The organism is Brachybacterium equifaecis (genome assembly GCF_023509525.1).
GTDB classification, from domain to species: Bacteria; Actinomycetota; Actinomycetes; order Actinomycetales; family Dermabacteraceae; genus Brachybacterium; species Brachybacterium equifaecis.
Genome location: NZ_JAKNCJ010000004.1, coordinates 114366 through 171514 on the forward strand (window position 1 = coordinate 114366; position 57149 = coordinate 171514).

Sequence of the window (57149 nt, forward strand, 5' to 3'; positions counted from 1 at the left end):
TCGGAGGGTCGTGATAGACCAGATCGCCTCGTACACCGACGTCTCCGCACGGCTGCTGCACGGGACGCTGTTCGATGACCAGTCCACCCATCTCACCGCCGCCGACACCCCTCTGCCGGGTCTCGGCGCCGATCTCTGACCCGCACGCCCCACCGAAGCCAGGAGCCCATCATCGCCACCCACCAGGGCAGGATCCGCCGCGAGGACGTCGACCTCGTGCGCGAGCGCGCGCGCCTGGACGAGGTGATCGGCGAGCACGTCACGCTCCGCAGCGGCGGGATCGGCTCCATGAAGGGCCTGTGCCCCTTCCACGACGAGAAGACCCCCAGCTTCAACGTGCGCCCGCAGCTCGGCCACTGGCACTGCTTCGGCTGCGGCGAGGGCGGGGACGCGATCGCCTTCGTGCAGAAGATCGACCACCTCAGCTTCGTGGAGGCCGTCGAGTCGCTCGCGAGCCGCTTCGGCGTGCAGCTGCGCTACGAGGAGGGCACCGGAGGCAAGGGCGAGCGCTCGGACTTCGGATCCCGCCAGCGCCTGCTCGACGCCCACGCGGTGGCCGAGGAGTTCTACCGCGAGCAGCTCGCCACCCCGGCAGGGCAGGTGGGGCGCGCCTTCCTCGGCCAGCGCGGCTTCGATCGCAGCGCCGCCGAGCACTTCGGGGTGGGCTTCGCGCCCGAAGGGTGGGACGCGATCACGAAGCACCTGCGCGGGCGGGGATTCACCGAGGCCGAGCTCCAGGCCTCCGGCATCGTCTCCCAGGGGCAGCGCGGCGTCTACGACCGCTTCCGCGGCCGGCTCATCTGGCCGATCCGCGACGTCACCGGCAAGACGATCGGCTTCGGCGCGCGCAAGCTCCTGGAGACCGATCAGGGCCCCAAGTACCTGAACACTCCCGAGACCGCGATCTACCACAAGTCCCAGGTCCTCTACGGCCTGGACCTCGCGCGCCGGGAGATCGCCGCGCAGCACCGCGTCGTGGTGGTCGAGGGCTACACCGACGTCATGGCCGCGCATCTCGCGGGAGTCACCACCGCCGTCGCCTCCTGCGGCACCGCTTTCGGCGCCGACCACGTCAAGGTGGTGCGCCGCATCATGGGGGACACGAACCCCACGGCCGGTCTGCGCCTGAACACGGACGGGAGGGGGCTCAGCGGCGAGGTGATCTTCACCTTCGACGGCGACGCCGCTGGTCAGAAGGCCGCCCTGCGCGCCTTCGAGGAGGATCAGCGCTTCGTCGCCCAGACCTTCGTGGCCGTGGAGCCCGGGGGGATGGATCCGTGCGACCTCCGCATGGCCCAGGGCGATGCGGCCGTGCGGGACCTCGTCGAGGGCCGCAAGCCCCTGTTCGAGTTCGCGATCCGCTCGGTGCTCGCGCAGGTCGATCTGGATACCGTCGAGGGGCAGGTGACGGGGCTGCGCATGGCCGCTCCCGTCGTCGCGCAGATCCGCGACGAGGCGATGCGCCCCGAGTACGCGCGCCGGCTCGCCGGCTGGCTCGGGATGGACGAGCGCACCGTGCTGCGGGCCGTGCACGACGCCGCGCGCAGTGCGAGCCAGAGCGGCCGGCACGCGGATCGTCCAGGCGCCGCCCGCGAGAGCGGGGCCGACGGGGCGGGCACCGCTGCGGGAGGGGCGGCGAGAGGCGACGAGGGAGAGGACGCCCTCGCGGCGGCCCTGCCCGTGGCCCGACTGTCCGACATCGTCAGCCGGCGCGATCCCGTCGGGCAGGTGGAGCTGCAGTCCCTCGCGTGCCTGCTCCAGGCCCCCCATCTGCTCGAGGCGGAGACCGTCGGCGCCCTGCCGGACGACTCCTTCCACGTCCCTGCGCTGCAGAGCGTGTGGGATGTGATGCTCGCGGCGGGCACCCTGCTGGACGCCGTGGCGGGCACGCTCTCCGCCAGCCGATACATCGAGCAGGTGCTCGAGATCGCCGGGGAGACAGTGCGACCGCTCGTCATCGAGCTGACGAACGTCGAGCTGCCCGCACGGGACGAGGAGTCCCTGAGGAAGCTCGCGTCCTCCCTGATGGACCGGCTGACCGAGCTGTCCATCACGCGGGAGTACTCGGTGCTGCGCCAGAAGCTGCAGCGCACCGATGCCGCCGCCGATCCGGAGGAGTACCAGCGTCTCCTCGGCCTGCTGAGCGCGGCGCAGGAGCGGCGGCGCGCCCTGCACGCGCGAGACGACTGAGCGGATCGCAGCACTCGACCGTCCCCGCCGGTGCGCCGCCGCGGCGCGCCTGCCCGTTCCCCGCACCGAGGAGCACCATGGCCCGCATCGGCCTCATCACCACTGATCCCGCCGCTCGCGGACACGAGGACGGCGACATCGAACCGCTGCGCCGCGCCCTTGCAGAGCGCGGCGAGGACTGCGACATCCTGGTGTGGCACGAGGAGCAACCGTGGGCGCAGTACGACGCGCTCGTGCTGCGCTCGCCCTGGGACTACCCCGCGCGGCTCCCCGACTTCCGGGGCTGGCTCGATCGCCTCGAGGAGAGCGGGGCCCGCCTGCTGAACCCGCCCCCGCTCGTGCGCTGGAACCTCGACAAGCGCTACCTCGAGGATCTCCGCGGCATCACAGTGATCCCGACGGTCTACTGCGACGAGCTCAGCGGAGCTGCCGAGGAGCTCGCCGCCCGGGGGAGCGCAGCTGTGGTCCTGAAGCCGACCGTCTCCGGGGGCTCCCGCAGCACGGGCCTCTTCCAGGACGACGATCCCGCCGCTCTCGCTCTGGCGCGCGAGATCCTCCGGGGCGGCACCGAGATCATGATCCAGCCCGCGATCCCGGAGCTCGCCGCGGGCGCCGAGCGGGGGCTCTTCCTCATCGACGGCGAGCTCTCGCACGCGATCTCCAAGGGCGCGATCCTGCAGCCCGGCGGCGGCTACCTCGGGGGGACCTACACCGAGGCCATCGCACCGGTGGAGCCGAGCGGAGCGGAGCGGGAGTGCGCGGCGGCGGCGCTGGCGTCCGTGCGCGCCCTCTCCCGGGAGCGAGGGTGGGGCGCCGACGCCGAGGAGCCGCTGTACGCGCGGATCGACGTGGTGAGCACCCCCGCCGGGGTTCTCCTGATCGAGGCGGAGCTCATCGAACCCTCCCTGTTCCTCCAGGAGGTCCCCTCGGCGATCGGTCGGGTCGCAGATGCGATCCAGCGCCGCACCCGAGGCTGAACGCCTCGGGCGCGGCGCTGGTCGGCGCCGGCGATCACCTGAGCGGCGCGCGCCCCGCGAGGCGGTGCGAGTCCGCCCGCGGGGCTCCGCGGGGCGCTCAGAGGAGCGGCGGGGAGATCTGGCGCTCGCGCAGGGACGGGCGGCCGGAGTAGTCGACACCGGGGAAGCGGCCGAACTGGTCGCTGTGGCCCGCGGGACGGGCGGCGTCGGCCTGCGCCAGGAGGGACAGGGCCTCCTGCGGCGTGGGATAGCGGCTGGAGAAGATGCTGCCGGCCGGGAGCGCCGTCGCGTAGGCCGCGCCGGGGCTGCTGAACAGTCCCGGGCGGAACCAGAGATGGCCTGCGCGGGAGCGGTCGCGCAGGGCGTGCGCGCGCCAGGTGAGGGTGGGGTGGCTCGCGTTCCAGTTGACCAGGTGGACCCACAGTCCCTTCTCGGTGGCGGCCCGATCGGCGACCTCATGGACGTTGACGTCGGCGTTGAGGTACTTGCCCGCGCCGAGCACGCCGATCGTGCCGGGAGCGCCCTGCGGGCAGAACGCGTAGCCGAAGTTGTCGGCGGTGTACTCCTGGGCGCGGGAGAAGGCCGGCCCCAGGATCGGGATGCGCGAGAGCAGGTTCGTGAACACGAGACGGAAGTAGGAGACGTGGCCGGCGGCGAGGTGGCCCACCTCGTGGCCGATCACGAAGCGCAGCGCCTCCGGGTCGCGCACGGCGCCTCCGACCTCGAAGAGATCGGAGTAGACGACCACGAAGCGCCGGAAGCCGTGGCCCGAGGCGAAGGCGTTGATCGTGCCGTTGCCGAGCTGCACGTAGGCGTCGGGAACTCGGCGCAGACCGTGCTGGGCCGCCGCCTCGGCGACCATGCGGTACCCCTCGGGGAACTGCGTGGGGCTCATGCGCACGCTCTGCGCGCGCATCTCGGCGTACATGAGGGCGCGGAAGATCCAGAACACGATCGGCAGGAGCAGGATCAGCACGAACAGCTGCGCGACGATCCCGGCGAGGGGGGAGTCGGGGCTGATGTCCAGGAGCGTGGGTCCCACGCCCCGGATCGCATTGACGATCGATCCGATCACCAGTGCCAGCCACAGGCCGTACGCCAGGACCGTGATCAGGATCCCGAGGGCGAGCAGCGGGATCTCCCACGGGTGCCGCGCGCCGCGCTGGCCCGTCAGGCCGTGGACGGTCGCGCCGTTGACGAGGTTCGGGGAGGCGGGACCTCCGGCCTGGGGCACGGGACCGGCGGGGCTCCCCTCGCTCGTGCGTCCCAGCGGCGAGTGGTTCTGCGGGCTCTCTCCGGTCGGAGGGAGAGGCGGCTGGCTCATGGTGATCCTGACCTTCGATGACGGAGCGCCGACCCGGCTCAGTCGCAGGCGGCGCCGCACGGGAGTGCGATGGCCCCACGCTAACGCGCGAGGCCGCCATCGCCTCTCCGACGATGGTCGAGACCGGGCGTCGCGAAAGACGATCTCTCGCGGTGAATCGCCCCGGGTCTGGTGGAGGCTCTGAATCCACGGGAGGATGAGGAGCATGGCAGCACCGAGGAAGTACCCCGACGAGCTTCGGGAGAGAGCCACGAGGATGGCAGTTCAGTCACGGCGCGATCCATCGACGAGGTCGGGAACGTTTCGCCGTGTGGGCGAGCAGCTCGGGGTCAATCCTGAGACTCTGAGGAACTGGGTCGTGCAGGCCGAGGTTGACGAGGGGCACCGTCCCGGGACCACGACCAGCGAGTCCCAGCGCCTGGTCGAGCTGGAGAAGGAAGTGCGTGAGCTGCGCAGGGCGAACTCGATCCTGAGGTCAGCCTCGGCTTTTTTCGCGGCGGAGCTCGACCGCCCACAGCGTTGATCGTGGAGTACATCGACCAGTACAGGCATGAGTTCGGCGTCGAGCCGATCTGTCGAACGCTGACCGCAGCGGGCACGCAGCTCGCGCCGAGCACGTACTACGCGTTCAAGACCCGCCCACCCTCGAAGCGAGCACGACGCGACGAGGAACTGCTGGTCGAGATCCACCGCGTCCATGCGGCGAACTTCGGCGTCTACGGGGCGAAGAAGGTCCACGCCCAGCTGCGCCGCGAGGGCGTCGTCATCGCGCGTTGCACGGTCGAGCGGCTCATGCGCGGCGCGGGGTTGCGAGGGGTCAGCCGGGCCAAGGGCCCGCGCACCACGATCTCCGGTCGTGGCCCGGATAATCGTCCTGACCTGGTCGAACGTGACTTCACCGCGACCGCTCCGAACCAGTTGTGGGCCGCGGACATCACCTACTGCCGCACCTTCGCCGGCTGGGTGTATGCCGCGTTCGTCATCGATGTGCTCTCCCGCCGCGTGGTCGGCTGGCAGCTGTCGAAGCCGCTGCGGACGGACCTCGCGTTGGACGCGCTCGAGATGGGCATCTGGACCCGCGATCACGCAGGCCAGGCCATCTCCGGGCTCACGTACCACAGCGATAAGGGCGTTCAGGACGTCGCCATCCGCTACACCGAGCGTCTTGCTGAGGCCGGCGCGGCCGCCTCGGTCGGCTCCACCGGCGACTCGTATGACGATGCCCTGGCCGAGGCCTTCAACTCGCTGTTCACGGCTGAACTGGTCCGCAACCGCGGGCCCTGGAAGAACATCGACGACCTCGAGATCGCGACCGCGGAATACATCGACTGGTTCCATCACCGGCGACTTCACGGCGAGATCGGCATGATCCCGCCCGTCGAGCTCGAGGACACCTACCATCACAACCACCCCGCACCGGCACCCGCCCACGCGGCACTTGCGAGCCTCTCACAAACCCGGGGCGATTCAGAGCCCTAAACCTTGAGTCACGCGCCCGACTGGGTGTCGGCAGCCAGATCGTCGAACGGAGCCGGGTTCGCAGACCGCGTGGCCTCCAACATCGAGCCGAAGTCCTCGATCGCTTTTTTGACGCGATCCTGCGCCTTTAGGCCGCGGTCAGTCGCCGGCGCCAACTGCCCCGAGAACGCCATCGCCACCTCAACGACCGGCAGCCAAGCCGCAATTGCCTGCGCGGGGGTCTTGCTCGTCTTGAACTGCAGGTTGTGCCGGTCCGCGACTGCCACACCGAGGATCGTCTCGATACAGGCACCCAGGGCAGCCACGAGTAGATAGTTCGACCCTCGGGCGCTGACGAATGCGGCATGGCGCTTCTGCGCCTCCGTCCGGGATGCCTCGGGTATCGCGAGGAGCTTGGCCTTCACCTGTTCGATCGCCTTTAGAAGCCCATAGGCGTAGAGGATGTGCTTCGCCGTGACCGTGTCGCGGAAGACCCGGGAGTAGATCGCGTCGTTGTCCCAGATACTTCGCGTCTCGTTGTAAGCGAGGTTCGGCTCGCCGTGGAACGCGGCGAGAGATTGCGCGACCGTGGAGTCCGGGAGCAGCGTCTTGACCCGCTGGATGGCGTCGGTCGTGCCACCGCGTCGGCCCCCGCGGTAGTCAGCCTCCGGCATCCCGTCGAACTCCTTCCGCAGGCGGTCCTGGACGGCGTCCTTGCTGCGGAAATCGGTAGCCTCGACCTTGTTTTGCGTGTTGTTGTACTTCACGATGTCGCTGAGGACGGCGGTGTTGGTGCACTTGACGAAACGGGCCATGACACGAGCGCCCGCCGTCGCCGTCGCCTCCGTCGCGTCGAGACTGCCTAACGCGCCAGTCGTCTGCCCACCGTTGACTACGCCTATACCCTCAACGGCGAGAGTCTGAAAGCCGTCGTCGGCGACCTTGTGCTCGTACTTGTTCACCAGCACCGTGATGCCATTGTTGAAGATCGCGAAGTTGTCGGGCTGACCCTTCGCCGTCTCCTTGATGCCGAAGTTAATGTTGCCGCTCGACCGGACCACGCCGAGATAGTCGCGGATGTTCGGTGACATGAGTTTGGTCTTGTGGGTTGCCCAGAGCGCGCGCAGGTCAGCGACTTCGACGGCAGTGAAGAAGGCGCTCCAGTCGTCCTCCTGCATCTCGAAGCCGCCCGGTACCTCGAACACGTACTCGTCGGCCACGAGGATCGGGGCGTTCATCCGCTGGTACTCGTCCTCCAGGACGCTCCGGCCGATCTCCACACAGGACACGTCAACGTCCAGGTCCGAGTAGAGGCTCTTAAGGATGCCGTTCGCGGTCTTCACGGCCTGCTTTAGCTCGTCGTCCACGTTATTGGACTCGTTGCGGTTGTGGACGTACCAGAGCTGCAGTTCGCGAATCTCCCCGCCAGCGAGCGCGTCACGGACCTCCTCCGCGGCCCCGCGCAGCGTCTCGGGCAAGCCGTCGAGGTCTCCGTCCAGAAGCCAACTGACCGCGGTGTTCAGGTCGCTCGCCTTGTTCGCTGGGGCTTCTCCCGCGGTCGTCTTCCCCGACACGTAGCCCTGCGCGAGAACGATGCGCTGCTTGTCCGCCGAGACTGCGACGAGATCACACTTCTTGTCGTTGCTGCCGTCCGTCAGACTGTTCGACGCGAAGGTGTCCACGTCGTCGAAACCGAGGCGCATCTGCGCGACGAAGAGCAACAGCGCGTTGTCGCCGTACTTCTCCAGATCGTCGCGGCTTTCAAACGCCGCGTACCCAGGGGCGTCGTCCGCCGTGCCGTCCTGATCTGCCATGCCATACCTCCCGAGATGCGCGGTCCAGGGCAATCCTACGGTGAGCAACCCCTAACCATCCGGGCGGGCGAGATATCTGCTTCTGCGGCGACCCGCCCCCGGATGCGTTCCCCCTGTTGCGCGCCGACCCGAACAGACCGAAAGGGACCGGCAGGTCGTGCGTCCCTATGGGCGAAGCGACGCGACCAGAGGACGGTCGGCAATATCCGACCATCGACACGAGCGCGCTGTCACGCGGGGCCTACCGGGGGTAGGCCCCGGGGTTATGTTGCACCGTACCTTCCGTGTGCACCATAAACGGTCGGTGGTGGCACGCGCCTGAGCCGGCTCCGCGGCGACGCGTCTCCGCACGCCGCGGCGTGTCACATCCCAGCTCCATAATGATCCGAGCCAGAGATCCGTCAGGTCCGCTCGTTATGGCACAGGAGGCTCCATGAACCGTATAGCTGACGACTACGACCTTGCCGCCGCGATCGCGCTCTAACTGCGTCACGCCCAGGTGACGTGAGACGCCGAGCGTTCCCGACAGCTGGCTGCTGCACTGCTCGAGCTCGCAGACGGGTTCGTCCGCGAAGCTGACCCGGCTGCTACAACGGCCGCGGTCCTAAGTCACCAGCGCAGGCGCAGTCCGCCGCACACCGGCATCGGCGCGCTGCGCCCGCTCAAGAGCCGCGATACCACCTGCCCGGTAGAGACTGTGCCAGCGCGAGAGCGTTCGCTCTCCCACCCCGGTCTCCCGGGCAAGACTCGCCAGCGAGATGCCGTCCTCGACATGGAGCCGCAGGATCTTCCACTTCTGCGACCCGACCATGTCACACCTGCGCGATGCTCTCACGAGCAGTGGCGTCCCGCTGGTGGCGATACAGCGTTGCCCGTGACCACCCCACCAAGCGCGCCGCCTCCTCAGCGGTACGTCCCTTCGCTCTCTCTTCGGCAGCGATCGCCAGCTTGCGATCCACGACCTCCGGGTTCACCGGCGGCCGACCGAACTTGGTGCCCTGGGCCCGGGCTGCTGCGATTCCCGCGTTGACGCGCTCGGTGATTAGCTCCCGTTCGTACTCCGCCAGCGTTGCCAGCATCCCGAGCATGAGCCGGCCCGATGACGTCTCGGGATCGATCCCGTCGGAGACCGAGCGAATCTTCACGCCGCGGTCCCGCAGCAGGTTCACGGTGTTGAGCACATCGACGAGCGACCGGCCCAGTCGGTCGATCCGCCAGACCACCACCGTGTCCTCAGGCTCCGCGTAGGCCAGGAGCTTCTTCATACCCGGACGCTCCGCCGCGCTCTTCGCCCCGGACGTCACGTCCGAGAACACATCCCGCTTCTGCACACCGGCCGCAAGGAGAGCGCCCAGCTGCAGCGCCGGATCCTGCCCCGCCGTCGACACCCGCGTGTACCCCAGAAGCCTCATCACCACATAATGCCTCATAAACTCGCTACTCCGGAAGATCTGAGACGAAACACGGTGCGACGACTTCACGAGACACTCCGTCGCTCCATCGGCCCAGCTTGAGGCGAGCCCGCCGCGGCGCAGCTGAGTGTCTCGTAAAGCTGTAGGTTGTCGCGACAACACGATCCTTGTTGAGCACTAGCATGGAACGACACGGGATGCACGGCAGCCTTCAGGGTGGAGCGGTGGGCGACCTTCTATCGAGAGGGGCGGATCGTAGACTTGCTGAGTGATTGTTCGCGTTCTCGGTTCTGGTCGTCCGCTTGTAGCCCTCCACGGGTTCGGTGTAGACCACCGGATTATGCTGCCGCTGGTGGATGCGGTGAAGGACCTGCCTTGGCGAATGGTGTTCCTCGACCTTCCATGGGCAGAGGCTGTCGTGGATACCTCGACCCCGACGAGCGCGGGGGAGGTAGCCGACGGAGTGCTCGCCGAGATCGAGGACCACCTAGGCGACGAGCCCTTCGCTGTCATTGGAAACTCTTTTGGAGGCATGATTGCCCGACACGTCGCGCACGAACGCCGAAACCGAGTACTCGGGGTCGCGACGCTGGCGGGGGTCGTTGAACCGGCTCGGGCAGACCGCAGCGTCCCCGAGCGCACGGTACTACACACGGAACCGGCCGTCCTGTTGGCCGCCGGTGACGCGCGAGAGGCTTTCGAGGAGGTTAGCGTCATTCAAGATGCGGCCGCATTCGAAGCGTTTGAGCAATACGTGCTGCCCGGTCTCCGTGGCTCTGATGCTGCGGTAATGGAGCACATCGCCGCAAGCTACGCACTGGATGTCGTACCGGAGGAACGCCATCCAGCGCCATTCACCGCGCCAGCGCTGCATCTGTTCGGTCGGCAGGACGACGTCGTCGGGTACGAAGATGGACTCCGGCTACGGGACCACTACCCGCGAGGGAGCTTTGTCATCCTCGACGCCGCTGGTCACAATGTGCACCTCGAGCAATCCGAGGTCACCGCCGCGCTGGTCCGAGACTGGCTCGCACGCATCGACCGGTAGCTCATCGGCTATCGCCACGGCGGCGACATTTAGCGCTGTGAGAGCGTCGCCATTTTTCGTCGCAAATCACAGCGTGTCGACGTCGCCGCGGTGCGCTCGGCGCTCGTGCCGGAATCGATCAGTTTCGAGCGATTGCGGAAATCTACAAGGGGACGAGATGCCGGATGCCGTCGAGGACCGCTTCAACTGCGGTCGGCAGCTCGGGCTCTATGCATTGCCGTGCGATGATCCATCATCATCCGATGTCGGTTAGGTCGAGCACGTGGGTGCCGGCGCACTGGTTGGCAGAGAGGGCGAGGCTGCTCAGCCGAGTCGGTCAAACAACGCAAGCGCTGCCGCCATGCCGTTCTCTGTGTGCATTCGTTCGCTCACCACGGCGACCGACTCACGGTACTGCGGCACCGCGTCGAGCGCCGCGTCGACGCGGGTGGCGTCGAGCCGGCGCTGTGGGATCGGGGCGGGCGCGAATCCGCGGCGGTGCAACATCGCGCCCCAGAACGGCTGGTCGGCAATGAACGGCACGACGATTGAGACGACGCCTGCGCGCATCGCGGCCTGCACGGTGCCGATGCCACCGTGATGCACGGCCGCGGTGGCGCGCGGCAGCACAAGGTCGTGCGGGGCCGATGGGACAACGAGCAGATCATCGCCCCGAAGGTCGGGAGCAACCTCGAGCCCGCCGAGCCCCGTAGTGACGAGCAACCGCTCACCACGGGCGCGTACTGCGTCGACGAGCGCATGGCCACGCGCCCCCGCGTCGCCCACAGCCATCGAACCGAACCCGGCGTAGACAAACGAGCCGCCCTCGACAAACGCGACGACTTCAGGATCGAGTATGCCCGCAGGTTCGTCAGCTACCCACGGCCCGGTGATGTGCACGCTCGGGGGCCAGTCGTCGGGCCGTTCGAGCAACGCCGGGCTGATGGGCAGGAGGGTCGCTGCTGGCGATGTCCGACGGCCGCGTCGCACGCCGAGCAGGCGCGCCGCCTCGTCGAGTTCGCGGCGGAACATCCCAGTGGCGCCCGACGCGGCGAGGTAGGAGAGCTTGTTGAGCGGGCCGAGGTCTGTGGTGATGGTGCCCGCTGCGGGAAATGCTCGCGTCGGCGTGATCGTCGGCACCAACTCAACGACTACATGCGGGATGCCAAGCGAGTCGGCGATGAGCGGTGCCGACAGTACCTTCGGGTGCCCGACGATGATGTCGGGCCGGAAGTCGAGCGCCGCACGCGCGGCACCGACAATCACTCCGCGCATGATCGGCTTCACCGCCGTGCGGTAGTTGCGCAGCGCGGCTCTAATGGATACGCCTTGGGTCTCGATCAAGCCGGAATAGTCCACGCCAAGACTCACGAGGTCAACACCATCGGCTACGACGCCCGAATTGTCGGGTGCAGCAACCCGCACGTCATGCCCGGCGGCGACAGCCGCGCGGGCGAGAGCGACGAACGGCTCCACGTCGCCGCGCGATCCCGCAGTGACAAGCAATAGCCTCACGACCGCCCGCCTGTCCCACGAGCGACGGGTACCGCGTCAACGGGCCCAACATCAGCAAAGAGCCCGCGAGCGTAGATCTCTGAGAGCGGGACGATGAGGCGGGCGACGCCGTCGCCATCGTCGGCCCATTCCGTGAGGCGTCGGTGCAGCAGAAATGGCGCCACACCAAGCACCACCAACGTGGCGGCCTGCGCCTCGGGGTCCGCGGACCGGTGTATCCGGCCAGCGTCAACGCCCTCGGCTACCGCTTCGCGCGCCACGGCGAGCAGGCGCGTGAAAAGACTGGCAGCGGCATCAGTCGGCCCATCGAGCATCGTCGCGAGGTAAGGCCCAAACATCTCAACCGCCTCACGCAGCGTCGCGGCGGGGTCTCGTTGCGCGTGGCGCTTCTCGAGCAGGAAGCGCTCGACCCGCGCGTCGCACTCTGCACGCAACGCAGCTTTACCGCCGAAATGGTGCGTGACGAGCGCTGCGCTCACCCCTGCGCGTGCCGCGATCTCCCGCACCGTCGCCTCGGCGTACCCATGCTCAGCGAAGCATTCGAGGGCGGATTGCACGATGCGCGCACGGGCACTGACATCTCCTTGAGAGAGGGGAAGCAAAGCTGTACGCATGTACAGCATTCTGTTCGACAGTGCAGCCCTTGGCAAGCTCATGCCGACTCGGCCTCGAAGCGGCGGCGAAATTTAGCGCTGTGAGAGCGTCGCCATTTTTCGTCGCAAGTCACAAGCGCGGCTCTGCACACCATGAAGTCCGCGTCGACGGACGCTGGATCTCGGAGGACACGGTGCGCGCATCCGGCGTGGAGGTCGGGCGCGGGGTGGAACGTCGGGCGTGGACTCGCCTGCGCCTGCGTGACGGCTCGACTCGGAGAATCTTCGCGCGCGGCAAGACCCGCGGCGCATGCGAGACCGCGCTCGCGCTGAAGGCGGCGGACGTGAAGGCCGAGGACGATGCGGCGGAGCGTCGACAGGGGCGGCGCGGGACGGTGCTCGAGTACGTGACGGCCTGGCTGTACGCGATGACCCACGGCCGCCTCACGCGCAACTACGCGCTGCGGACCATCGAGACCTACACCGGCGCGGTCGACCGGTGTCTGCGCGGGACCGAGCTTGCCCAGATGAGCGTCGATGACGTCACCCGGAATGTGCTCGTGGAGGCGCTGCGGCTCATGCCGAAGGGGACGCGGCCCCATGTCGTCGCGGTGCTGCGCGGTGCATGGAGGATGGCCGGTGGAGACGTAGCCGGCACGCCTCCGCCGTCGCCGCTCGAGGGGCTCGAGCTCCCGACGGACCAGTCGCCTGGTGAGGATGAGACGAAGGACCGGGAGCGGCGGCGCATCGTCAATGCAGCGCGTGATCGCGTATACAGCGCGGCGGAGCTGTCGACACTCCTCCGCAAGCTCGACGAGCACCCGCCGTCGGTGGCCTCCGGTGCGCGTGACCTGATCGCGCTGGCGGAGCAGACGGGCGCCCGGATCGCTGAGCTGGTGAGCCTCCGGTGGGAGGACGTGGACCTCGAGTCGCAGCCGCCCGTGATGCGCGTCCGCGGACAGATCGTGCGAGTCCGCGACGACGGGCTCGTGTGGGTCGAGCGCGTCAAGTCGCGCCTGTCCCGACGCGACATTCCGCTGACCCCGGAGGCTGTCGCTGTCATCCGCCGACGGCAGGAGCTGCGCGAGGAATGGGAAGCATCCGGCCCGTGCGATCCGCGCGGGCACCCGCACGTCTTCGCGGGGGCCCGGGCGCCGCATGGGATGCCTGATCCGGACGTGTGGAAGAAGGCGGTGCGTCGCGCCTTCAATGCGGCCGGGCACCCGGAGATGACGATCCACTCGCTGCGGCGCGTAGTCGCACGGCGGCTGGAGGAATCGGGGCTCTCGCGCATGGACGTAGAGAGCATCCTGGGGCAGACCGAGGAGGTGAGGAAGCGCCACTACTCGACGCACGGAATCCCCGAGCGGGGAGTGGAAGCGCTGCGCCGGTGAGGCGGTGGGTGCGCACGATCGGAGGGGCCTCGCGCGAGGGTGCGCGGGGCCCCCTTTCGCGCGCTCGGATGCGCTCTGGGAGGCACCCTGGCGAGCACCGTTCAGATTCCGCATGTGCACCAGATGTGCAACGATCCGGGGCACCGATTGCGTACCGCCCGGGAGGGCGACGTTCTCGCTGGTGAGAATGGTTTGGTAGGCCAGGAGGGGCTTGAACCCTCGACCGACGGATTATGAGTCGACACCTGTTGCTGTCAGCGGCGGCCGGCGGAGTCTGGGCAGGTCACGGGATCGTCTGCACTGCACAGCGGCTCTGTGCCGCGAGAGCGTGCGACACGGCAGTGCCCTCGATGTCCCTGCAAGACCCGTGTTGTCCCGGCCAAAGATGCAATGACGGTGCAATGACGGTGCGATGGGTGCTGCGAGGCGCGCAGGACGAGAGGGCGGGCAGAGGTCTAGATGCCTCGGCTCGGATCTCAGACCCCGACACTGAACTCAGGGCCCGGAGTCGGGCCGCGGGCCGGCGAACATCGGCACTGCAACGCGCATGATGCATCCGCAGATGCGCAACATCTCTGAGAGACGAGGTTGCTGTAGACCGCTCTCTCATGAGATCTCACTTCCAACTTCTCCGGGTCAAGTCCCTGGAAGTGGTGTAGCGGTCCTTCGTTGAGAGGGGTCAGGCTGTCAGGGCGGGGAGGGCTTCGGTGCTCACCTCGTTCACGGGGTTGGTGGTGGTGACGGTGAGGCGGCAGCGGGCGAGGACGTCGAGGCCGAGGTAGCGGCGTCCTTCGGCCCATTCATCGGTTTGCTCGGCCAGGACCGCGCCGACGAGTCGGACGATCGCCTCGCGGGAGGGGAAGATGCCCACCGAGTCGGTGCGGCGACGGATCTCGCGGTTCAGGCGTTCTGTGGGGTTGTTGGACCAGATCTGGACCCAGACGTCCTTGGGGAACCCGGTGAACGCGAGGACGTCGGTGCGGGCGGCGTCGAGGTGCCCGGCCACGGCGGGGAGCTTCTCGCCGACGTAGTCCAGCAGGCGCTCGAACTGGGCGCCCACCGCGGCGGCGTCGGGCTGGTCGTAGACGCTGTGCAGCATCGCTTTGACGGCCGGCCACATGCCCTTGGGGCAGATGCTCATCAGATTCGCGGCGTAGTGGGTGCGGCACCGTTGCCAGGACGCGCCGGGCAGGTTCGCGGCGATCGCCTCGACCAGTCCGGCGTGGGCGTCGGAGGTGACCAGGCGCACCCCGGCGAGGCCGCGGGCGACGAGGTCGGCGAAGAAGCTGTTCCACGCGGCGCCGGTCTCGGAGGTCGCCACCCGCATGCCGAGGACCTCGCGGTGGCCGTCGCCGTTGACGCCGGTGGCCAGCAGGACGACGGCGTTGATCACTCGGCCGCCTTCGCGGACCTTCATCGTCAGTGCATCAGCGGAGACGAATGTGAAGGGACCGGCCTCGTCCAGGGGGCGGTGGCGGAACTGCTCGACGTGCTCGTCGAGATCGGCTGCCATGCGGCTGACCTGTGACTTCGAGAGCGAGTTGATGCCCAGGGTCTTCACCAGCTTGTCCATGCGGCGTGTGGAGACGCCGGCGAGGAAACAGTCCGCGATCACGGTGATCAGGGCGGATTCGGCGCGTTTGCGGCGCTCGAGCAGCCACTCGGGGAAGTAGGTGCCGGTGCGGAGCTTGGGGACGGCGACGTCGATCGTGCCGACCCGGGTATCGAGATCACGGTGGCGGTAGCCGTTGCGCTGAGCCGTTCGGTCGGGACAGGAACGGCCGTACTCGGCGCCGGCGACCGCGTCAGCGTCCGCGGACAGCAGCTCGTTGATGATCCTTTGCAGCATCGTGCGCATCAGATCGGGGGAGGCTTCGGCCAGGGCTTCACCGAGCAGGCCGTGAGGGTCGACAATGTGGGGAGCGGTCATCGTGATGACTCCGTTCGAGTGAGAAGTAGAGAGCTTTCTCGAAGGATCACACGGTGACCGCGTCCTCGTCAGAGACGATCACGGCAGCCACCGCGCTACACCACTATGCGGGACTCAACTGGAGCTGCTACCTGCCTGCGAGCCGATTATGTGGGGACAAGGCGTCTTCGAACGGGGTGGTTACACTCTCGACTCACTGATCGCAGAGGCTCACAAGTGCGACTTTGCTGTGCTGGTAGCAACCCCTGACGATATTCGCGTAGCCGCTTGTTCTCCGCTTTCAGCCGCTTGACCTCGGCAGACTCGTCGCTGGTGACGCCGGGCCGGGTTCCGTCGTCGACTTCGGCCTGCGCCAGCCAACGCCGCACGGACTCGCGAGAGACGCCTTCCTGGCGGGCGACCGCGGCCGTCGCAGCGGTCAGGGTGGGGTACTCCTGGGCGTGGTCCCGCACGAGCCGCACGCACCTCGCGCGCAGCTGGGGATCGATCTTCCACGGCTGCTTGTCCATCCTTCCGGACTCAAACAGCAGCGGCATCAAACCCGGGCCGATTCACACCGGCTCGACGAGGCCGCGAGCGACCTGACTCTCGAATACCCGCAAGGCAGCAGCAGCGAACCTGGATCGGTTCATGGTTCTCATCCTCCCGTGAGATCAGAGTCGCCACCAGACCCGGGGTGATCCACTCGAGCGAGGCCCCTCAGTTGTAGGAGAAGCCAGGCCGCGAGGATCCATAGCACCCAGGTGCCGATGTCCAAGACCCACGCCTGCATCTGGGTGGGTACGCCCAAAGTGTTTTGCTCGAGGGCTACGCGCAGACTGTTCAACAGTCCGTGCCCGAGGACGGCGGCCCACACGGTGCCGGAGTAGTCGCGCAGAGCTGAGAGCAGCGGCGCCGCGGCGAGGATGGTACCCAGATAGGTGATCATCGATCGTCCATCGAGCCCGAGCGTAATGAGGACGGGGAGGTGCCAAACGGCCCACATCGCGCCGATCAAGAGCGCCATCGGCCAGAAACCGAGTGAACGCAATTGACCGTGTAGCCAGCCACGCCAGCCGACCTCCTCCCCGATGGCGAAGACGCTTTGCATCACCAGCACAATGGGCACTGCGACCAGGACGGGGGGCAGTGCCTCCAACATCGATGGCACACCGATCGCGATGCCCAGTAAGAACCGGACAGTCGGAACCAATGAGAAAAGCCCAACCGCAACGGCGACGGTGAGAAGCAGCCGGCTCCACGACGGAACCGCTAGGGCTAGTTCGGTACGCAGGTGCGTTCCAGAGCGACGCACGAATAGAGCAGCGATGAGTGGCGCGAGCTGGGCGAGGGGGACCAACAGCGTAAGGAGCACCTCGGGTAGTAGGCCAAGGGCAAGCGGTAAAGACAGGGCGGAGGACAGGAAAATGGCGATTGCCATGAAGATTGCGACACGCCGAAAGTCCGGTGCCGATGGCCCTGGATCGACCATGGCGGAGGTGGGTTTGAGCGGTGTGCTGGCGGAGGATGATGACAACATCGGGTGCTCCTGAGGAGTGGCGGGCGCATTTCGTATTGCAGTCCTGACGGTAGAGAACACTTCCCGACAGCAGGACCCGGACATCAGGAGACTTCAGAGGGGGATAACCCCCCCCAGGTAAGCGAGCCGCTCCAGACACGATGGGGGAGTACCAGCAACGGCCATGTCGTGACGGGCGACGAAGACTTCGCCTGTGAACTCGACTGCCAGCTCGCACAGATCCGCAAGAGTTTCCCGGTGCGTTACTCGTCGGAGACAGCGGTAGCGTCGAAGGGGAGTGGGCCGTCGTCCGGGGCGCTTCGCACTCCATCGAACGGGGTCAGGGTGGGCCGCGGGGTGTCGTCGGAGGATTTGGTCAGGACAGGATGATGGGGGCTCCGAGAGCGTAGAACCGTGGGGGACGACCGGCCATGCTGGCCAGTATGCCCGGGAGCCGGACGGGTGCGGCGTGATCGGGTAGGTAACCCCTTTTGGGTAAACCCAATGCGACAGATGCATCGCAAAAGTGGCTCTTCGCAGATGAGGGTGTAGTGGCTAGTGGCTAGTGGCTAGTGGCCAGTGGCGGGATGGCGGCCGATGAAGGGGATCGCAAAGTGATCGAGAAACGGCCCAGTTGGGTATACCCAAACGCGACACCCGTCTCGGGAAGATTGTTCTGTGGAGTTGATAGCTCGGTAGCGGCGTTGTGTGACCGCTATGTGACGGTGATCCACGACGACCGCTGCGGCTTCGACGACGTCGTCAGCGAGGCGCTGTCGCTGGTCCGGTCGTGGCCAGGTTCTCACGCAGTTGGGCGAGCTGTGCGGCGAGAGAGCTCGCTGCATCCTCTGTGAGCTGCAGGTTAGCGGGCTCATTGAGGGCGACGATCGATGGCCATGCGGCGTCGAGGGCAGTTCGTCCCTGATCGGTGATTGTGAGGTGAGATGGTCGCCCACGGCCCTCGGTACTGCCGAAGTGGACTGGCTCTTTCCTGGACAGCGCCACGGTTCGCCCTTGTCTCGCGACGCTCTCACCGACCGGCTCGCGGTGTTCGGAATCCGACCCCGCCACGCCCGTGCCGGCGCACTGGCCGCCCTCGCACAGGAGCTCCCGGCCCCCGTGATCGCCCGTCTCACCGGCCTGCACGTCACCGCCGCGACGCGCTGGGCCGATGCGGCGGCGGCCAGCAACGCCCGCTACAGCGCGTTGAGCACCCGCACCTGGTGACGTTCCGCTTCGCTGTTTGGTCGCGGCGTCTGAGGCTTCGTCCATCATGGGACTATGACCAATCTCGATGCCCTCGTCCCGCCGCATGAACCCGCGGAAGACACGCTCGCGTTCGCGGGGAAGGCGGCGCTGTCGATGGTCCCCGTCCTCGGCCCGCTCGCGGCGGAGACGCTCGCGCACGCGCTTGAGAGCCGACAGGCGCAACGTCAGCACGAGTTCAACGTCGCGATCGCCCGCGCCCTCACGTCCGCGATCGAGCAGCTCGATGAGACCACCACGATCGAGGACATCGTCGGCTCGGACGACTTCATCGCCGCGGTGACCCGCGCACAGCGCGCCGCGGCCGAGACCGCCAGCCAGCAGAAGCGACAGCGGCTCGCCGCGGCGGTCGCCAACGGCGGCAGCTGGGCACCTTTCGCCGCGACCGAGCGCGAGCAGTTCACCCGGCTGGTCGACGAGTTCGACGCTCTCCATATCTGGCTGCTGCACTACTTCACAGACCCCGCCGGCTGGCTCCAAGCACGAGATCTCTACCAGCAGCACGCGAACATCATGATGGGCGGCATCGACGGCCCCCTCGGCTCCGCCTTCAACGTCCCTCAGAAGGTCTGGGACGGCCCGGTCAAGCAGGCTGCGGCCGATCTGGACCGCAACGGCCTGGCCTCCATCCCGCTCACGACGACGATGAGTGCGCAGGGCATCTTCGCCCCGCGCACTTTGAACAAGGGCCAGCGCTTCCTCGCCTTCATCAACGAAACCGAGTCGATCGCCGCCGATCCGCCGGCACAGCTCTGAACATGACCGCGCAGCTACCCCCAAACGTCCAGACGATCGCCGATCGGCTCGGAGAGGCCTGGGGCGAGACCGTCGACGTCGGCCCCGGATGGTTTGAGCTCATCACGCGCCTCGACACGCAGCTCGCCCGCCTATCGCCCGGCTACGTCCTCGAGCAATGCAAGACCAAGTACGGCACGCTTCGCTACTACGCCCGCCCCGAAGACTCGGAGGACGTCGACACCCAGATGACCTTCAACGAGATCATCCGGGACGCCGAAGACGAGAGCGCCCGCATCTGCGAGGACTGCGGCGAACCCGGTCAGCAGGTCGCTCTGCACGGTTGGATCTGGACGCTCTGCGCAACGCACACACAGCACCGACTCCGGAGCGAGCCCGCCCGATGAGCGACCCCACGGCACTGGACGACTACGGACTCCCGCCAGGGAGAGACTGCCCTGCCTGCGGGCAGCCGCTCGAGCCCGGACACATCGACGACAGCATCGCCCTCGTCTGGCTCTGCCCCACCCACGGCTTCATCGAACGCACTGACGACCCATTTCGCACGTAGGCGGCCGAAGGCTGAGAGAGAACTCAATGCTGACCGAACCGGTAGCGATGAGTCCGCCCGGAGCGCTCTGCGGAATCCCCATGGTTACCGGACCCAGCTTCCTCGCCGTGGACACTGTGGACCCGCGCATCGTGGCCTTCACGGCGAGCTTCGTCCGGTCTGTCCCCTCCCACACAGCCACAGGGAGCTAACGTCGTCGACGTGGGCGAGGCGCGGTGAACGATGTCGTTGTGCGACAGTAGGCTCGTGACGAGCGATCAGCGTGGTGGGGCCATCTCCCGAAGGGGCTCTGGGCACCTGCGCGGAAGTAGGGAGTGGGCGTGCCGATCGATCTGAAGCGCTTGGGCAACCGGACCGGGGAACCGGTGACCAATCCACGGGATATCTTCGACGCGCTCCCAAACACGCCGTGGCCACGTCTGCGCCTGGAACAGGGCGAGGTTCTGAAAGTGTGGCACGACCAGAAGCGCGCACAACGAGACGTCGTCATCAAGCAGAACACCGGCGGAGGAAAGACCGTCGTCGGATTGCTCATCGCGCAGTCCAGCCTCAACGAAGGGGTGGGGCCTGCCGTCTATCTTGCCCCTGACACGTACCTGGCCTCCCAAGTACTCAAAGAGGCCAGCGCGCTCGGTATCGCAGCGGTCGACGACTTTCAGAGCGAGGACTTCCGCGCAAGCAAAGCCATTCTGGTGACAACGCTGCAGAAGCTCGTGAACGGACGCAGCGTGTTTGGTGTCGTGGGAGGCGCCCGACCGACAGTGCCGCTGGGAGTGGTCGTCGTCGATGACGCCCACTCCGCTCTTGCGATCGCCAAGCAGCAGTTCACGGTCACCATACCTCGAGCGAAGCCGGTCTACCGCGAGCTACTCGACGTCTTCGCCGAATCGCTGAAGGAACAGAGCGCATCGGCCTGGCATGCCATCGACGGCGGCTTTGGCGGCCTTCCGCTGCGCGTTCCCTTCTGGACCTGGACAGCGCAACAGGACCGTGTCAGGGCGCTGCTGGACCCGCTGGGTCGTGACCAGGAGGAGAAGTGGATCTACTTCTCCTGGCCTCTCACGTCGCCGGTGCTGGACCTATGCACCGCAACGGTCACCAGCGATGCGATTGAGATCGCCCCGCCCTGCGCCCCGATCGAACTGATTCCGTCGTTCAGGAACGCCACACGCCGCGTGTATCTGACCGCAACCCTCTCCGATGACGGTGTGCTCGTCACCGACCTTGCAGCGGATCCCGCAGATGTGCTGACTCCGGTCACCCCTGATCGTGCTGCCGACCTTGGCGACCGGCTAATTCTCGCCCCACTGGCATTGAACCCATCGCTGGGTGAGGACGCCGTCCGGGAGATGGTGAAGGAGTTCTCAAGGGGCCAGTGGGTAGCCGGGGGCGGGGAGAACGAATCCCAACGCATCAACGTGATCGTCCTGGTTCCCTCAGACAAGCGCGCGACGGAGTGGGCGCCGTACGCCGATCACACCTACCGGGTCGGTGATCTGGATGCGGCAGTCGATCGCCTCAAGGCGGGGGAATGGCTCGGCGTCGTGGTGCTCGTCAATAAGTACGACGGGGTCGACTTGCCGGACGACGCGTGTCGGTTGCTGGTCATTGATGGGGTGCCATTTCCGCTCAGTCCGGGCGACGCGCGGGCGGCGGCTGCGCTTGCAGGTACGGACACGTTCGCGGCCCGGCAGACCCAGCGGATCGAGCAGGGCATGGGCCGAGGTATCCGAGACGCCGAGGACCACTGCGCAGTACTGCTGCTGGGAAGCACTCTTGCGCTCTCGCTGCGATCCCCGGCGGCCCGACAGCACTACTCGCCCGCGACCCGCGCCCAGATCAACCTGAGCCTAGAGCTTGCCGGGCAGATCCAGGGCGAGGGACTCTCCGGCGTCCGCGACGCTCTGATCCTCTTCCTCAGCAGAGACTCGGAGTGGCGACGGCTCAGCCGCGCTGCAACGGCAGGAGTCGAGTACGACCGAGCCGGTCGCGTCACGGATGTCGCGATCGCGCGCCGAAAAGGATTCGACCTCGCCCGGGCAGGCCGCCCGCACGATGCGGAGCAGACTCTCACCGACGGTATCCGAGCGCTGAAACCTTACGAACGGGGGTGGTACCAAGAGGAGGCTGCGGCGTACGCGCATCGTTACGACCCCGACCGTGCTCAGACCATCCTGCAAGAAGCTCGTCTGGCGAACATCAACGTGATGATGCCGGTGACCGCCATCCCGGTTCGCGTGCTCAGACCTAGCACCGCGCAGGCCAACGCCGCCAGCGCGTACCTGACCCGAAAGTATGCCTCCGGTGTCGAGCTGGTCCTTGCATTCACGACGATCTTGGACGCGATCGTCTATGACCGTGATCGGGTGGCCGTCGACGCCGCTGAGCAGGCATTCGAAGACCTTGGCTTCCACCTCGGATTCGAGGCGGAACGACCCGACAAGCGCTACAACACCGGCCCCGACGGGATCTGGTCGGTGTCCGACACGACCCAGCTGCTGATCGAGCTGAAGACCGGCGTCCATCGCGACGATGCCAGGATCATCAAGTCCGAGCTGGACCAGGCGTCCGGGCATATCAACTGGCATCGGGAGAACTACGGTGCCGACTGCACGGCCGTCTCGATTCTGGTGCACCCATCCCGGTTCTACGATCCCCTCGGTACGCCGGCGCCCAACACCGTGGTTCTGGAGCAGGCGGTGGTCGATTCGATCCGGGAGCGCGTGCTCACATTCGCACGAGCGATTGCCGTCGGGAACAACTGGACAAGCGTCGACGCCGTGAAACAGCACCTGATCGCGAACAACCTCGTCGGGCGCAACGCGCTCACCTACCAGGCGCCGAGCCCCGAACCCAGCGCTGCGTTCGTACTAAATCCCCATTCCGAACAGGCGAAGGCGGCGGAGCGTGCACGGCGCGAGGAGCTAGACAGAGCAGCGGAAGAAGGGAGCCCGGGAGTACAGGATGCAGGCGAGACGCCGACAGAGTCATCAGACGCACCCCGTACCAGCCGCCAGGTCGCCGACCGCGACTGACTCTCCTCTCAGCGTGGTCGCGGAGGCCGCTGGCTAGAACGCCAGATGCCAGTTACACCGGAAATCGGACAGACCCTCCGCCTGGTGGGGTGCGGATCGGACACCTCGGCTACCGGGAAGGACTGGGCCGACAACACCGTCGCCATCAACAGCTCGAGCGGGGTGGTGAAGTCGAGCTCGCAGCGCTCTACGCACGGGCCGACCAGCTCGCTCCCAGGCGGATCCTCCTTGCCGATGAGGACTTCCACGGATCCTTGCGCTAGTTTGTGATCATGAGCTCAAAAACAAGGGGAGGGGTCCACCGCTCGGGGGCCGTGCCACGGGTGGGATTCCAGCGTAGCCGTGGGTGGAACTCGTGAGGGTCGCGATCGCGGGCGCTGGGGTCGGCGGGCTGGCCGTCGCCGGGGGGTTGCTGCGTGCGGGGGCTGACGTGCGGGTGTTCGAGCGATCTGAGGCTGCGATGACGAGCGGCTTCGCCCTGTCCCTGTTCGAGAACGGCTTGCGAGCCTTGGATCGTCTGGGGCTTGGCGCTGCCACCAGGGCTCTCTCGCCGGCCGCTGCGCCCCGGGTGACAAGTGGCATCCGTAACCACAAGGGGCGCTGGATCTCACGGTTCGGCCCCGACGTCACGCGGAGCACCCATCTGGTTGCCCGCGAAGCTCTGTCGGCCGTGCTGCGCGCACCTGTGGAGGATCGCGTGGAGTACGGACGTCAGGTCGTGGCGGTGGAGACTGGCCAGGTCACTCTCGCGGATGGCCACTCCGAGGGGGGCTTCGACCTGGTTGTTGTGGCAGACGGCGCCAGGAGCCTCCTGAGAACGCGTTGGCCTCACGACCCGGGCTTGCGCTACGTCGGCGTTCACGCCTGGCGGGGACTCACCCGCGGCCCTGTCGAGGTCGGTGGGTTGGGCGAGATCTGGGGGCACGGGCGCTTGTTCGGGCTGGCGCCGTTGCCGGATGGACGCATGTACTGGTTCGCGACACTTCGAGTTTCGGAGGATTCGCCTCCAGAGGCGTCGGTCGCTGCGGTCCGGGAAGCCTTTGGACGATATGACCTGCCCGACGTCGGATCCGTGCTCGCGACCACGGATGACGATCGGGTGGCATGTCACCCGATCACGGAGATGCGCTCTCCTTGCCCGTCCCTGGTTCAGGGGCGGGCCGTGCTGGTGGGTGATGCGGCCCATGCCATGACACCCAACCTTGGCCAGGGCGCAAATCAGGCCCTGGAGGACGCAGCGCTCTTGGTGCACCAACTCTCGCCGGTTGCGAGGAGCGTCCGCCCTTCCCAGGAGGAGGTGGGGTTCCGACTGCAGGAGTGGGACGTTGCGAGACGATCGCGTGTCCGGGTCGTGGCAAGCCGCTCGAGCCGCATCGGCAGGGTGACCCAGATCAGCACACCGCTGGGGTGCACCATCCGTAACACGGTGATCGGTTGGGCGCCGGACCGCCTGCTGGATGAGGCCGCCGTGAAGCTTCAGGCGTGGGACGTCGTTGATGGGTGAAGCGCTCTCTGGGCGCCGGGCCGCCGGCCGACGACTGACCCCTACGCAGGTTCGGGACATGTTCACCCGCGTCGCGCCCCGCTACGAGATCGGCAACACAGCGATGACCTTGGGGCTGAGCCGACTATGGCGCCGGGAGATCATGCGGCGATCCAGACTTCGGCCAGGCGACGTCGTGCTGGACCTGGCCACGGGGACCGGGCAGTTGGCACGGGATGCCTTGACTGCCGAGCCCGACAGTCGGGTGATCGGCGCCGACCTCACGCCGGCCATGCTGGAACAGGCGCGGGAACGCTCACCAGGGCGCCCGATTGTGTGGGCGTGCATGGACGCGCACAACCTTCCCTTCCCGGACAGCTCGGTTGATGTGGTGACCCACGGATACCTGTTGCGCTATCTCGACCTGGAAGCCGGCCTGCGAGAGCAGCACCGCATCCTCGTTGACGGCGGACGACTGGTCGCCCTGGAAACGTCCCCCGGGTCGCCCACGCGCGCGGGACGAATCGCCGCACGAGTCACATCGTTCTGGCCCAGGATGGTCGGTCGGATGGTCGGCCAGCCGGGGGACTACGAGTACCTCCAGGACTCCTCACTTGCCTTCGTCTCGCCCGACGAGGTCGTCGAGGCACTCCGGCAGGCTGGATTCAGTGAGTGCGGTTACCGTCGCTACTTGGCGGGCATGCTGACTGTCTTCTGGGCGACCAAGCGAAGCTGACAGCAGCACCAGTTCTCTCAGGTGGATGCGCTGAGGCGGCGTAGGGTGCTGATCATGTCCCACCGGAGGAGCCCGCTGAAGGGCCGGATGACCCTCCAGTAGGCGCCGAACGCCCGCCGGGCCGACCTGTCCGTGGACTCGCACAGAGTGCGAGTCTCGACGAGTGTTCTGTTCCCCTCGACGGGGTGCAGAGCCCACTCCATCCCGTACTTGAGCCAGCCAGGCTCCGTGAAGGACTGGACCTGGTCGAGCGAGTCGACCGGGGCGTGCTGCGGCACGAGCGACCACGGCTTGCCCACCATGACCAGCAGCAGGCGATCCGGCGGGTCCTCCGAGAGAACGGCCCCGGCGCGCTCGGTGAAGGTCTCCACGAGGCGGTCGCCCAGGACGCCGGGGGCAAGCCGGCGGATTCCCAGCAACGGGCGCGTCGCACTGAGATCAGTCCAATGCATCCGCTTGAGCGCATCCCAGACCACAGCTGGAGGAGCTTCCACGATCCCGCTGTGATGTTCCGAGAACTGAAAGCCGGCCAGCACCTGGTGCAGGGGCGGTGTCGGCGCCGCAGGGGTTATTGTTTCCATAGTCAAAAACTAGCACGGCAGGATGGTTGGCATGGCAAGACCAGCACGCTTCACCCATGACGGGATCCTCGACGAGGCCGCCGAGGTCGTGGCGCTCCGCTGGCGAGACGCGACGGTCGCCGAGGTTGCCGATCGACTCAGGACCCCCCCGAACTCCATCTACTACCGCTTCCCGTCCCGCCATGCCCTGTTCGGATCCCTGTGGCTGCGATCGGTGCAGCGGTTCCACGTCGGCCTGCTGGAGGCACTGACCCTTCCTGACCCAGGTCGTGCCGCCGAGGAGGCAGCCGCGCACATCCCGCGCTTCTCGAGGCAGAACCCGCTCGACGCGATCGCCATGACGCTCTACCGACAGCACGATCTCGTCGAACTCGTACCGAGCCCGCTGAGCGACGAGGTCAGGAACGTCAACGACACTGTGAGAACAGCCATGGTCGACCTCGCTCAGCGACGTTTCGGACGCACCGACACAGACACGCTGTCCCTCGTCGCCGTCGCATGCCAGGAGACCGGGTACGGCCTCGTCCACAGATACGTCCGCCATGGAATCACCATGCCCCCGTGGCTCGACGACGCGGTCCGCGCCTCATGCACGGCCATTCTCGCCCTCGGCGACTGAACAACACCCAGAGACAACCGACCCTGCCCCAGCGCGCACGTTGGCGCGATGCAGGAGGCGGGCCGATCAGGAACTCGGGCCGGGTCAACGTCGACCGGTGGACACCGTTCTCGCAGCCTCGATGGAACACTGCCGGACGCCAAGGGGGTCCCATCCCACTTGGGCTGATCCTCCAATGTTCAATCAGTTCGGGCGACGATCGTCGGCGCCTCCCTCGCCGGGGGTCTGTCGGAAAGTTTGTGTGTGAGGGGTTCGGCGTGATCGGTTCGGCTTCGGTCGGACGGGAAGATGAATCACGTCATGAGCACTGAATTGAAGACAACAACTGAGCAATCCGAGACCGTCGATCTGCGAACCGGGGAGGTCCTTCCTGCGCCGCCGAATATCATCGCGGTCGCGGAGCAACTCGTGGCTGCCGCTCGTGGTCAAGGGATCGAACTGACTGGCCCGAACGGGCTGCTGACGGGACTGACCCGGCAGGTCCTGCAGTCCGCGTTGGAAGCGGAGCTGACCGAGCACCTTGGCTACGACCCGGGCGATCGGGTCGGGAAGCAGACGCCGAACAGCCGGAACGGATCCACGCCGAAGACGGTGCGGACCGAGATCGGCGATCTCACGATCCAGGTCCCGAGGGACCGGGCGGGCACGTTCGCGCCGGTGGTGGTGCCCAAGCATCAGCGCCGGATCGCGGGGTTCGACGAGGCGGTGATCTCGCTGTATGCGAAGGGCATGACCACCGGCGATATCGCCAAGCACCTCTCCGATCTCTACGGATCAGACGTCTCTCGTGATCTGGTGTCGACGGTGACCGACAAGGTGCTCGGCGACATGCAGGAATGGCAAGCCCGTCCGCTGGACGTCGTCTATCCCGTGGTTCTGATCGACACGCTCGTGATCAAGGTCCGCGACGGGCAGGTCGCCAACCGGCCTGTCTACGTCGCTGTCGGCATCGATCTCGAGGGTCACCGTGACGTTCTCGGGTTGTGGATGGGACCGACCGGCGGGGAGGGCGCGAAGCAGTGGATGAACATGCTCACGGAGCTGCGCAACCGTGGTGTCGCCGATGTCTGCATCGTCTGCTGCGACGGACTCAAAGGCCTCCCCGATGCGATCACCGCGATCTGGCCCCTCGCAACGGTGCAGCAGTGTGTCGTGCATCTCGTGCGGAACTCACTTCGATACGCGTCGAAGAAGTACTGGTCCAAGATCACCGGGCAGCTCCGCGAGGTCTATACCGCTCCGACCGTCGCAGCGGCCGAGGCGAGATTCGCGGAGTTCGCCGAGCAATGGCGGAGCCTGTATCCGGCGATGATCCAGATGTGGGAGAGCGCGTGGGGCGAGTTCGTGCCGTTCCTGAAGTTCCCGCCCGAGATCAGACGCCTCATCTATACGACCAATGGGATCGAGTCGCTCAATGCCAGGTTCCGGCAGGCCACGAGACGCCGCGGGCACTTCCCCAACGAGCAGGCGGCGATGAAGGTGCTCTACCTGACGGTGCTCGAGCGGCGCCCGAATCGCACGAACCCGACCGGGCAGATCGCCGGCTGGAAAGCTATCCTGAATACCCTATCCATCACCTACGGCGACCGCCTAGGAATCAACTAAGCCGAAGCCCCATACACAAAGGAACGGACAGACCCCGGCCTGGACGAGAGCGGCACACCGCGCCGCCCCGACCCACTGCCGGACGGCTGGGACGAATACGTCGAGGACAGCTGGGACGCCTGGAGCCTGACCTTCCACCGACTCTGGCCCGTCGACGAGCCCATGACCACCAATGAGCTCGGCGCCGTCCTGGCCGACCTCTGCCGGCTGATGAACGCCTGGATGCGCTCGATCGGCGTCAACTGGGGCCTCACCGACGACGACCAGGAATACATCTTCTGGGAGAAGGACCGCTACTAGGTGTACTGACCGGGGACGTTAGTCGACGCTTGCGGCGCTGGTAGAACTCGCGTCAGGGCCGCGGCATCGCCGGTGACATCCACGCCCTGCGCGATAGCGGCGGGCAGAGGCATTGCGCCTTGTAGGAGGGCAACCAGTACCGGCCCGGGGCCTGTAACACCCGCCAGGGGGCTGACATCGCGCTGGCAAGGGTCCACCGTGATGGTCCCGTCGGCGGCGGTGAGGTCGAAGCCGTCGTCGAAGGTGCCGAACCGGATCAGGATCGGTGGCTCGTCCGGTCTGTGATCCGCGAGGAGGAAGCGTGCCGGTTGGCTGAGCCAGTGCATCTGGAAGATCGCATCACTCGGCGCGTCTGGAACCGTCGGTGCACCCCACTTCAGAAGCTCGCGCAGCACTCCGTCCAGGGCCCGGCCACGCTCGGTAAGCCGATACGTTGGCGTGCCCGGGGTTCCCGGGGCGGGCTCGCGGGCGACGACACCGTTGGTCTCGAGGTCCCGCAGACGCTGGGTGAGCAGGTTTGTCGCGATGCCAGGCAGGCCGCGCTGGACTTCGCCAAAGCGCAATGCGCCCCCGATCAGCAGCTCACGCACGATCAGGAGAGTCCACCGGTCACCGACGACATCCAGGGCGCGAGCGATCGAGCAGAGCTGTCCGTAGGACTTCACCTGAACCCCCTTGACTTTATCAAGTGCCTGCTTGAGAGTATCAAGCACCATTTTCACACCAAGGAGAGCCATGCCCGCCACCCTGTCTTCTGCCTCACCTCAGACCCTCAAGGACTACTACCGGATCCTCGAGTCCGGCATCGACAGTTACCAGAATGGGGCTGACCTACGGCCTCTGCTGGGTGACCACCTCGACTTCACGGGCTCCCTCGCTGGACACCTCCCCGACGCCACCGATGGCTTCCTGGGCGGGGTTGCCGGTTTCATTGCGACGGTCAAGCAGATCGAGATCATCCACGACGTGCACGGCCCTAACGGCTCCGCCGTGCTCTATACGGCGACCATGCCCGGCGGTCCCATGACCTTCGCGGAGTTCTTCACCTTCGACGGCGGACGCATCGCGTCCTTGAACCTTCACTACAGCGGCCCCGAGTACATCGAGAAGGGTGGACGATGACAGCACAGAAGGACCTGGTCGAGCGAGTTCGTGACGCGCTAAGAGCTCGCAACCCTCGTGAGGTGTCGATGTTCGGGGGAGTGTCGTTCATGGTCGAGGACCGGATGGTCGTCGCCGCTCGTCGGGAAGGGACACTCCTGCTACGCATCGACCCCACTGACGCGGAAGACCTGCTCACCCGCCCTGGTGCTCACCCTGCGCTCATGGGCGCAGACCGCCCCATGGGCGACGGCTGGATCTGCGTCGAGCAGGCCGCACTACAGGGACCTGGGCTCGAGTCCTGGCTCGAGCCAGCACTCACCTTCCATGCAGCGCAAGGCGCCGAGTAGAGATCTCTACTCCAACTCCATCATCCGGTGGCCGGTCGCAAACGCGGCCGGCCACCGATCTATCTCAGGAGGCACTTTGAGTCATCGCAATGCCGCGCTGACCCCACGTCATCGTCTACGAGTCGCACGCCTCGTCATCGAGGAAGGATGGCCGATCAGCAAAGTCGCTGCCCGCTTCCAGGTGTCGTGGCCAACCGTGAAGCGGTGGGTCGACCGCTACCTTGCTGGCGAGCCGATGCAGGACCGGTCGTCACGGCCGAAATCTTCGCCGAACAAGACGAGCAAGAAGACGACAAAACGGTGCGTGAGCCTACGAATGCGCCTGAGGGAAGGGCCTGTTCAACTCGCAGCCCGACTCGGCATCGCCCCGGCCACGGTCCACCGCATCCTTACGACCGCGCGCATGAATCGACTTTCCTACGTCGACCGTGCCACCGGCGAGCCGATCCGCCGATACGAACACGACCACCCTGGCTCGCTCGTGCACGTGGACGTCAAGAAGCTCGGGAACATCCCCGACGGTGGGGGCTGGCGCTTTGTCGGCCGACTCCAAGGCGAACGCAACCGCGCCGCCACGCCCGGGAAGCCGAAGAGCAAATGGCACAACCCAAAGCTCGGGTACGCGTTCGTGCACACCGTCATTGACGACCACTCCCGCGTCGCGTACACCGAGGTCCACGACGACGAGACCGCCATCACCGCCGTCGCCGTCCTGCACCGGGCGGTCGAGTGGTTCGCAGACCGCGGCGTCACCATCGAACGGGTGCTGTCTGACAATGGCGGGGCATACCGGTCACACCTGTGGCGCGACACCTGCGAGGCCCTATCGATCACCCCGAAGCGGACCCGTCCGTACCGGCCGCAGACCAACGGAAAAGTGGAGCGCTTCTACCGGACCATGGCCGACGGGTGGGCGTACGCCCGCTGTTACACCACCGAGCAAGAACGACGTGACGCCCTGCCGGACTGGCTGCACCAGTACAACGAACACCGTCCGCATACCGCCTGCGGCAACCAGCCGCCCTCCTCGCGATTGATCAACGTGCCCGGTCAGTACATCTAGAAGACCGGTGCCCCCGAAGAGGCATCCGCGCTCGCGTACATCGTGATCGAGAAGGAGAAGATCGACCTGCACACGATCCGCTTCGTCGGGGCGGACGGTTCGCTGCTGGACGACTCCGCCGGCGTCGGGTGGGCGATGCGGGTGGTCCGGCTGCTCGAGGTTCCCGTGATGGCACTGCGCCACCTGGCCGATGTCGGCGGGCCGCTGATCTCCCCGCAGGAGGCTGAGCTGCCCGCAGAGTTCGGCGAGATGCGGGTGCGCGGATACCTCATGCTCGGACACCTGATCGCGCCGGTGCGCGAGGATCCCGCGGATGGGCAGTCTGAGGCCGAGGACTCGGAGAGCTGAGCACCTGACGGACTGGAACGGCGGGCTGCGGGACATCACCTGGTGTCAGCGCCCGCCGTCTCCTGCATCTGCACCCCTCCCGGAGGACCCCATGAACCCCGACCTGCCGTATGTCGCCACCGGAGGCGTGAGACCCCTGCCTTCATCATCCCCATCGTCGCGATCGGGCTCTTGATCGGCTTCTTCGCGTGGATCGCCATCGCGCTCGGCGGCTACTCCCCGTCCACCGTCCGCGAGCGCCGTATCAAGGGCGCGGCGGTCGGCGTCGTCGCCCTCCTGCTGTGTGGCGGCGGCACCGCCATGGTCATCTCCGACGCCGACAACTTCCCGCAGATCCGCGACGTCGAGGACTTCCACTCGTGGGCCGACGGCCGCTACCTCGAGGACTTCACGGACGCCGACGCGCAGCGGATCGCCGACATGATCGGCGGATCGCCGACATGATCGGCGCGCGCTCCACGAAGCCCGTCATCACCGAGGACGGCACCGCGGTCGGCTACCTGCACGACGCAGGCAGCGGCCGGCTGATCCTCACGGGCGCGAGCGGCGACGAACTCACGCGCGAGGCTCGCTGACCGCCATGGACGCCGACCTTCCCTATCCCGCTTCCGGCAGCATCCTCACCATCGGCACCGGGGCCTCCCTCCTGTTCCTGTTCCTGGTGTTCGGAGGGCTCACGGCCGCCTGCCTGGTGTCCTCGGGGAACGGAGAGCCCGTCCCCGCGAGGGCGCGCCTCGCCCGCATCGCCGCTGCCTCCCTCGCAGTCGCGGCATTCCTCTGCATCGGAACCGCGGTCCTGATGAGAGCCGACAGCGATCCCCGCATCCGCGACGCCACCGGGTCCTTCCACGTCTGGGCCGACGAGCGCTATCAGGAGCACTTCACCCCAGAGGACGCCCGGCGCATCGCCGCGATGATCAACAACGGAGACGACGACCCGGTCATCACGGACCACGGGACGCTGGTCTCCTACGCTTACGACGCCGACGCCGACCGCCTGGTGCTGATCGGTGGCGACGGCGCCGAGCTTCCCCTGCGGTTCCCCGCGCGCTGACTGCCGCCCGTTCGTGCTGCGGCACATACCCCGGCATGAGCACCAAGATCAGCGCCGGCGCCGAGTCCGCCCGCGAGAACGCACGCAAGGCCGACGGCAAGTTCGGCAGCTACCAGTCCCCGAGGGCCGACGGGGTGGATCTCGCGGGCCTCGCTGCGGACCCGTTCGCCGGACGCCGCAACCTCTCCGAGATCCCCGAGGAGGAGCGCCCCCGCATCCTCGTGGACGTCTCCCGCTTCGAGGAGGACGACCGCGGCAACCAGTTCTCGATGCCGCGCGAGGAGGTCGACATCACCGACTACGTCCAGGAGCGCCCTGAGATCCTCGATCAGATCGCATCGGAATACGACATCCCGCTGGACGGCGATCTCGAAGGGGATGACTTCTCCGTCTACTCGTACGACAGCGTGCACTCCGACGCTGTGCTCGAGTGGAGCGGTGTTCGCGGCGGCAGCCGAGGCACCGACATCGACATCTCTGGCGGCGTCGCCAAGTACCTCGAGCAGTGCCGCGAGCTGAACGTCCGCCCCCTCTCGGACGATGCGGACCACGAGTTCCGGATGCGGGTGCGCGCCACGACGATCCGCAGCGAAGCGGCCGAGGAGGCCAAGCGCGCGATCCAGAAGGCCGTCGCGAAGACGCACTCCGCCCGGGACTGGATGACCCCGAAGCAGCTCGCCGCGCAGTCCGCCCGCCTGATGTACCAGGAGCTCCTCAAAGAGGAGGCGATGGAGTCAGTCGACGGACTGCGCGCGGAGGGGCGCGAGATCGGTGCCGCCTACGTCGTCATCGAGAACTCCGAGGACGAGACCGAGACCCTCTCCGCCTTCCCCCGCTACTTCACCGCCGACGGCGAAGAGGTCGAGCCTGACGACCCGACCTCTGACGCGGCCCAGGCGTGGGCGGGCGTGGACCTCCAGACCCTGCACGGCGAGATGACCGGCGACGTCGATCGCAGAGGGCTGGAGGCGAACGCACTGCCCTCGAGCGTCCAGAAGAGCGCCGCCGCGATCTACCGATGCGTGCCGGAGACCGCGCAGGACTGAGCGGACCAGACCGGGAATGACCGGCCGCCGGCGGGAACATCCTGCCGGCGGCCGGTCCGTGTCCAAGGAGTCGAGAGCGCGTCGGCGCGGGACATCACCCAGCAGATCGAGACCGAGGAGGGAGAGCACGATGGCGAAGCGCAGCCGCCGCAGCCGCGAGCGGACACCGGGCTTCACGCCGACCTCGAACCCGGAGCTCGCCTCCGCCATGCGCGAGCTGCGCCGGTCCTCTGCCGCATCCCGCCACACGCCGCTGCCGCGCAAGGGATCCCGGCAGGAGCGGAAGGCGCAGGCGATCCGCGATCACCGCGAGGCCTGAGGCCTGTCGCACAGCGCCGGCGGACACCGGACGGAACCGTGGCGGCGCGGGACATACCCCGTCATGAGCGAGAACACGACCACTCCCCGCGAGATCGCCGCGCGCCTGTCCTGGGGGAACGACTGCCTGGTGATCCCTCGCGACTTGTCGCTCGGACGGATCGCCCGCAACACCCTCAGCGTCTCCAGCGCCAAGAGCATCGAGTCCTGCCCCGCCCGGTGGGCCGCCGAGAAGCTGTTCGACACCTCCGCGCTGTTCGACCCCTCCACCGTCGGCAACGGCGGGCACGACGTGCTCGAGCGCCTGTTCCAGCTCCCCGGCGAAGAACGCACCGAGGTGAAGGCCGGCGAGATCCTGGTGGGCGTCGCCGACGACTATGAGCAGGGCACCGATCCCCGCTACCTCTTCCCCGAGCTCGCAGACCCTTCCGTGCGCGTGCGCTGGACCGCGGCCGTGTGGGCCGGCATCGCCACCCTCTGGCAGATCGAGGACCCCTCGGCCGTCGACGTGTGGGCCACCGAATTCGAGGTCAAGGACGTCTCCCTCTCGGGAGTGCCGTTCGGCGGGTTCATCGACCGCATCGACCGGGTGCGCGCGAAGACCGGGACGGTGTCCCTGCGGATGGTCGACTACAAGACCGGGAGGGCGATTTCGCAGGAGGACAAGAAGTTCTACGGCGACGCCCACGGCGACCAGCTGCGCCTCTACGCATCGGCCGTCGAGCAGATGCTGCGGGACCTGCCCGCTGATCACCCGGACCACGGTCTGAAGGTCACCGAGGCGCTGGACTACTACACCAAGCACGGGAAGTCCTCGAAGGTCGCGCTCAGCGCCCCCTACCGCCGCAAGACCCTCGCCGCGCACGTGGAGGCATGGGGCGAGCACGCGAAGATCACCCAGTCCGGCCGCTACCCGACCAAGGCCTCCGCGCTGTGCACGTTCTGCCCGCTGGTGCGCCAGTGCCCCGGGCGCTCCGAGAACGTGAACTGGGCTCGTGTGAAGCCGTCGGCGCTGACCCTCGGGGAGGCTCCGATCATGGGGCCCGTCTCCGAGTACCGGCCGCAGCCGATCATCTTCGGCGATGGCTGGGACACGATGCTCCGCGCGCCCGAGATCGACATGGAGGACTGGTTCGCCGCGGATCTCGCCGACCTCGCGCAGAGGTGCGAGCCCGCCGCATGGCAGGCCCCCGCACTCGAGGCGCCGCCCGGATCCCAGTTCCCGGTGCAGCAGTCCGCACCGCCGATGCTCGCCCTGCCGCAGATGAACCCGTTCCTGCGCATCGGGGAGGACGTGTTCGCCGCCGAGCTCGACCCGTTCAGCGCCGACTTCGAGGAGTCGCTGCGCGCGCTCGCCTGGCCGGACCAGGCGCCGCACGGCGAGAGCCCCACCGGTCTGTGAGCCGCCCGTCCAGGACATCACCCAGTAGCAGTGCGCATGGTCCCTCACGGGGGCGTCTGCACGCATCCACCCGCTTCCGCATCACCCCAGGAGGACCACCATGACGCAGGACCAGAGCCAGGCGACGTCGCCGACCGGCCTGTTCGAGGGACGCCCGACGGACACCGACCCGATGAACGTCGCGTCCTACGCGCACCTGTCCGCGAACCACATCGTGAACATCGCCCTGCGCCAGATCCGCGACTCCGGGGTGCCCGCGCGCGACCAGTCCCAGGCGCTGGTGCGATCGGTCTCGAGCGTCATCTGGAACGTGGTGACCACCGTCCAGGAGCAGATGCTGGGCTTCCGCCACCTCCAGGCCGCGACGTCCCGCAACCTGCTCTACTCGCTCGGCGTCCTGATCTCCGACCATCCGATGCCCGTGACGCAGCGCGACGAGCGGGGCGTGCCGGTCCGCTTCTCCACCGCGGAGGAGATCACGCAGTGGGGGCTGGAGACGATCGCGCGCCTGGGAACGGTGGTGGCGATCTCCATCGACCTGGCCCAGAAGGGCGGAAACCTCTCCTCCGCGCACGACTTCCGCGGCGACCCGCTGAGCACCGCCCCACAGACCGGCCAGGGCCCGGCTCCGACCCAGGAGAGCGGCCCCGCGCCGGCTCCCTTCCAGCAGCCGACCTTCCAGCAGGCTCCTGCCGTCTCGGCTGCGACGTTCGGCATGGGCACGGCGGGGATCCCGAACCCGGCCGCCGACCCGCTCGCCACCGGCGTCTACTCGCCGAGCGCTGCGCAGGCACCCGCCGCCCAGGGCTTCGACGTGCCCGGCGACGGATGGATCGGCGGACAGGAGTTCGACGCCGGCTGGGACTACACCGGCTGACCCGCAAGAGCTCGCCTGCGCGGTCTCAACGCCGCCTGGCCGGGACACATCCCCGCAGAACCGCATCCGCACTTCCGCACATCACAGCTTCAGGAGCACCCCATGAGCGACCCTCAGAACGATCCGCTCGGCGCGATCATCATCGCCGCCGCCACCGCCGCCGGTCCCATCTCCTCCCACACGGACGCCTCCGCCTGGCAGAGCGACTTCACTCAGGCCGCGACGGCGATCGTGAATGTCGCCCTGTCGCCGAAGTCGCCGCTGAAGGCGCTTCTGTCCCAGGTCGACACGGCCCGCACCGTCGACTGCACCATCGTCTCCGTCGTCCCGGAGCAGTCCTCAAACCGCGCGCTGATCACCTACACCCCGGAGATCGCCTCGAAGTACGCGAAGGCCGGCGAGACCACCGAGACGATCCGCACCGACCGCGTGGACGACCCGGCCGCGCTGCAGCTCGCCCATGACCTGTTCCCGCACGCTGGGACCGGCACCAAGATCCGCCTGTCCGTGATCAACAAGGACAAGTCGGAGAAGCAGGAGAAGGGCTTCCGCACCCTCATCGGCTTCACGGTCATCGGCCAGGCCGCCCAGAGCTGAACCCGCGGCGCCGGAGACCATGCCTCCGGCGCCGCCTCTCCCCGCCCCGCCGCATCCGCGCGGCAGTGCCCGCCCAGAGAAGGAAGACCCCGCCCCATGGCCGCCGACAGCGCCCGAGAGACCCTCGACTCCGCCCGCACCAGCATCCTCGAGACCCTCCTGGTCGTCGATGCGCGCTGGGACCCCGACGTGGAGAGCGCAGCCCTCAAGCGCGGACAGTCCTCGTGCACATCCTTCGTCTCCATGATCGGCGGCGCGATCGGGATCCTCGACATCGTCGCGCGCGCCCGGGACGAGGTCCTCGAGCAGCGTCTGCGCCGCGTCGTCGCCGAGCAGTCCGAAGAGATTCCGGAGGATGCGTGGCGCGGCTTCGTCCTGCTGCACTCCTTCCTGCTCACCGACAGCCTCGGCACCTCCGCCACCCTCACCCGCTCGGCCATGGACGCCGTGAGCGCCGCCGTCCACGAGATCGGGGAGCTCGCCCGTGACTGCGGGCTCTCCGACGCGCAGATGCTCGCGGTACTGCGGGACGTTGTCATCTCGGCGACGAGCGGCCACAGCCCTGGCGGGGAGCCCAGGATCTGCTACCCGCGGGTGGAGGTCCTGCTCGACGTGCTGCGCGGTGAGGCCGAGAAGACCTGCCCGCGCCCGGAGTAGCGCCGGGAGTGGCCGGCCGCTCCGCCCTCCAACCTCGAGCCCAGTGGAGTCGGCGCTGAGCAGAGCCCAAGGTGCGCATGGTCCAAGTCAGCGGGAGCACACAGCTCCCATCCCGACTAGGCCAGGAGCATCACGATGGACGAGAACGAGTGGGGCATCCCCGCCAAGGACCAGGAGACCAGCACCGCAGACTCCGCTTCCGCCGAGCGGGCCGCTGAGCACTCCGACGCGCACGACGGCGCCACCTCCGAGAACCCGTGGAGCGAGACCGCTCGTGACGAGCGCGCAGACGATCCCGACGACGAGACCGAAGAGGGCGACGAGGACGCCTCCGACGAGTCCTCGCCCTCCGCCGGCAAGCGCACGAAGCGCACCTCCGCTCGCACCGGCGGCGCTCTCACCCTCGGACAGGCCCGCCGCGCGCTGCGCACCGTCGAGACGCTCCGCACCGCCCCCGACAAGGCCATCGGACTCGCCGTCGCCCTGTCCGGCACCCGCGTCGGCGTCGAGGACAGCCCCCGCGAGCGTCTCGCGACCCAGATCCTGACCGGCCGCGCCCAGGCCGGCACTGCGCTGCGCGACGTGCGCGAGATCGCGGAGGCTGACGCGATGGAGGCCGGCGTGGTCGCCGGACTCATGGGCCGCCAGCGCCTGCGCCCCGTCTGGGACCTGCTGCACCTTGCCGGCTGCGACATCCCCGCGGAGCCCCCGGCCGCCGACTCGAAGCTCGCCATCACCGTCGCCCGGGAGGCTCACAGCCTCACCGAGGACACGACCGAGCTGATCGAGGACGCCGTGCGGATCCTCGAGGGCTGAGCGATGGCCCGGTGCGCATCGTGGCGGCCCCGCCAGAAGTGCCGCCGGCACTCCTCGCCGGGACTCCCCGTCACCTGCCAGGACTGCTGGCGCCCGTGCTTCCGCAAGACCGAGCCCGGGCATCGCCGGTGCGAGGAATGTGAGCAGTCGATCGCCCAGCTTCCCGGCGCGGACGTGAAGCTGGCTCTCCTCGCGGAAGGCGATATCAGCCCCGATGTCCTGGACTACCTCGCCAGCGACTCCGACCCCCTGGTCGCCCTTGAAGTAGCGCAGATGCAGGACCACCAGCACGACGCAGCGACCGCCCCGGCGGGACGCGCGCACCACCACCACTAGGAGAGCGCCGACCATGGCGAAGAAGGCACCGAAGAAGCCCGCAGGCACCGACCTGTGGGGCGAGGACCACCTCCTCGAGGCCCCGCGCACGGACCTCGAGAACCGCCGGCGCATCGGCCGCAGGGCACGCATCGCCCGAGTGGGCGTGTGGACGGCGCTGATCGTCGCCCCGCTCAGCGTCCTGACGAACGTCGGCATGATCGGGACCCTCCTGAACGCCGGCGGCGGAGACGACACCGTGCAGGCCCAGACCGTCGAGCTCCAGGGCAACCCGGGCCAGGGCGAGGCTCAGCTCGCCGTCCAGGAGTGGATCGCAGCGCAGGTCGACGAGGGCGGCATCCCCGGCGCATCCCTGATCGGCTGGTCGTCCTCCGCGTCGATCCCGGCGATGACCGACGAGACCACCGAAGCCTACGGGCACACCTTCGCCGTCGCCACCGACTCCATGGGCGTCCTGGAGGTCACGCAGGTCGTCTTCCGCGACCGAGCCAGCGGCGCCGTGACCGCCTCCACCGAGGAGCCCTCCATCGCGTTCACCGACAAGGACCTGACGGTCGCGGCGCCGGCGGAGACCTGGGCCGGATACGGGGCGCCCAGCTCCGACAAGGGCGTCCAGTCCAGCGTCGATGCGTGGGCCGCCTCCCTCACCTCCGGCTCCTCCGACAATGTGCGCGTCTCCGTGCGCGACGGCAACGCCGATCACCTGTACCCCGTTCTCGACGGCGTGCAGTCCGTGAAGACCGAGATCATCTCCATCGGCCAGAAGCCGACGACCCGCGAGATGTCCGACAAGGACGTGCAGGAGATCCGCTCCCAGGCCATCGCCCGCGTCCGCGTGAGCGTCGTCTGGGACGAGGACGACAGCGTCCAGCAGTCACCTGCAGCGCCCACCGCCGGCGCGGCCTCTGACGGGGGCGGCGAGGACCCCGCGGCGCCCGCACCGGCCGATGCGCCCGCCCTCGGGTCTGCCGATGCCAAGGGCACCACGTTCGTCATGGACCTGCGCCTGACCGGCATGGACAGCGGCGCCCCCGTCGTCACCGCGTGGGGCCCCACCGGCTCCGGGCCCGCCCTCACCGACTTCCAGAACGCCTACACGGAAAGCAGCTCGAACTGATGGCACTCGCAAGCACCCTCGGCTTCGGCCCCACGCAGGGCTTCGACTCCAAGGTCCCCCTGGACCCCACGCAGATCGCCGCGCGCTTCGACGACGGCCGCGTCCTCGGCATCGACAACTCCGTCTGGCTGATCCGCAAGGTGCCGCTGCGCCCCTACGCCGACGCCCGCTCGCTCGTGGAGCAGCTAATGGCCGCCGAGCCGATCATGCAGGCGTGGCAGGAGCTCTCCGGCCTCGCCTACTCGATCGGCACGCCGCGCCGCTTCACCTCCAAGGGCACCTACCGCGAGGTCCAGCACCTCCTGGTCAACGTCCCCACCCTCTTCGAGCCCGATCCCGCGAGCCCGCTGGCGATCAAGCACCGTCGCGACTACGGCAACCATGTCGTCGACGAGCGGGTGCTCCTGTTCGCCGTGAAGCTGCGCCCCAGCGTCACCAAGTCCGGGCTCGCCGCGGCCGTCGACTCGGTCGTGGAGACCTTCGCCTACGGCGGCACCCCCATGTCCGACTTCGACCATGACGCCAAGGAGATCGGGTCCCTGCTCTCCCGCGCCGGCATGACGATGCCCAGCTCCACGGAGATCCGCCTCGCGGACTCCTGGTGGTCCGAGAAGCGCCGCAGCGACTCGCACTTCGCCCAGCACCCCGACCACCTCCACGTGTTCGCCTCCGCCGCCTCCACGCTCAAAGCGCGCGAGCAGGCGGAGCGCCCGTGCTCGGAATGGCCCGACATCGAAGGCCACAACGTCATCTCCATCGCGTCGATCGCCGACTTCGACCTGAAGTTCGTGGAGTCCCGCAAGGAGTTCACCCAGTGGGCGTCCGACGCCGTCCGCCAGGGAGCGCTCGCGATCAGCATCCGCGGCCTCATCGAGCCGGCCAAGGTCTCCGCCGAGGAGATGCGCCGCCAGTACAGCCGCGTCAAGGGCGACATCGAGGAGCGCTACAAGAACAACAAGCTCTCCAAGAAGCAGCAGGAGGACCTCCTGGACCTCCTGCGCGACGTCTCCCGCGCCTACGAGGGCGGCGGCATGCCCACCCTCACCGGCGCCTCCATCCTCATCGCCTTCAACGGCATGCGCGACGAGACGAAGCTGATGCGGTACTCCTGCGCGACCCCGCGCCTCATGGAGAACCGCCAGTACCCCGGCCTGCTCGAGATGCAGCTCGCCTCCTCCGTGCGCGCGAACCCGAACCGCCAGGAGCTGCCGTCCTCCGTGGTTGCCGGGTCAGGAATCGTGTCGCTGAACCGCGTGGGCGATCGGTCGGGGGCGCTCCTCGGCTTCGACGAGCGCGACGATCAGCCGTCGTTCTTCGACCCCAGCGCGGCGTCTACCGCAGACGGTCTCCCTATCGCCGTGATCCTCGGTGCAACGGGGTCGGGCAAGTCGGCTTGCGTAAACACGCAGGTCAGAACGCCTTTCGGGACCGTCCGACTGGGTGATCTCAAGGTCGGAGACCAGGTTCTCGGACGCGATGGACGGCCCTGCAATGTCCTCTCGATCCACGAGCAGCCGACCCCCGAGAAGGCGTACCGCCTCACCCTGTCCGACGGGCAGACGATCAAGGCCGACTCGAACCACCAGTGGGTCGTCTCCTCGCGCACCGACCGCACGTCGATGCGGCGGCCGAAGCACATGCTCGCCCTCCAGCGAGCCGAGGAGTCCCGCGCTCTCGCCGGGCGACTTCACGCGAAGGCGATGGAGATCCCGGTCGACACATGGATGACGTATCACGAGCTCTCCGAGGTGCTCTCCACGATCCCCGGGGTTCGCTTCATGGACCGCCCGGCCATCATCGCTGCGCTCGACATGATGGACACGCCCCGCAAGCTCGCGAAGCGCGCGATCGAGTCCCCCTTCTCGATGGACGAGATGGTGAAGTCCGACCCGGTGAACGTGTGGCCGGCCCGAGAATCCGTCCAGCGCCTGCATGAGATGTGGACGAAGTCCTCCAGCAGCTCCCGGTGGGCCGAGGGATCCGCCATCCGCGCGAAGGCGTCCCTCGCAGTGCTCGAGTCCCTCGGAGGCGACGAACGGTGGACTGTCCGGCAGATCGCTGAGGCGATCGACGGAGTCGACCCTGCGGCTGGAGTCTCCGTCGGGGTCGGTCGCATCACCAGCCTGAACGGGAGCCTTCGCAGGTTCGGCCTGACGCCCACCAAGGAGTTCCGCGAGGTGACCGTCCCGGTCGCGAAGGCGAGACGTCTGGCCGAGAAGAGCATGCACATCGTCCCCGCGCGCCGCGCGCTCGTGGACATCGCGAACCGCACGCTCCAGCAGATCACCGTGGACGACGCGCCGTACATCGAGCGCGTCATGTCCACAGGGGAGATTCTCGCCGAGGGCGTCATCACCAGCACTGGGCACGCCAACTGGTCGATCCACCTCGCCGAGCCCCTGGATCTTCCCGAGGCCGATCTGCCCGTCGCGCCGTACACGCTCGGCGCGTGGCTCGGCGACGGCAGCACCGCGAGCGACGGCCTCACCGGGATCGACCCGGAGATCTGGGCCGAGATCGTGGCTGACGGATACGAGATGTGGCACCACCCGACCATCCGCAAGCACCATCGGATCGTCGGCCTGACTGGTCGTCTGCGCGAGGCCGGCTTCTCTGTCCGCTCCGGCCAGGACGACAAGCACATCCCCGTGGCCTACCTGCGCGCGTCCTACGAGCAGCGTCTCGCGGTGCTCCAGGGCCTCATGGACACCGATGGCACGATCTCCAAGGCTGGCTCCTGCGAGCTGTCGCTGAGCCATGAGCGGCTGGCGACCGATGCCCTCGAGCTGATCCGCAGCCTCGGGATCAAGGCGTCCGTCAGCGTGGGCGAAGGCTCCTACCGTCTGCGCAACGCGGAGACCGGGGAGCTCGGCGAGAAGGTCGTCTGCAAGGACCGCCACCGGATCAAGTTCACCACCGCCCAGCCGGTGTTCCGCCTGCCCCGCAAGCGCTCCCTGCTGCCGACGGAGCTGCGCGAGACGCAGCAGTGGCTCTACATCGAGTCGATCGAGCCGATCGAGCCGGAGCCGATGCGGTGCATCACCGTGGACTCCCCGGACTCGACGTACCTGATCGAGGGCTTCGTGCCGACGCACAACACCATGGTCGGCCTGAACCTCATGGACCAGTTCCAGGCGATGGGATCTCCCGGCGTGTTCATCGACCCGAAGAACCACACCGAGGGAGAAGGCCACGGCCCTGTCATCCGCGCGATGGGCGGCCAGGTCGCGTCGCTGGACGACCTCATGTCCTCCGACGGCGTCTTCGATCCGGTGCGCTTCATGCCGACGACGGACTCGGCGATCGAGATGGGCACCAGCCTGCTGCTGAGCATCAACCCGTGGGGCCAGGACAAGGACCGGCACGAGGTGGCGCTGGCGAAGGCGCTGCGCCACGGCATCGAGGTGCGCAAGGCGACCTGTCTCGGCGAGGCGCTGAAGTTCGCTTACGAGGACGGCATCCTCGAGGGGAACGAGGAGGTCTACACGAAGTGCGAGGACCTCGCGTCGCTGCCGCAGTTCGGTGCGCTCTACGGCCGCGACCCGAAGGGCAAGGCCCTGAACGTGAACGACGGCATCACCCTCATCGAGGTCGGCTCGACCTACCTGCCGATCCCGGAGCCGGGGTCTCAGGCCACCGACATCACCCAGCGCATCGCCATGGCACTGATCCGCATGATGGTGTTCGGCTCGGCGAACGCGCTGACCGGCCGCAACGGTGTCGTGGCGCTGGATGAGGCGTGGGTGTTCCTCAGCGCCGGCCGCGAGGAGATGAACCGCCTGGGCCGTCTCGCGCGCTCCCAGCGGGTGCTCCCGATCCTCATGACCCAGCGCGTCACCGACGCCCTGGACGCGGGCCTGGAGGGCTACATCTCCCGCGGCATCATCCTGCACATCTCTGATGCGGCCGAGGCGCGCGCCGCGTGCCAGCTGTTCGGGGTGGAGCCGACGGAGGCGAGGATCGGCCGCATCCGCGCGTCCCACAAGCTCGGCGGCGAGGACTACCTGGACGACTCGGTGTCGGCCGGCCACAACACGAACTCGCTGAAGGCGCTCGTGGAGGAGATCCCCGACCCGGACTTCCCGGGCCTCATGCGCCGTGTCGTCGTGCGCGGATCGGTGGGTTTCTACGCCGACCTGAACCAGCGCTTCATCCCCGTGACGATGACGCTGCCGGAGGAGTTCCTGCTGCTGGCCTCCACGAACCCGCTGGACATGGCGCGCCGCGAGCGCGTGCTGGCCGACCGCGCGCGGGAGCGGGCGAGGTCCCGGCGTCGCGCGAGCCTGCACATGCAGACGCAGGACGAGGTCGACGATCTGTTCACCGGCGGCATCGGCGCGGGCGCCGCGGGCGAGGCGGAGCCTGAGCTGTCGCCGTTCGAGATGCGCCGCGAGCAGGTCTCGGCGTTCACCGACCGCTCGGCGGACGTGGAGCTCGACGGCACCCCCGCGCAGCCTGCGCCGGCCGCACCGGCCGTGTCCGCACCTGCCGCTGTTCACGCCGGCATGGACGTGGACGACCTGTTCGGGTGAGTTTGCAGCACCCCTGATCGCACAGACGGTCAGCGAAGGGGCGCCCCGCATCGAGCGTGCCGGGCGCCCCTTGCTCCGCGGACCGGTCTGAGCCGCTGCCCTGCGGAACATAGCAGGGGGTGACGACTACAAGCACTCGCCCCCGCCCCGCGCCTGAACTGAGCGCCTCGGACCTCCAGGCGGCCTTCCCCGACCTGGAGCCTCTCGGCATCTCCCACATCATCGCCGCGCCCAGCCGCATCGGCCGGGAAGAGACCGACGAGGCGGGAAGCAAGATCGCCCTCGCCCTGCGGCAGGGTCGCATCTCGGATGCTCAGGCGCGGGAGATGGTGAACGTCCTGGTCGAGTCGACCCTGTGCGTGAACACCTCCCTGAACAGGACCTACCGCGGGATCCTGGAACGACATCCGCTCGAGATCCCCGCCCGCGTGCGCGAGCGCATCAAGCGGAAGGTGTCGGACCCGAAGTTCTTCGACATCGCCCGCATCGAGAACGAGTCGCTGGCGACGTGGGTCAGCGCGATGGCGCGCATGGTCTGCTACGACGTGCTGCGGTCCATGAAGACCAGCGGCGAGCTCAACACCGTCTCGATCTACCCCGACGCGAGCCACCCCGGGCTGGGTGACGGCGGGGGAGGGAAGAGCCCGCTCGAGCGCAAGGACTTCGACGCCTGGAACGAGACCCGCTCCGAGCAGGAGGATCTCGAGCAGCGCATCGACCTCCTCCACCAGGCCGAGGACGAGTCCCTCACCGAGGACGGATCGAAGCCCCGCAGGATCACCCCCACCGCGCGGCTCCACATCATGGGCGAGTACCTGCGCCGCATGGGCTCGCGGCCGCCGGTGATCATCCCCTTCGTGTGGGAGGAGCGCGACGAGGTCCACCGCCTGCTCCTGGCGGACCCGTCCCTCGCCCGCCGATCACTGCTGGATCCGTCGGCATCCGACATCCCGGTGGCACTGGCTGCGATGTGGGACAACTACAGCGCGGACGACCGCTACGAGCTCGCCGCCGCAGCGGATCGCGCCGGCGGCGCCGAGGCAGGGGCTCGGCTCGATCACGCCTACCTGATCGCGCTCAGCGCCGTCTCCCCGTTCCCGCGTCCCCACCACATGCGCGTCTTCACCGCGTTCCGGGAGCGCGTGCGCGATCTGCACAGCTCGACCGCCTGGAGGAAGGCCTCCCGCCAGGTCGCCAACGCCTGGATCGGCGTGTTCGTCGACCTCGAGACCGTGCAGGACCGCGCGGTGGAGAAGACCAAGCTCGCCCGCCTGGAAGCCGCCGAAGAGGGCCGCGCCCTGTGGGACCAGATGGTCCAGGGCCGCCTCACCGAACCGGTCTCGCAGATCGCCCGGACGCCTGCGGATCTCGTGGACGTCCTCAGCCGCCTGTGGCACCTCGCCCAGACCGAGGACGCCACCGCACCGGCCAGCTCGTTCCCCGGCCACGTGGGGCGCTCGTGACGCCCGCGCTCGAGGCCGACCTCGCCCTGCCCGCCACCTCCGCTCCCGCCGCTGGGCGCTCCCGCCCGGCCTGCCCCTCCGATCACAAGGACCTCTCATGACCGACTCCGACCCTCGCCTCGCCCCCGACTCCGACCCTCGCCTCGCCCCCGACTTCGCCCTGCGCGGCGCGACGATCTCCGGCCTCGCCTTCGGCCAGTCGGAGGAGGATCCCGAGACCGGGGAGCTGTTCCCGCATCCGCTGTACGCCGACCGCGGCTCCATCGAGCTCCTGCTGGCCGAAGGCGAGAAGCTCCCGCCGCTGCCGCTCGGCGGCTCGTGGACCGTGACCCTGCACGACGAGACCGCGGACGTAGCGCCCGCCTCGGCCCACGCCTACGGATACGGCCAGGAGCCCCTGGACCGCATCGGCCCCGCGCGCACCCCGAGCGGCGCCGAGTTCGTCGTCTCCGACCAGGTGATCCGCATGGCCTGGCGCTACGGCTTCGGCCGCCGCACCTACGCCCACAACGACGCGGTGCGCATGGCTTCCGCCGCCTGGGAGCGCCTGCCGGCCGACTTCCAGTGGGAGATCCGCGACGCGGTCACCGGATGGCTGGCCGAGAACCGCACCGGCCACAACGTCCTCGGGAGCCTCGAGTACGAGACGGCCGAGCTGGCGCTGCGCATCGGGGCGGCGCTCCCGGGTGCCTCCGCCGTAGGGGCCTCCGCATGAGCACGACCCTCGCTCACGCACCCGAGCTCGACCTCGCCTCGCCCCTGCCGCCCGTCCCGGCGCAGCGCACCGCCGAGGACCGTTCGCGCACCGTGTTCCGCCTCGGGGAGCTGTTCTCCGGCCCCGGCGGCATCGGCATGGGCGCGAACCTCGCCTCCATCGCCGACCCCGCCTACGGGATCGTGCACCAGTGGTCCAACGACTTCGACGCCGACACCTGCCGCACCTACGCCCGCAACGTCATGGGCGACGTGGACTCCCCGGACGTGATCTGCGGCGACATCCGCACACTCGACTTCGAGCACCTGGCGGGCAGGGGCGACATCGACGGCCTCGCCTTCGGCTTCCCCTGCAACGACTTCTCCCAGATCGGGGAGCGGCGCGGGTTCGACGGCACGTTCGGGCCGCTCTACACCTACGGGGTGAAGGCTCTGCGCATGTTCCGGCCGGCGTTCTTCCTCGCCGAGAACGTCGGGGGACTGGCCTCGAACAAGGAGGGCGACGCCTTCGCGCGGATCCTCGAGGACATGCGGGCGGTCGGATACCGGCTCACCCCGCACCTCTACAAGTTCGAGCGCTACGGGGTGCCGCAGGCTCGCCACCGGATCATCATCATCGGCATCCGCGAGGACCTGGACGTGCGCTTCGAAGTGCCCTCTCCGGCCCCGTACGAACACGCCGACGTCTCCGCGCGCACGGCGCTCGCGGACATCCCCGAGTGGGCCGCCCACCAGGAGCCCACCCGCCAGTCGGCCACCGTCATCGAGCGTCTGAACCTGATCCGGCCCGGCCAGAACGTGTTCACCGCGGACCTGCCCGAGCGCCTCCAGTACCGCACGCGCACGCAGATTTCCCAGCTGTACCGGCGACTGCATCCCGACGAGCCCTCCTACACGGTGATCGGCGCCGGCGGGGGAGGGACCCACGTCTACCACTGGGAGGAGCCGCGCGCCCTGACGAACCGCGAACGGGCCCGGCTGCAGACGTTCCCCGACGACTTCACCTTCGAGGGCGGCAAGGGGTCCGTGCGCAAGCAGATCGGCATGGCCGTCCCCGTCGCCGGCGCCCGCGTCATCTTCGAGGCGATCCTGCGGACCTTCGCGGGCGAGCCGTACGAGACGGTCCGGCCGTCGTTCCCGAGGGTGGGGTGAGCGGCGTGGAGAGCACGAAGACCACGACTGGGTTGCGAGGCGCCGCCCGCCGCATCGCATCGCATGCCAACAGACTGTGGGAGGGGTTCGAGTGGGCCGATGCCACCCTCGGCGCGATCCTGCTGTCGCCGATCTTCATCGCGGTCGAGCTGTGGGACAGGAGGCAGGTGAAGAGGAAGCGAGACTCCGACCCGCTGGACCCTCGGGAGACCCCTTATGAGCCTGGATCGCTGGACGATTCCGAGACCACGACCGGAGGCACCTGATGACCGACCACCGCACGATCCGCGCGCTCGCGACCGTCCGCTGCGCCGCCGAGCGCGCCTGGAAGGGCCCGGACGACCGCGAGCGAGCCCGCCGCTGGATCGGCCTGACGCTGGCGGTCCTCGATCCGTGGGCCGCGATGGCGGATGCGAAAGACGCGATCCGGCGCTTGGCGCGCAGACGCCGCGCCATACCTGACGCCCCGGTGTTCACCAAGGCGGAGCAGGAGTAGGCCCCTCGACTTGAGCGCGCCGCCCCGTCGTCGCCGACGATCGTCACTGGGCAGCTCCCCGCGCGCGTACCCCCCGAGGTGAAGGGCATCTGGGCCCTCGCTCACCCGAGGGGGCATGCCGGTGGCGAACGCGAACCTGCATAGCGCGAAGCGCGCGAAGAACGACGAGTTCTACACGCGACTCGAGGACATCGAGGCGGAGGTCCGGCACTACCACGACCCTGTGATCCCCGGTGCCGGCGCTCCGAAGCGGAACCCCTTCCGCGGCAAGGTCGTGTACCTGAACTGCGACGACCCGCAGTGGTCCAACTTCTGGGCGTTCTTCGCGCTCAAGTTCGACGAGCTCGGGATCGCGGAGCTCATCGCCACGCACTACGAGCCGGACGGATCCCCGAGCTATGCGATGTTCCTCGAGCGCGACTCCGCTGGCGCCGTGATCGACCACGGACGCGACGAGCGGAACATCCGCCGCGGCCGCATCGAGCCCCTCGAGGGCGACGGCGACTTCCGATCCCCGGAGTGCGTCGCGCTGCTGGAGCGCTCGGACATCGTCGTCACCAACCCGCCGTTCAGCCTTTTCCGCGAGTACATCGCCCAGCTCATGGAGCACGAGAAGAAGTTCCTGGTCTTGGGGAACGTGAACGCGATCACCTACAAGGAGATCTTCCCGCTGGTCAAGGCCAACCTGCTGTGGCTCGGGCCGAGCATCAGCTCCGGGGATCGCCCGTTCCGCGTCCCCGACGAGTATCCGCTGGAAGCCTCCGGATGCTGGGTGGACGAGAAGGGGGCCAAGTGGATCCGAGTCAAGGGGGTCCGCTGGTTCACGAACCTCGACCACAAGAAGCGCCACGAGGAGATCGACCTGGTGAAGCGCTACCGCGGCAACGAGCATCTCTACCCGGCCTACGACAACTACGACGCGATCGAAGTGTCGAAGGTCAAGGACATCCCCTACGACTACGACGGCGTCATGGGCGTCCCGATCACGTTCCTCGACAAGTTCAGCCCGGATCAGTTCGAGATTATGGGAATCTCTGAGCAGAACGTGAATGGCGGCAGCGGTTCGCTCTGGACATCGAGGGAGACCAGGCACCCCCTGGTTGCAGGGAGCCGCTCCTACGCCCGCGTTTTCATCGAGCCGAAGGGCGCCTGACAATGATCATCACCCCCACCACCTACTCGATCGCCGCGGTCGTCTCGGGCTTCCAGGACGATGCGGAGCGCGGGGTCCGCGGGCTCGACGGAGGCTTGGACATCAGGCCCGCCTACCAGCGCGAGTTCGTCTACGACCAGAAGCAGCAGACCGCCGTCATCGACACGGTCATGCGGTCCCTGCCGCTGAACACGATGTACTGGGTCCGCTCGATCGACGCGGACACGGGCGAGGAGCGATTCGAGGTGCTCGACGGACAGCAGCGCACCATCTCGATCTGCCGCTTCGTCACCGGCGGCTTCTCCATCGCGGACCGTCACGGCGCGATCGCCACGTTCGCGGGACTGCCGGCCGATGTGCAGAAGAAGATCCTCGACTACGAGCTGCAGGTGTACGTGTGCGAGGGCTCCGACTCGGAGCGCCTGGAGTGGTTCCGCACGATCAACGTCGCCGGCGAGAAGCTCACCGAGCAGGAGCTGCGCAACGCCAACTACCCCGGGCGCTGGCTGTCCGATGCGAAGCGGTTCTTCTCCCGACCCGGCGGGCCCGCCGACGACATCTCGAGCGGCCTGGTGCGCGCTTCCGCGATCCGCCAGGAGCTCCTGGAGAAGGCGCTCGCCTGGATCTCCGCGAACCAGGGCCTCGGCGACCTCACCGAGTACATGGCCCTGCACGCCGGCGACGCGAACGCCAGCGAGCTGAAGACCTACTGGCGCACGCTCACCGAGTGGGTCGACCAGTACTTCCTGCCCGCATCGGGCCTGCGCGACAAGCCGATGCTCGGGGTCGACTGGGGCCGGCTCTACAACGAGCACGGCGGCCGCCGCGACCTCGACCAGGACCAGATCCGCGCGGAGGTCGCGCGCCTCATGGCCGACGGCGAGGTGCAGAAGAAGTCCGGCATCTACGAGTACGTGCTGCGCGGCTCCGGGCTCGATGCGCAGTCCCTGCGGCTCCTGTCCCTGCGGGCGTTCTCCGAGTCCGACAAGGCGACGATGTACGCCGCGCAGGACGGGCGCTGCGCCGCGCCGCAGTGGACCGGCCATGACCCCGACGAGCACTTCGAGCGCGCGGGAATGCACGCCGACCACGTCATCCCGTGGTCGAAGGGCGGTCGCACCGAGCTGCCGAACGGGCAGATGCTCTGCGCGGCCTGCAACCTCGAGAAGAAGGACAAGGTCGGGTACTGATGAGCATTCCTAACAGAACGGATTCCATGAAGAAGAACCTGAAGGATGCATGGGGATCCGTCGTCATGAAGGCGGAGGAATCCGCGGATGAAGTCAAGGTTTCAATGCGAGACAGCAGGATATTGACGGGGATAATCATCCTGGACGGTCCAAACTGGATGATCCTCGGGGAGGAAAACTGCGCGATCCACGTGCTCAACCGAGCATGCATCGCATCTGTTCAAGTCCAGAAGGCAAGCAAGCGGAAGCTGAAGGGGTCCTGAACCTGCTTCTCGCTTCACCAACGCCCCGCCGTCTCACCCGAGCCGGCGGGGCGTCCCCGTCCAGGCTCACTCCGAGGCTCGCCATCGCCGCAGGACAGCACGCACCGCGCGATCCTCCGCCCCGGCCGTCGCGAGCAGCTAGACTCGCTGCGCGGACGATGATCGTGCCCTGCCCACCTGGCGAGCGCCCCGTCTGCACCCCAGACAGCATCGTCCAAGGGCCTCCTGGTCTCCGAGGCGGATGACGACAGGAGACCGCCGTGGCGCTCAGGAGCGACTACCACTACTCGAACGAGGGCGACGGCCAGGCCGACTTCTTCCGCGAGTTCAACATCGACCCCGAGGTCGCCCTGGTGCTCAACACCGATGGGGTGTGGCGGGGCAATCTGCTGGAGTTCAAGGTCGCGATCTCGGACGTGAACCGGGTGCTGTTCCAGGCGATCAAGTACCTCGCGAAGCTGCGCGTCAACGGCCGCAACGTCCCCGCGAACATCCTCCTGATCGACCTGAACGCCCAGCGGATCTACGTCTTCGACTCGGCCGACTACTTCGCCGAGATCCACCAGCCCTACACGACCGCCGCCAGCCGCTCGAACGAGGGCTTCCGCGCGCGCTCCGAGCCGCTGGTCATCGAGGACTTCTTCAAGTCCGGCGCCGGCAAGGTCTCCGCGCTGCTGCGGGAGAACGGCTTCATCGAGATCGAGGTCACCGAGGACTGCGTGGTCGCGTGGGCTGAGCGCTACTACCGGGAGGTGCCGGGCTCGAACAAGGAGAGCTTCCTGGCGAACGACCCGCGCAAGGGGGCCTTGGGCGAGCTGAAGCAGCCGACGCACTTCAAGGGCCTGATCCGGCCCTATGCGGGCGACGACTACGAGGCCTTCGCGCACATCCTGGACCGCCTCAACGACAAGCTGAAGAAGATCGAGCTCGGGGCGTTCTACACGCCGCGTCCGTACGTGCTGAAGTCGCACGAGCTCCTGCGCGAGGCGATCGCGCGCGTCCCGGCCGGCAACGACTACGTGATCATCGACCGCTGCGCCGGCACCGGGAACCTCGAGGAGGGCCTGACCGAGGACGAGCTCAGCCACGTCATCGTCAACACCTTCGAGCAGTTCGAGTACCTCGAGCTCGTGCGCGAGTACGGCGACCGGGTCCGCGCGGTCATCCCGCCCACCTACAAGGCCGGCGAGCCTCGCCTCGGCGTCCTCCTGAACGGCGATGCCCTGTCCGACCGCTTCGTCCTCGGCGTCGAAGCGCCGGACGGCACCCGTATCCCGAACGCCATCCAGCAGTACGTGGACGACCCGACGTGCACGATCATCCTGTTCGAGAACCCGCCGTACGCCGACACCTCGGGGATGGAGGCCCAGGTCTCCTCGCGCCGCACCGGCGGACGTGAGTCGTTCGGGTGGAAGTCCTCCTTCGTCCGGAAGGAGATGGATTCCCTGCTGCCGGCTTCGGCGAATGGAAGCATCCCATCCAAGGAGCTGGCGAACGTCTTCATCTGGTCGGCTTTCCACTACTACCTCCGCCAGCCGACGGATTCCTACATCGTCTTCTCGCCCGCCAAGTACTTCAATCAGCACCATCTCGTCACGAAGAAGTTCCTGCGCGGATTCCTGTTCAACCGCCGGCACTTCCACGCCACGAAGGACGCCGGGATCACCGTGGTCCACTGGTCGAACGAGGAAGACCCGGCGAGGGAGTCCTTCGAGCTGGAGATGTTCGACATCGACAAGACGGGGTCTCTGGTCCCCGGCGCCGTCAAGGCCGGATGGCAGGAGGCCGGGAACGTCGACGCATCCGGCCCTGTGCCCACGGTCGCACTGCACAAGGTGCACCGGCGGCTCTCCACCCTCTTCGATCGCGGACGGGTGGGCGACGAGGAGCGTGGCATCGCATGCACGTTCAACGGCCAGGAGACCGATCGCAAGCCTCTGATCACACTCCTGACGAGCCCCGACATCATCGGGTTCCTGGTGGCGGAGAAGATGTCGTTCGACAACGCCGACCTCGCCACGATCCTGACCCGGGTGGGCGTCTACAACGGCACGGGCGGCTTCTACCTGCGCCGCAGCAACTACCTCTCGAAGCTCCCGCTGTTCGCGGTCGGCCGGTATCCGTCGGAGGGTCGGTTCTGGATCCGCGGAGTGGTGAACCGGTGCGCCGACAACGGCGACAACTTCAGCCACGACCGCGAGTTCTTGAAGGCCTGCCTGATCTTCACGGCGCTGGCCTACCACAACAAGTGCAGGTCGTTCCTCGGCTCCGACGGACGCACCTACCTCAACGAGCTGTGCTTCGACGCGGGCACGCAGGCGAGCAAGGACCTCCAGGCGTTCACCCTCACCGCGGCCGAGACCGAGCTCCTGGATCAGTGGGGGAAGGTCCTCGAGCTCGCGAGGCGGACCGCGAACTACGATCCGGAGAAGACCTACGGCACCTTCCAGATCGAGAGCGAGCTGAACACGTCGCAGTCGGTGCTGGTAGGCCGCAAGGTCACCAAGGTCTTCGACTACCCGGTGCTGAACGGCGAACTGCGGACGCTCCGGGCCATGACGATGGCCTATCACGCAGACAGCGTCGCGCCGAAGCTCTGGCAGTACGGGCTGCTGAAGTAGAGACCGCCCATTCCGCTGCGACAGACAATCGTTCTGACACACTTTCTCCTTTCCGCTTGAAAACCGCCCGGATTGGGTGCATTCTTCTAGTGGAACGCCGACGCGCCCCGTACGGGTCGCTGCGTCCCGTGCGCACGGCCGGCGGAGAGGAGAAGCCCGTGGACATCGACGCGCGCTTTGTCGAGCTCGCCAGGGCAGAGGGCGACCCCGTCGGCGGGACGGACCTGCCGGGCGACGTGCCGAGCCTCCTGCCGCGCCGGCCCACGCCCGCGAGCGTGCAGGCCCGCATGGGCGAGGCCTACCTCGACGTGTCGCAGGCCGCCTACGAGCACGGCTTCTCCAGCACTTGCCTGGCCGTGTCCCTCGCGGCGTGGGAGCGCCTTGTGCAGGGGTGCAGCGCCGACATGGACGACATGGGCCGCAACCTCGCCGCTCTCGTTCACAGCGCGCGCTCGGCGGCCGTGGAGGCGATGGTCGACGGCGGCGCCCAGCCGTTCACCGCGTGGGCCCCGGAGGCGCCGGGCTCGCGCAGGGCCGTCCTCACCGATCTCGAAGCGCGGTTCTTCGGTCCCGGGCTCGAGGACGGGTGCGAAGATCCTCTGGTGCTCGTGGACCTCGCGCACGCCTGAGCGGCGGCACGGCGGCGGATCTCGCACGCCAAGCGGTCGCTGAGCCCCGAACGCGGGACATAGGGGAGTCAGAAGCCGCGGCGACCGTGCGGCCCCGAGGACAGGAGAGCCCCGATGGCGCACGACAGAACCCCAGACGCCCAGGTTCTGCGGCGCGTGGTGATCGAGAGCCCGTTCGCCGCCACTGCCGAGCACACGGTCGATGACCACGTCCAGTACGCGCGTCGCTGCGTGCGCGACACCCTGCATCGCGGGGAAGCGCCGATCGCTTCGCACCTCCTGCACACCCAGCCCGGCATCCTCGACGACGACATCCTCGAAGAGCGGGCGCTCGGCATGGAGGCCGGCTGGGCGTGGATCGCGGCCGCCGACGCCGTGATCGTCTACGAGGACATGGGCATCAGCCCCGGCATGCAGCGCGGCATCGAACGCGCCGAGCGCGCGGGCGTGCCGGTGGAGCGCAGGCGGATCCGCTGAGCAGACAGACCCGGGGCGGTAGAGCGTCGGGAGGACAGGCTTCGCATCCCGCGGGGCCGGAGAGCGAGGAGGACCAGGTGGGAACGAGCGCAGGAGAAGACGTCGATGCTGGGGATGATGGCGTCCCGTATCTGGGGTTGACCGAGGAGCAGCTCGAGGAGTGGCTCCAGTCGGTCATGGAGGGTGCGGATCCCGAGGATCCCGCTGCTCCGAAGCGGTGCCTGGTGTGCCCGCGTCCGCTCGAGCCCGGGCAGACGCTCGCGCTCACCGGCAACCGGCACAGCGGATGCCGGGTGGACACTGCGGCGCTGCGCGAGGCAGTCGACGGCGGGGAGGGTCTCGACTGCGAGGACACGCTCGCACTGCTGGACGAGCACGCCGAGCTCACCGAGCAGGTCCGTCGCCAGGGCGCCCAGCTCTCCGCGATCAGCCGCGAGCTCACCCGCGGAGATGAGACCGCGCGCGCGATCCTCGAAGTGCTGGGCCGGCCGACGCTCTGACCTCTGTCCTCGCTGGGCATCCCGTCCCGCGCGTACCAGGAAGCGACCCTCGGCGAACACCGCCAGGGCGGCCATCACGACCTGGAACGCGAGACGACGACATGGGACTGCTGAACGGACTGCTGCGCGCCGGTGAGGGGCGGGAGCTGCGCGACCTCTCGAAGTTCGCCGCACAGGTGGAGCAGCTGGACGAAGTCACCGCCTCCCTCAGCGACGAGGAGCTGCGCGAGGAGACGACCCGACTGCGGGCGCTCATCGCAGGCGGCGCCACCCTCGATTCCGTCGCCGTGGAGGCCTTCGCGGCGGTCCGCGAGGCGGCACACCGCACGCTCGGCATGAAGGCGTACCCGGTCCAGATCATGGGCGGGTACGCACTGCATCGCGGCCGCATTGCCGACATCAAGACCGGCGAGGGCAAGTCCCTGGTCGCCACCCTTCCCGCGTACCTCGGCGCGCTCAGCGGCGACGGCGTCCACGTCGTCACCGTGAACGACTACCTGGCGAGCTACCAGGCAGACCTCATGAAGCGCGTCTTCGCAGCGCTCGGAATGACCACGGGCGTCATCACCTCCGAGCTGAGCCCCACCCAGCGCCAGCGCCAGTACGCCTGCGACGTCACCTACGGCACCAGCACCCAGTTCGGCTTCGACTACCTGCGCGACAACATGGTCTCCCGCTCGGCGGACCGCGTGCAGCGCGGCCACGGCTTCGCCGTCGTCGACGAGGTCGACTCGATCCTCATCGACGAGGCGCGCACGCCGCTGCTGATCTCCGGGCCGGCCAGCGGTCCCGTGAGCCCCTGGTTCCGGACGTTCGCTCTGCTGGTGGAGCGCATGCGCCGCGGCACCCACTACGAGGTCGACGAGAAGAAGCGCACGGCCGGCCTCCTCGAGCCGGGCATCGACCTGGTAGAGGACGAGCTCGGCGCCGAGAACCTCTACGACGCGAGCAGCGCCCACCTGGTGGGCCTGCTGAACAACGCCGTCAAGGCCAAGGAGCTGTTCACGCGCGACAAGGACTACGTCGTCGCCCGCGGCGCCGTGGACATCGTCGACCAGAACACCGGCCGCATCCTCACCGGGCGCCGCTACAACGACGGTCTGCACCAGGCGATCGAGGCGAAGGAGGGCGTCGAGATCAAGCCGGAGAACCAGACGATGGCGACGATCACGCTGCAGAACTACTTCAAGCTCTACACCCGCCTGTCCGGCATGACCGGCACCGCCGAGAGCGAGGCCGCGGAGTTCATGGGCACCTACGGCATCCGCGTCGTCCCGATCCCCACGAACCGTCCGAAGCAGCGCATCGACCAGTCCGACCTGATCTACCTCACCGAGCGCGCGAAGTTCGAGGCCGTCGCCGACGACATCGAGGAGCGCCACCGCACGGGCCAGCCGGTCCTGGTCGGCACCACGAGCGTCGAGAAGTCCGAGCGCCTGGGACGGATGCTGACCGAGCGCGGGGTCCGCCACCACGTGCTGAACGCGAAGAATCACGAGCGCGAGGCTGCGATTGTCGCGATGGCCGGCGCGAAGGGCGCAGTCACCGTGGCGACGAACATGGCGGGTCGAGGCACCGACATCATGCTCGGCGGCAACACCGAGTTCATGGCGCACTCCGTGCTCGAGAAGCGGGGGCTCGACCCGATCAGGGACGCCGCCGAGTACGAGAGCGCATGGGATGAACTGCTCGCCGAGGCGAAGGCATGGGTCCGTGCAGAGCGCGAAGAGGTCGATGCTCTGGGCGGCCTGTACGTGATCGGAACGGAGCGCCACGACTCCCGCCGCATCGACAACCAGCTGCGCGGACGCTCCGGGCGGCAGGGAGACCCGGGGGAGTCCCGCTTCTACCTGTCGCTCGAGGACGACATCGCGCGGATGTTCGGGGGAGGCGGCACCGTCCAGGCGATCATGGCGCGAAGTGGACTGGGGGAGGACGTGCCGCTGACCGGGCGCCTGATCTCCCGCACCATCGAGCGCGCGCAGTCCGACGCCGAGTCCCGCAACACCGAGACGCGCAAGAACGTCCTGAAGTACGACGACGTCCTGACCAAGCAGCGCGCCCGCATCTACGAGGAGCGGCGCCGGGTTCTCGACGAGTCCGATCTCAGCGAGCATGTGCACGCCTTCCGTGAGCGGATCGTGCGCACCGCGGTTCGCGCCGCCGTCGGCCGCCAGCCCATGGAGGATGTCGACCTGCCCGAGCTGTGGAACGTCCTCGGGAGCGTCTTCCCGCTCTCCATCACGCCGCAGGAGATGCTGGAGGAGGTCGGCGGCGCCGAGAACCTCACGGAGAAGCGGCTCGCGGACGAACTCACCTCCGACGCGAAGCTGGCCTACGGGCGCCTGGAGTCCGCGCTGGGAGACGGCGGGATGCGGCAGCTGGAACGGGCCGCGCTGCTCGCCTCCATCGACAAGCACTGGCGCGAGCACCTCTACGAGATGGACTACCTCAAGGAGGGCATCGGACTGCGCGCCATCGCCCAGAAGGACCCCCTGGTCGAGTATGCGCGCGAGGCCAAGCTGATGTTCGACGCGATGGTCGAAGGCATCTGGGAGGACGTCGTCGCTTCGATCTTCCGCTCTGGCAGATCCCGTGCGAGCGCCCAGGCGCAGGAGGCGGCGGTGATGAGCACACAGCTCGGCAGGAAGGTGGAGGTCCCGGGGGCGGTCGCCGCGCTGCTCACCCAGGTCCAGACGATGGTGCCGGTCGGCGCCTGATCCTCCGGTCGGAGGGCGGCGACGGTCGGGGCGCACCGGAAGCGGGACATCACCGGTCGAAGGGCCTGCGCTCGGCGGGCCCGCGACCACGGGA

General features: G+C 68.0%; 55 protein-coding genes, 2 pseudogenes and 1 other annotated feature (1 of these 58 only partly in view). Of the genes and pseudogenes, 46 read left to right on the forward strand and 11 right to left on the reverse strand.

Annotated features, from left to right (window positions below; translation table 11 throughout):
• The 3 genes from Bequi_RS09590 to Bequi_RS09600 form a co-directional block, all read left to right on the forward strand.
• Nucleotides 1-139 carry the final stretch of a deoxyguanosinetriphosphate triphosphohydrolase gene (locus Bequi_RS09590; RefSeq protein WP_249737711.1) on the forward strand. The gene continues 1160 nt to the left of window position 1, outside the view, so 139 of the gene's 1299 nt are visible here — the last part of the coding sequence; its start codon lies beyond the left edge, outside the window; the stop codon is at nucleotides 137-139.
• A gap of 77 nt (nucleotides 140-216) precedes the next feature.
• Nucleotides 217-2190 carry a DNA primase gene (gene dnaG, locus Bequi_RS09595; RefSeq protein ID WP_249737712.1) on the forward strand — a complete coding sequence of 658 codons (1974 nt, stop codon included), beginning with the start codon at nucleotides 217-219 and terminating at the stop codon, nucleotides 2188-2190.
• Between the two features lie 77 nt (nucleotides 2191-2267).
• Nucleotides 2268-3167 carry an ATP-grasp domain-containing protein gene (locus tag Bequi_RS09600; RefSeq protein ID WP_249737713.1) on the forward strand — a complete coding sequence of 300 codons (900 nt, stop codon included), beginning with the start codon at nucleotides 2268-2270 and terminating at the stop codon, nucleotides 3165-3167.
• A 97-nt stretch (nucleotides 3168-3264) separates the two neighbouring features.
• Here the strand turns inward: Bequi_RS09600 and Bequi_RS09605 are convergent, their stop codons facing one another.
• Nucleotides 3265-4491, reverse strand: a complete 1227-nt coding sequence (locus Bequi_RS09605; protein WP_249737714.1) for a M48 family metallopeptidase — start codon at nucleotides 4489-4491, stop codon at nucleotides 3265-3267.
• Between the two features lie 205 nt (nucleotides 4492-4696).
• Here Bequi_RS09605 and Bequi_RS09610 point away from each other — a divergent pair.
• Nucleotides 4697-5970, forward strand: a pseudogene (locus tag Bequi_RS09610) (IS3 family transposase).
• Nucleotides 4975-5103, forward strand: a sequence feature (AL1L pseudoknot). It overlaps the preceding pseudogene by 129 nt.
• A gap of 8 nt (nucleotides 5971-5978) precedes the next feature.
• Here the strand turns inward: Bequi_RS09610 and Bequi_RS09615 are convergent.
• The 3 genes from Bequi_RS09615 to Bequi_RS09625 form a co-directional block, all read right to left on the reverse strand.
• Nucleotides 5979-7763, reverse strand: a complete 1785-nt coding sequence (locus Bequi_RS09615) for an AIPR family protein (protein ID WP_249737716.1) — start codon at nucleotides 7761-7763, stop codon at nucleotides 5979-5981.
• Nucleotides 7764-8367: 604 nt separating this feature from the next.
• Entirely contained in the window at nucleotides 8368-8574 is a 207-nt protein-coding gene (locus tag Bequi_RS09620; RefSeq protein WP_249737717.1) for a helix-turn-helix domain-containing protein, read from the reverse strand.
• Between the two features lies 1 nt (nucleotide 8575).
• Complete coding sequence (locus Bequi_RS09625) at nucleotides 8576-9175, reverse strand: recombinase family protein (protein ID WP_249737718.1); 600 nt, start codon at nucleotides 9173-9175, stop codon at nucleotides 8576-8578.
• A 268-nt stretch (nucleotides 9176-9443) separates the two neighbouring features.
• Between Bequi_RS09625 and Bequi_RS09630 the strand changes: the two genes are divergently transcribed.
• The gene (locus Bequi_RS09630) at nucleotides 9444-10223 is read left to right on the forward strand and encodes an alpha/beta fold hydrolase (RefSeq protein WP_347271988.1); all 780 of its coding nucleotides are present in this window, start codon (nucleotides 9444-9446) and stop codon (nucleotides 10221-10223) included.
• Nucleotides 10224-10526: 303 nt separating this feature from the next.
• Here the strand turns inward: Bequi_RS09630 and Bequi_RS14395 are convergent, their stop codons facing one another.
• Both Bequi_RS14395 and Bequi_RS09640 read right to left on the reverse strand, forming a co-directional pair.
• Nucleotides 10527-11678 (reverse strand): glycosyltransferase, encoded by a 1152-nt coding sequence (locus Bequi_RS14395; protein ID WP_249737720.1) that lies wholly within the window; start codon nucleotides 11676-11678, stop codon nucleotides 10527-10529.
• Nucleotides 11679-11713: 35 nt separating this feature from the next.
• Nucleotides 11714-12331 carry a TetR/AcrR family transcriptional regulator gene (locus Bequi_RS09640; RefSeq protein ID WP_249737721.1) on the reverse strand — a complete coding sequence of 206 codons (618 nt, stop codon included), beginning with the start codon at nucleotides 12329-12331 and terminating at the stop codon, nucleotides 11714-11716.
• 20 nt (nucleotides 12332-12351) lie between these two features.
• Here Bequi_RS09640 and Bequi_RS09645 point away from each other — a divergent pair, with 20 nt between their 5' ends.
• Nucleotides 12352-13704, forward strand: a complete 1353-nt coding sequence (locus Bequi_RS09645) for a tyrosine-type recombinase/integrase (protein WP_249737722.1) — start codon at nucleotides 12352-12354, stop codon at nucleotides 13702-13704.
• A gap of 679 nt (nucleotides 13705-14383) precedes the next feature.
• Here the strand turns inward: Bequi_RS09645 and Bequi_RS09650 are convergent.
• Nucleotides 14384-15634 (reverse strand): IS256 family transposase, encoded by a 1251-nt coding sequence (locus tag Bequi_RS09650; RefSeq protein ID WP_249737723.1) that lies wholly within the window; start codon nucleotides 15632-15634, stop codon nucleotides 14384-14386.
• 148 nt (nucleotides 15635-15782) lie between these two features.
• Between Bequi_RS09650 and Bequi_RS14435 the strand changes: the two genes are divergently transcribed.
• On the forward strand, nucleotides 15783-15926 hold the full coding sequence (locus Bequi_RS14435) for a TIR domain-containing protein (RefSeq protein ID WP_430623112.1): 144 nt from the start codon (nucleotides 15783-15785) through the stop codon (nucleotides 15924-15926).
• Here the strand turns inward: Bequi_RS14435 and Bequi_RS09655 are convergent.
• Both Bequi_RS09655 and Bequi_RS09660 read right to left on the reverse strand, forming a co-directional pair.
• Nucleotides 15889-16143, reverse strand: a pseudogene (locus Bequi_RS09655) (transposase); the annotation flags it as partial. The gene Bequi_RS14435 and the pseudogene Bequi_RS09655 overlap by 38 nt on opposite strands.
• A 128-nt stretch (nucleotides 16144-16271) precedes the next feature.
• A complete protein-coding gene (locus tag Bequi_RS09660) occupies nucleotides 16272-17153 on the reverse strand; it encodes a type II CAAX endopeptidase family protein (protein WP_249737724.1) in 882 nt (293 codons plus the stop codon).
• 993 nt (nucleotides 17154-18146) lie between these two features.
• Here Bequi_RS09660 and Bequi_RS09665 point away from each other — a divergent pair.
• The 6 genes from Bequi_RS09665 (at nucleotide 18147) to Bequi_RS09690 (ending at nucleotide 24958) form a co-directional block, all read left to right on the forward strand.
• Nucleotides 18147-18359 carry a hypothetical protein gene (locus tag Bequi_RS09665; protein WP_249737725.1) on the forward strand — a complete coding sequence of 71 codons (213 nt, stop codon included), beginning with the start codon at nucleotides 18147-18149 and terminating at the stop codon, nucleotides 18357-18359.
• A gap of 54 nt (nucleotides 18360-18413) precedes the next feature.
• A complete protein-coding gene (locus Bequi_RS09670) occupies nucleotides 18414-19154 on the forward strand; it encodes a hypothetical protein (RefSeq protein WP_249737726.1) in 741 nt (246 codons plus the stop codon).
• Nucleotides 19155-19156: 2 nt separating this feature from the next.
• Complete coding sequence (locus Bequi_RS09675) at nucleotides 19157-19540, forward strand: hypothetical protein (protein WP_249737727.1); 384 nt, start codon at nucleotides 19157-19159, stop codon at nucleotides 19538-19540.
• A 484-nt stretch (nucleotides 19541-20024) separates the two neighbouring features.
• Nucleotides 20025-22739 (forward strand): helicase C-terminal domain-containing protein, encoded by a 2715-nt coding sequence (locus Bequi_RS09680; RefSeq protein ID WP_249737728.1) that lies wholly within the window; start codon nucleotides 20025-20027, stop codon nucleotides 22737-22739.
• A gap of 355 nt (nucleotides 22740-23094) precedes the next feature.
• Nucleotides 23095-24243 (forward strand): FAD-dependent monooxygenase, encoded by a 1149-nt coding sequence (locus Bequi_RS09685; protein ID WP_249737729.1) that lies wholly within the window; start codon nucleotides 23095-23097, stop codon nucleotides 24241-24243.
• The gene (locus Bequi_RS09690; RefSeq protein WP_283774884.1) at nucleotides 24236-24958 is read left to right on the forward strand and encodes a class I SAM-dependent methyltransferase; all 723 of its coding nucleotides are present in this window, start codon (nucleotides 24236-24238) and stop codon (nucleotides 24956-24958) included. Before Bequi_RS09685 ends, Bequi_RS09690 begins: the two co-directional genes overlap by 8 nt.
• A gap of 17 nt (nucleotides 24959-24975) precedes the next feature.
• Here Bequi_RS09690 and Bequi_RS09695 read toward each other — a convergent pair whose 3' ends face one another.
• Nucleotides 24976-25410, reverse strand: a complete 435-nt coding sequence (locus Bequi_RS09695) for a hypothetical protein (RefSeq protein ID WP_249737731.1) — start codon at nucleotides 25408-25410, stop codon at nucleotides 24976-24978.
• 160 nt (nucleotides 25411-25570) lie between these two features.
• Between Bequi_RS09695 and Bequi_RS09700 the strand changes: the two genes are divergently transcribed.
• The 3 genes from Bequi_RS09700 (at nucleotide 25571) to Bequi_RS09710 (ending at nucleotide 28063) form a co-directional block, all read left to right on the forward strand.
• The gene (locus Bequi_RS09700; RefSeq protein WP_249737732.1) at nucleotides 25571-26158 is read left to right on the forward strand and encodes a TetR/AcrR family transcriptional regulator; all 588 of its coding nucleotides are present in this window, start codon (nucleotides 25571-25573) and stop codon (nucleotides 26156-26158) included.
• A gap of 300 nt (nucleotides 26159-26458) precedes the next feature.
• The gene (locus Bequi_RS09705; RefSeq protein ID WP_249737733.1) at nucleotides 26459-27763 is read left to right on the forward strand and encodes an IS256 family transposase; all 1305 of its coding nucleotides are present in this window, start codon (nucleotides 26459-26461) and stop codon (nucleotides 27761-27763) included.
• Nucleotides 27764-27925: 162 nt separating this feature from the next.
• Nucleotides 27926-28063 carry a hypothetical protein gene (locus Bequi_RS09710; RefSeq protein WP_249737734.1) on the forward strand — a complete coding sequence of 46 codons (138 nt, stop codon included), beginning with the start codon at nucleotides 27926-27928 and terminating at the stop codon, nucleotides 28061-28063.
• Here Bequi_RS09710 and Bequi_RS09715 read toward each other — a convergent pair.
• A complete protein-coding gene (locus Bequi_RS09715; protein ID WP_249737735.1) occupies nucleotides 28060-28800 on the reverse strand; it encodes a winged helix-turn-helix transcriptional regulator in 741 nt (246 codons plus the stop codon). The genes Bequi_RS09710 and Bequi_RS09715 overlap by 4 nt on opposite strands.
• On the opposite strand from Bequi_RS09715, the gene Bequi_RS09720 reads away from it, so the two are divergent.
• The 30 genes from Bequi_RS09720 (at nucleotide 28799) to secA (ending at nucleotide 57055) form a co-directional block, all read left to right on the forward strand.
• Nucleotides 28799-29185, forward strand: a complete 387-nt coding sequence (locus Bequi_RS09720; RefSeq protein ID WP_249737736.1) for a hypothetical protein — start codon at nucleotides 28799-28801, stop codon at nucleotides 29183-29185. The two genes, Bequi_RS09715 and Bequi_RS09720, sit on opposite strands and share 2 nt — an antisense overlap.
• Nucleotides 29182-29514 (forward strand): TfoX/Sxy family protein, encoded by a 333-nt coding sequence (locus Bequi_RS09725; protein ID WP_249737737.1) that lies wholly within the window; start codon nucleotides 29182-29184, stop codon nucleotides 29512-29514. The genes Bequi_RS09720 and Bequi_RS09725 overlap by 4 nt, the downstream gene beginning before the upstream one ends.
• A 76-nt stretch (nucleotides 29515-29590) precedes the next feature.
• Entirely contained in the window at nucleotides 29591-30577 is a 987-nt protein-coding gene (locus Bequi_RS09730; protein WP_249737738.1) for an IS481 family transposase, read from the forward strand.
• A gap of 42 nt (nucleotides 30578-30619) precedes the next feature.
• Entirely contained in the window at nucleotides 30620-30925 is a 306-nt protein-coding gene (locus Bequi_RS09735; protein WP_249737739.1) for a hypothetical protein, read from the forward strand.
• Between the two features lie 171 nt (nucleotides 30926-31096).
• Nucleotides 31097-31369: a hypothetical protein gene (locus Bequi_RS09740; protein WP_249737740.1), complete on the forward strand. Its 273-nt coding sequence runs from the start codon at nucleotides 31097-31099 to the stop codon at nucleotides 31367-31369.
• Complete coding sequence (locus Bequi_RS14255; protein WP_283774886.1) at nucleotides 31366-31500, forward strand: hypothetical protein; 135 nt, start codon at nucleotides 31366-31368, stop codon at nucleotides 31498-31500. The genes Bequi_RS09740 and Bequi_RS14255 overlap by 4 nt, the downstream gene beginning before the upstream one ends.
• 5 nt (nucleotides 31501-31505) lie before the next feature.
• Nucleotides 31506-31979 (forward strand): hypothetical protein, encoded by a 474-nt coding sequence (locus Bequi_RS09745; protein WP_249737741.1) that lies wholly within the window; start codon nucleotides 31506-31508, stop codon nucleotides 31977-31979.
• Nucleotides 31980-32014: 35 nt separating this feature from the next.
• Nucleotides 32015-33025 carry a hypothetical protein gene (locus Bequi_RS09750; protein ID WP_249737742.1) on the forward strand — a complete coding sequence of 337 codons (1011 nt, stop codon included), beginning with the start codon at nucleotides 32015-32017 and terminating at the stop codon, nucleotides 33023-33025.
• Between the two features lie 130 nt (nucleotides 33026-33155).
• Nucleotides 33156-33344, forward strand: coding sequence for a hypothetical protein (locus Bequi_RS09755; protein WP_249737743.1), 189 nt, complete (start codon nucleotides 33156-33158; stop codon nucleotides 33342-33344).
• Nucleotides 33345-33407: 63 nt separating this feature from the next.
• Nucleotides 33408-34745 carry a RecB family exonuclease gene (locus tag Bequi_RS09760; protein ID WP_249737744.1) on the forward strand — a complete coding sequence of 446 codons (1338 nt, stop codon included), beginning with the start codon at nucleotides 33408-33410 and terminating at the stop codon, nucleotides 34743-34745.
• A 100-nt stretch (nucleotides 34746-34845) separates the two neighbouring features.
• Nucleotides 34846-35622 (forward strand): hypothetical protein, encoded by a 777-nt coding sequence (locus Bequi_RS09765; protein ID WP_249737745.1) that lies wholly within the window; start codon nucleotides 34846-34848, stop codon nucleotides 35620-35622.
• A 102-nt stretch (nucleotides 35623-35724) separates the two neighbouring features.
• Nucleotides 35725-36219 (forward strand): hypothetical protein, encoded by a 495-nt coding sequence (locus Bequi_RS09770; RefSeq protein WP_249737746.1) that lies wholly within the window; start codon nucleotides 35725-35727, stop codon nucleotides 36217-36219.
• Nucleotides 36220-36315: 96 nt separating this feature from the next.
• Nucleotides 36316-36876: a hypothetical protein gene (locus tag Bequi_RS09775; protein WP_249737747.1), complete on the forward strand. Its 561-nt coding sequence runs from the start codon at nucleotides 36316-36318 to the stop codon at nucleotides 36874-36876.
• Between the two features lie 135 nt (nucleotides 36877-37011).
• On the forward strand, nucleotides 37012-37692 hold the full coding sequence (locus tag Bequi_RS09780; protein WP_249737748.1) for a hypothetical protein: 681 nt from the start codon (nucleotides 37012-37014) through the stop codon (nucleotides 37690-37692).
• A 174-nt stretch (nucleotides 37693-37866) separates the two neighbouring features.
• Entirely contained in the window at nucleotides 37867-38028 is a 162-nt protein-coding gene (locus Bequi_RS09785; protein ID WP_249737749.1) for a hypothetical protein, read from the forward strand.
• Nucleotides 38029-38041: 13 nt separating this feature from the next.
• Complete coding sequence (locus tag Bequi_RS09790) at nucleotides 38042-39145, forward strand: hypothetical protein (RefSeq protein ID WP_249737750.1); 1104 nt, start codon at nucleotides 38042-38044, stop codon at nucleotides 39143-39145.
• Nucleotides 39145-43677, forward strand: a complete 4533-nt coding sequence (locus Bequi_RS09795) for an ATP-binding protein (RefSeq protein ID WP_249737751.1) — start codon at nucleotides 39145-39147, stop codon at nucleotides 43675-43677. The genes Bequi_RS09790 and Bequi_RS09795 overlap by 1 nt, the downstream gene beginning before the upstream one ends.
• Before the next feature lie 119 nt (nucleotides 43678-43796).
• A complete protein-coding gene (locus Bequi_RS09800) occupies nucleotides 43797-45140 on the forward strand; it encodes a hypothetical protein (RefSeq protein WP_249737752.1) in 1344 nt (447 codons plus the stop codon).
• A 97-nt stretch (nucleotides 45141-45237) separates the two neighbouring features.
• A complete protein-coding gene (locus tag Bequi_RS09805) occupies nucleotides 45238-45855 on the forward strand; it encodes a hypothetical protein (protein ID WP_249737753.1) in 618 nt (205 codons plus the stop codon).
• On the forward strand, nucleotides 45852-47006 hold the full coding sequence (locus Bequi_RS09810) for a DNA cytosine methyltransferase (protein ID WP_249737754.1): 1155 nt from the start codon (nucleotides 45852-45854) through the stop codon (nucleotides 47004-47006). The genes Bequi_RS09805 and Bequi_RS09810 overlap by 4 nt, the downstream gene beginning before the upstream one ends.
• Nucleotides 47007-47011: 5 nt before the next feature.
• The gene (locus tag Bequi_RS09815; protein ID WP_249737755.1) at nucleotides 47012-47272 is read left to right on the forward strand and encodes a hypothetical protein; all 261 of its coding nucleotides are present in this window, start codon (nucleotides 47012-47014) and stop codon (nucleotides 47270-47272) included.
• Nucleotides 47272-47502 (forward strand): hypothetical protein, encoded by a 231-nt coding sequence (locus Bequi_RS09820; protein ID WP_249737756.1) that lies wholly within the window; start codon nucleotides 47272-47274, stop codon nucleotides 47500-47502. The genes Bequi_RS09815 and Bequi_RS09820 overlap by 1 nt, the downstream gene beginning before the upstream one ends.
• Before the next feature lie 115 nt (nucleotides 47503-47617).
• Nucleotides 47618-48655, forward strand: coding sequence for an adenine-specific methyltransferase EcoRI family protein (locus Bequi_RS09825; RefSeq protein WP_249737757.1), 1038 nt, complete (start codon nucleotides 47618-47620; stop codon nucleotides 48653-48655).
• A 2-nt stretch (nucleotides 48656-48657) separates the two neighbouring features.
• Nucleotides 48658-49845 carry a GmrSD restriction endonuclease domain-containing protein gene (locus tag Bequi_RS09830; protein ID WP_249737758.1) on the forward strand — a complete coding sequence of 396 codons (1188 nt, stop codon included), beginning with the start codon at nucleotides 48658-48660 and terminating at the stop codon, nucleotides 49843-49845.
• A 26-nt stretch (nucleotides 49846-49871) separates the two neighbouring features.
• Nucleotides 49872-50108 (forward strand): hypothetical protein, encoded by a 237-nt coding sequence (locus Bequi_RS09835; protein WP_249737759.1) that lies wholly within the window; start codon nucleotides 49872-49874, stop codon nucleotides 50106-50108.
• A 260-nt stretch (nucleotides 50109-50368) separates the two neighbouring features.
• Nucleotides 50369-52729, forward strand: coding sequence for a hypothetical protein (locus Bequi_RS09840; protein ID WP_249737760.1), 2361 nt, complete (start codon nucleotides 50369-50371; stop codon nucleotides 52727-52729).
• A gap of 89 nt (nucleotides 52730-52818) precedes the next feature.
• On the forward strand, nucleotides 52819-53358 hold the full coding sequence (locus Bequi_RS09845; protein ID WP_249737761.1) for a hypothetical protein: 540 nt from the start codon (nucleotides 52819-52821) through the stop codon (nucleotides 53356-53358).
• Between the two features lie 114 nt (nucleotides 53359-53472).
• Nucleotides 53473-53835 (forward strand): DUF7768 domain-containing protein, encoded by a 363-nt coding sequence (locus Bequi_RS09850; RefSeq protein WP_249737762.1) that lies wholly within the window; start codon nucleotides 53473-53475, stop codon nucleotides 53833-53835.
• A 77-nt stretch (nucleotides 53836-53912) separates the two neighbouring features.
• On the forward strand, nucleotides 53913-54335 hold the full coding sequence (locus Bequi_RS09855) for a hypothetical protein (RefSeq protein ID WP_249737763.1): 423 nt from the start codon (nucleotides 53913-53915) through the stop codon (nucleotides 54333-54335).
• Between the two features lie 101 nt (nucleotides 54336-54436).
• Nucleotides 54437-57055, forward strand: a complete 2619-nt coding sequence (gene secA / locus Bequi_RS09860; protein WP_249737764.1) for a preprotein translocase subunit SecA — start codon at nucleotides 54437-54439, stop codon at nucleotides 57053-57055.
• Nucleotides 57056-57149 lie beyond the last annotated feature (94 nt).

Coding starts and splice junctions, on each gene's coding strand:
- Bequi_RS09600 (WP_249737713.1), top strand. CDS start 2,268: ATGGCCCGCATCGGCCTCATCACCACTGATCCCGCCGCTCGCGGACAC.
- Bequi_RS09605 (WP_249737714.1), bottom strand. CDS start 4,491: ATGAGCCAGCCGCCTCTCCCTCCGACCGGAGAGAGCCCGCAGAACCAC.
- Bequi_RS09615 (WP_249737716.1), bottom strand. CDS start 7,763: ATGGCAGATCAGGACGGCACGGCGGACGACGCCCCTGGGTACGCGGCG.
- Bequi_RS09620 (WP_249737717.1), bottom strand. CDS start 8,574: ATGGTCGGGTCGCAGAAGTGGAAGATCCTGCGGCTCCATGTCGAGGAC.
- Bequi_RS09625 (WP_249737718.1), bottom strand. CDS start 9,175: ATGAGGCTTCTGGGGTACACGCGGGTGTCGACGGCGGGGCAGGATCCG.
- Bequi_RS09640 (WP_249737721.1), bottom strand. CDS start 12,331: ATGCGTACAGCTTTGCTTCCCCTCTCTCAAGGAGATGTCAGTGCCCGT.
- Bequi_RS09650 (WP_249737723.1), bottom strand. CDS start 15,634: ATGACCGCTCCCCACATTGTCGACCCTCACGGCCTGCTCGGTGAAGCC.
- Bequi_RS14435 (WP_430623112.1), top strand. CDS start 15,783: ATGTGGGGACAAGGCGTCTTCGAACGGGGTGGTTACACTCTCGACTCA.
- Bequi_RS09660 (WP_249737724.1), bottom strand. CDS start 17,153: ATGTTGTCATCATCCTCCGCCAGCACACCGCTCAAACCCACCTCCGCC.
- Bequi_RS09670 (WP_249737726.1), top strand. CDS start 18,414: ATGACCAATCTCGATGCCCTCGTCCCGCCGCATGAACCCGCGGAAGAC.
- Bequi_RS09675 (WP_249737727.1), top strand. CDS start 19,157: ATGACCGCGCAGCTACCCCCAAACGTCCAGACGATCGCCGATCGGCTC.
- Bequi_RS09690 (WP_283774884.1), top strand. CDS start 24,236: ATGGGTGAAGCGCTCTCTGGGCGCCGGGCCGCCGGCCGACGACTGACC.
- Bequi_RS09695 (WP_249737731.1), bottom strand. CDS start 25,410: ATGCATTGGACTGATCTCAGTGCGACGCGCCCGTTGCTGGGAATCCGC.
- Bequi_RS09700 (WP_249737732.1), top strand. CDS start 25,571: ATGGCAAGACCAGCACGCTTCACCCATGACGGGATCCTCGACGAGGCC.
- Bequi_RS09705 (WP_249737733.1), top strand. CDS start 26,459: ATGAGCACTGAATTGAAGACAACAACTGAGCAATCCGAGACCGTCGAT.
- Bequi_RS09710 (WP_249737734.1), top strand. CDS start 27,926: ATGACCACCAATGAGCTCGGCGCCGTCCTGGCCGACCTCTGCCGGCTG.
- Bequi_RS09720 (WP_249737736.1), top strand. CDS start 28,799: ATGCCCGCCACCCTGTCTTCTGCCTCACCTCAGACCCTCAAGGACTAC.
- Bequi_RS09715 (WP_249737735.1), bottom strand. CDS start 28,800: ATGGCTCTCCTTGGTGTGAAAATGGTGCTTGATACTCTCAAGCAGGCA.
- Bequi_RS09725 (WP_249737737.1), top strand. CDS start 29,182: ATGACAGCACAGAAGGACCTGGTCGAGCGAGTTCGTGACGCGCTAAGA.
- Bequi_RS14255 (WP_283774886.1), top strand. CDS start 31,366: ATGATCGGCGCGCGCTCCACGAAGCCCGTCATCACCGAGGACGGCACC.
- Bequi_RS09745 (WP_249737741.1), top strand. CDS start 31,506: ATGGACGCCGACCTTCCCTATCCCGCTTCCGGCAGCATCCTCACCATC.
- Bequi_RS09750 (WP_249737742.1), top strand. CDS start 32,015: ATGAGCACCAAGATCAGCGCCGGCGCCGAGTCCGCCCGCGAGAACGCA.
- Bequi_RS09755 (WP_249737743.1), top strand. CDS start 33,156: ATGGCGAAGCGCAGCCGCCGCAGCCGCGAGCGGACACCGGGCTTCACG.
- Bequi_RS09760 (WP_249737744.1), top strand. CDS start 33,408: ATGAGCGAGAACACGACCACTCCCCGCGAGATCGCCGCGCGCCTGTCC.
- Bequi_RS09765 (WP_249737745.1), top strand. CDS start 34,846: ATGACGCAGGACCAGAGCCAGGCGACGTCGCCGACCGGCCTGTTCGAG.
- Bequi_RS09770 (WP_249737746.1), top strand. CDS start 35,725: ATGAGCGACCCTCAGAACGATCCGCTCGGCGCGATCATCATCGCCGCC.
- Bequi_RS09775 (WP_249737747.1), top strand. CDS start 36,316: ATGGCCGCCGACAGCGCCCGAGAGACCCTCGACTCCGCCCGCACCAGC.
- Bequi_RS09780 (WP_249737748.1), top strand. CDS start 37,012: ATGGACGAGAACGAGTGGGGCATCCCCGCCAAGGACCAGGAGACCAGC.
- Bequi_RS09790 (WP_249737750.1), top strand. CDS start 38,042: ATGGCGAAGAAGGCACCGAAGAAGCCCGCAGGCACCGACCTGTGGGGC.
- Bequi_RS09795 (WP_249737751.1), top strand. CDS start 39,145: ATGGCACTCGCAAGCACCCTCGGCTTCGGCCCCACGCAGGGCTTCGAC.
- Bequi_RS09805 (WP_249737753.1), top strand. CDS start 45,238: ATGACCGACTCCGACCCTCGCCTCGCCCCCGACTCCGACCCTCGCCTC.
- Bequi_RS09810 (WP_249737754.1), top strand. CDS start 45,852: ATGAGCACGACCCTCGCTCACGCACCCGAGCTCGACCTCGCCTCGCCC.
- Bequi_RS09820 (WP_249737756.1), top strand. CDS start 47,272: ATGACCGACCACCGCACGATCCGCGCGCTCGCGACCGTCCGCTGCGCC.
- Bequi_RS09825 (WP_249737757.1), top strand. CDS start 47,618: ATGCCGGTGGCGAACGCGAACCTGCATAGCGCGAAGCGCGCGAAGAAC.
- Bequi_RS09830 (WP_249737758.1), top strand. CDS start 48,658: ATGATCATCACCCCCACCACCTACTCGATCGCCGCGGTCGTCTCGGGC.
- Bequi_RS09835 (WP_249737759.1), top strand. CDS start 49,872: ATGAAGAAGAACCTGAAGGATGCATGGGGATCCGTCGTCATGAAGGCG.
- Bequi_RS09850 (WP_249737762.1), top strand. CDS start 53,473: ATGGCGCACGACAGAACCCCAGACGCCCAGGTTCTGCGGCGCGTGGTG.
- secA (WP_249737764.1), top strand. CDS start 54,437: ATGGGACTGCTGAACGGACTGCTGCGCGCCGGTGAGGGGCGGGAGCTG.